Source organism: Shewanella sp. YLB-07, from assembly GCF_009377275.1.
Genome location: NZ_VOQB01000004.1, coordinates 461,371 through 519,041, shown reverse-complemented (window position 1 = coordinate 519,041; position 57,671 = coordinate 461,371). Strand labels below are relative to the sequence as shown.

The 57,671-nt window shown below is 44.8% G+C and carries 45 protein-coding genes and 1 riboswitch (2 of these 46 only partly in view); of the genes, 17 read left to right on the top strand and 28 right to left on the bottom strand.

Features of this window, described 5'->3' with window-relative positions; genetic code table 11:
• The 7 genes from FS373_RS11835 to FS373_RS11805 all read right to left on the bottom strand — a co-directional run.
• Positions 1 to 95, bottom strand: partial view of a TonB-dependent receptor gene (locus FS373_RS11835; protein ID WP_144045261.1) — the beginning only. 2,449 nt of this gene lie to the left of the window's left edge; only the first 95 of its 2,544 coding nucleotides appear in the window; it begins with the start codon at positions 93 to 95; its stop codon lies off the left edge, out of view.
• A gap of 253 nt (positions 96 to 348) precedes the next feature.
• A complete protein-coding gene (locus FS373_RS11830; protein ID WP_152829491.1) occupies positions 349 to 1,068 on the bottom strand; it encodes a response regulator in 720 nt (239 codons plus the stop codon).
• A gap of 41 nt (positions 1,069 to 1,109) precedes the next feature.
• Positions 1,110 to 2,729 carry an ATP-binding protein gene (locus tag FS373_RS11825; protein ID WP_144045259.1) on the bottom strand — a complete coding sequence of 540 codons (1,620 nt, stop codon included), beginning with the start codon at positions 2,727 to 2,729 and terminating at the stop codon, positions 1,110 to 1,112.
• 166 nt (positions 2,730 to 2,895) lie between these two features.
• On the bottom strand, positions 2,896 to 4,431 hold the full coding sequence (locus tag FS373_RS11820) for a tripartite tricarboxylate transporter permease (RefSeq protein WP_152829490.1): 1,536 nt from the start codon (positions 4,429 to 4,431) through the stop codon (positions 2,896 to 2,898).
• 4 nt (positions 4,432 to 4,435) lie between these two features.
• Complete coding sequence (locus FS373_RS11815; protein WP_152829489.1) at positions 4,436 to 4,924, bottom strand: tripartite tricarboxylate transporter TctB family protein; 489 nt, start codon at positions 4,922 to 4,924, stop codon at positions 4,436 to 4,438.
• A 106-nt stretch (positions 4,925 to 5,030) separates the two neighbouring features.
• Positions 5,031 to 6,014, bottom strand: a complete 984-nt coding sequence (locus tag FS373_RS11810; RefSeq protein ID WP_152829488.1) for a tripartite tricarboxylate transporter substrate binding protein — start codon at positions 6,012 to 6,014, stop codon at positions 5,031 to 5,033.
• Positions 6,015 to 6,110: 96 nt separating this feature from the next.
• Positions 6,111 to 7,451, bottom strand: a complete 1,341-nt coding sequence (locus FS373_RS11805; RefSeq protein ID WP_144045255.1) for an OprO/OprP family phosphate-selective porin — start codon at positions 7,449 to 7,451, stop codon at positions 6,111 to 6,113.
• Positions 7,452 to 7,833: 382 nt separating this feature from the next.
• On the opposite strand from FS373_RS11805, the gene FS373_RS11800 reads away from it, so the two are divergent.
• From FS373_RS11800 to FS373_RS11780, 5 genes are all read left to right on the top strand, one after another.
• Entirely contained in the window at positions 7,834 to 8,208 is a 375-nt protein-coding gene (locus tag FS373_RS11800; protein ID WP_144045254.1) for a response regulator, read from the top strand.
• Positions 8,209 to 8,486: 278 nt separating this feature from the next.
• Positions 8,487 to 9,668, top strand: a complete 1,182-nt coding sequence (locus tag FS373_RS11795; protein WP_144048852.1) for an NRAMP family divalent metal transporter — start codon at positions 8,487 to 8,489, stop codon at positions 9,666 to 9,668.
• Positions 9,669 to 9,697: 29 nt separating this feature from the next.
• Positions 9,698 to 11,167: a serine hydrolase domain-containing protein gene (locus FS373_RS11790; protein ID WP_227992699.1), complete on the top strand. Its 1,470-nt coding sequence runs from the start codon at positions 9,698 to 9,700 to the stop codon at positions 11,165 to 11,167.
• Positions 11,168 to 11,221: 54 nt separating this feature from the next.
• Entirely contained in the window at positions 11,222 to 11,686 is a 465-nt protein-coding gene (locus FS373_RS11785) for a DUF1456 family protein (RefSeq protein ID WP_144045253.1), read from the top strand.
• Positions 11,687 to 11,888: 202 nt separating this feature from the next.
• Entirely contained in the window at positions 11,889 to 13,577 is a 1,689-nt protein-coding gene (locus FS373_RS11780) for an NAD-dependent malic enzyme (RefSeq protein WP_144045252.1), read from the top strand.
• Between the two features lie 464 nt (positions 13,578 to 14,041).
• On the opposite strand, the gene FS373_RS11775 is transcribed toward FS373_RS11780, so the two are convergent.
• The 3 genes from FS373_RS11775 to FS373_RS11765 form a co-directional block, all read right to left on the bottom strand.
• Positions 14,042 to 14,857, bottom strand: coding sequence for a hypothetical protein (locus FS373_RS11775; protein ID WP_152829486.1), 816 nt, complete (start codon positions 14,855 to 14,857; stop codon positions 14,042 to 14,044).
• 166 nt (positions 14,858 to 15,023) lie between these two features.
• Positions 15,024 to 15,434: a phosphate ABC transporter substrate-binding protein gene (locus FS373_RS11770; protein ID WP_144045250.1), complete on the bottom strand. Its 411-nt coding sequence runs from the start codon at positions 15,432 to 15,434 to the stop codon at positions 15,024 to 15,026.
• Positions 15,435 to 15,444: 10 nt separating this feature from the next.
• Entirely contained in the window at positions 15,445 to 16,626 is a 1,182-nt protein-coding gene (locus FS373_RS11765) for a porin (protein WP_144045249.1), read from the bottom strand.
• A gap of 305 nt (positions 16,627 to 16,931) precedes the next feature.
• On the opposite strand from FS373_RS11765, the gene FS373_RS11760 reads away from it, so the two are divergent.
• A complete protein-coding gene (locus FS373_RS11760; RefSeq protein WP_144045248.1) occupies positions 16,932 to 17,804 on the top strand; it encodes a LysR family transcriptional regulator in 873 nt (290 codons plus the stop codon).
• A gap of 100 nt (positions 17,805 to 17,904) precedes the next feature.
• Here the strand turns inward: FS373_RS11760 and FS373_RS11755 are convergent, their stop codons facing one another.
• Positions 17,905 to 19,599 carry an amidohydrolase gene (locus FS373_RS11755; protein WP_152829485.1) on the bottom strand — a complete coding sequence of 565 codons (1,695 nt, stop codon included), beginning with the start codon at positions 19,597 to 19,599 and terminating at the stop codon, positions 17,905 to 17,907.
• Positions 19,600 to 19,825: 226 nt separating this feature from the next.
• Between FS373_RS11755 and FS373_RS11750 the strand changes: the two genes are divergently transcribed.
• A complete protein-coding gene (locus FS373_RS11750) occupies positions 19,826 to 20,803 on the top strand; it encodes a transposase (protein WP_152829484.1) in 978 nt (325 codons plus the stop codon).
• 522 nt (positions 20,804 to 21,325) lie between these two features.
• Here the strand turns inward: FS373_RS11750 and FS373_RS11745 are convergent.
• Both FS373_RS11745 and FS373_RS11740 read right to left on the bottom strand, forming a co-directional pair.
• Positions 21,326 to 21,763 carry a DUF3069 domain-containing protein gene (locus tag FS373_RS11745; protein ID WP_144045245.1) on the bottom strand — a complete coding sequence of 146 codons (438 nt, stop codon included), beginning with the start codon at positions 21,761 to 21,763 and terminating at the stop codon, positions 21,326 to 21,328.
• A 93-nt stretch (positions 21,764 to 21,856) separates the two neighbouring features.
• Entirely contained in the window at positions 21,857 to 22,318 is a 462-nt protein-coding gene (locus FS373_RS11740) for a phosphatase PAP2 family protein (protein ID WP_227992698.1), read from the bottom strand.
• A gap of 427 nt (positions 22,319 to 22,745) precedes the next feature.
• Between FS373_RS11740 and FS373_RS11735 the strand changes: the two genes are divergently transcribed.
• The 3 genes from FS373_RS11735 (at position 22,746) to add (ending at position 29,022) form a co-directional block, all read left to right on the top strand.
• Complete coding sequence (locus FS373_RS11735; RefSeq protein ID WP_227992697.1) at positions 22,746 to 24,560, top strand: diguanylate cyclase; 1,815 nt, start codon at positions 22,746 to 22,748, stop codon at positions 24,558 to 24,560.
• A gap of 729 nt (positions 24,561 to 25,289) precedes the next feature.
• Complete coding sequence (locus tag FS373_RS11730; RefSeq protein ID WP_144045243.1) at positions 25,290 to 27,587, top strand: beta strand repeat-containing protein; 2,298 nt, start codon at positions 25,290 to 25,292, stop codon at positions 27,585 to 27,587.
• A gap of 225 nt (positions 27,588 to 27,812) precedes the next feature.
• Positions 27,813 to 27,912: riboswitch (purine riboswitch) on the top strand.
• A gap of 114 nt (positions 27,913 to 28,026) precedes the next feature.
• The gene (gene add, locus FS373_RS11725; protein WP_152829482.1) at positions 28,027 to 29,022 is read left to right on the top strand and encodes an adenosine deaminase; all 996 of its coding nucleotides are present in this window, start codon (positions 28,027 to 28,029) and stop codon (positions 29,020 to 29,022) included.
• A 169-nt stretch (positions 29,023 to 29,191) separates the two neighbouring features.
• On the opposite strand, the gene FS373_RS11720 is transcribed toward add, so the two are convergent.
• Together FS373_RS11720 and FS373_RS11715 are read right to left on the bottom strand one after the other, a co-directional pair.
• Entirely contained in the window at positions 29,192 to 30,811 is a 1,620-nt protein-coding gene (locus tag FS373_RS11720) for a methyl-accepting chemotaxis protein (protein ID WP_144045241.1), read from the bottom strand.
• Positions 30,812 to 31,126: 315 nt separating this feature from the next.
• Positions 31,127 to 31,852 (bottom strand): sulfite exporter TauE/SafE family protein, encoded by a 726-nt coding sequence (locus FS373_RS11715; protein ID WP_144045240.1) that lies wholly within the window; start codon positions 31,850 to 31,852, stop codon positions 31,127 to 31,129.
• Positions 31,853 to 32,128: 276 nt separating this feature from the next.
• On the opposite strand from FS373_RS11715, the gene queG reads away from it, so the two are divergent.
• A complete protein-coding gene (gene queG / locus FS373_RS11710) occupies positions 32,129 to 33,403 on the top strand; it encodes a tRNA epoxyqueuosine(34) reductase QueG (protein ID WP_152829481.1) in 1,275 nt (424 codons plus the stop codon).
• Here queG and FS373_RS11705 read toward each other — a convergent pair.
• Positions 33,400 to 33,606, bottom strand: coding sequence for a dodecin (locus FS373_RS11705; protein WP_144045238.1), 207 nt, complete (start codon positions 33,604 to 33,606; stop codon positions 33,400 to 33,402). The genes queG and FS373_RS11705 overlap by 4 nt on opposite strands.
• A gap of 832 nt (positions 33,607 to 34,438) precedes the next feature.
• Here FS373_RS11705 and FS373_RS11700 point away from each other — a divergent pair.
• Positions 34,439 to 36,406 (top strand): alkyl/aryl-sulfatase, encoded by a 1,968-nt coding sequence (locus FS373_RS11700; RefSeq protein WP_144045236.1) that lies wholly within the window; start codon positions 34,439 to 34,441, stop codon positions 36,404 to 36,406.
• Between the two features lie 462 nt (positions 36,407 to 36,868).
• Here FS373_RS11700 and cspD read toward each other — a convergent pair whose 3' ends face one another.
• The 3 genes from cspD to FS373_RS11685 all read right to left on the bottom strand — a co-directional run bounded on the left by cspD (position 36,869) and on the right by FS373_RS11685 (position 40,264).
• Positions 36,869 to 37,090 carry a cold shock domain-containing protein CspD gene (gene cspD, locus FS373_RS11695; RefSeq protein WP_144045235.1) on the bottom strand — a complete coding sequence of 74 codons (222 nt, stop codon included), beginning with the start codon at positions 37,088 to 37,090 and terminating at the stop codon, positions 36,869 to 36,871.
• 768 nt (positions 37,091 to 37,858) lie between these two features.
• Positions 37,859 to 38,611, bottom strand: a complete 753-nt coding sequence (locus FS373_RS11690) for a helix-turn-helix transcriptional regulator (protein WP_144045234.1) — start codon at positions 38,609 to 38,611, stop codon at positions 37,859 to 37,861.
• Positions 38,612 to 38,860: 249 nt separating this feature from the next.
• Entirely contained in the window at positions 38,861 to 40,264 is a 1,404-nt protein-coding gene (locus FS373_RS11685; protein ID WP_144045233.1) for a cytochrome P450, read from the bottom strand.
• A 453-nt stretch (positions 40,265 to 40,717) separates the two neighbouring features.
• On the opposite strand from FS373_RS11685, the gene FS373_RS11680 reads away from it, so the two are divergent.
• Positions 40,718 to 41,410 carry an acyl-homoserine-lactone synthase gene (locus tag FS373_RS11680; RefSeq protein WP_152829480.1) on the top strand — a complete coding sequence of 231 codons (693 nt, stop codon included), beginning with the start codon at positions 40,718 to 40,720 and terminating at the stop codon, positions 41,408 to 41,410.
• A 512-nt stretch (positions 41,411 to 41,922) separates the two neighbouring features.
• Here FS373_RS11680 and FS373_RS11675 read toward each other — a convergent pair.
• Genes FS373_RS11675 through FS373_RS11665 form a run of 3 tightly spaced genes read right to left on the bottom strand, consistent with a single transcriptional unit; the run spans position 41,923 to position 44,809 of the window.
• Positions 41,923 to 43,605: a GMC family oxidoreductase gene (locus FS373_RS11675; protein ID WP_152829479.1), complete on the bottom strand. Its 1,683-nt coding sequence runs from the start codon at positions 43,603 to 43,605 to the stop codon at positions 41,923 to 41,925.
• A gap of 23 nt (positions 43,606 to 43,628) precedes the next feature.
• Positions 43,629 to 44,297, bottom strand: a complete 669-nt coding sequence (locus tag FS373_RS11670; RefSeq protein ID WP_144045230.1) for a gluconate 2-dehydrogenase subunit 3 family protein — start codon at positions 44,295 to 44,297, stop codon at positions 43,629 to 43,631.
• Positions 44,291 to 44,809, bottom strand: coding sequence for a peroxiredoxin family protein (locus FS373_RS11665; RefSeq protein WP_227992696.1), 519 nt, complete (start codon positions 44,807 to 44,809; stop codon positions 44,291 to 44,293). The genes FS373_RS11670 and FS373_RS11665 overlap by 7 nt, the downstream gene beginning before the upstream one ends.
• 359 nt (positions 44,810 to 45,168) lie before the next feature.
• Here FS373_RS11665 and FS373_RS11660 point away from each other — a divergent pair, with 359 nt between their 5' ends.
• Together FS373_RS11660 and FS373_RS11655 are read left to right on the top strand one after the other, a co-directional pair.
• Entirely contained in the window at positions 45,169 to 45,540 is a 372-nt protein-coding gene (locus FS373_RS11660; protein ID WP_227992692.1) for a hypothetical protein, read from the top strand.
• 94 nt (positions 45,541 to 45,634) lie between these two features.
• A complete protein-coding gene (locus tag FS373_RS11655; RefSeq protein ID WP_152829478.1) occupies positions 45,635 to 46,039 on the top strand; it encodes a RidA family protein in 405 nt (134 codons plus the stop codon).
• Between the two features lie 116 nt (positions 46,040 to 46,155).
• Here FS373_RS11655 and FS373_RS11650 read toward each other — a convergent pair whose 3' ends face one another.
• From FS373_RS11650 to FS373_RS11625, 6 genes are all read right to left on the bottom strand, one after another.
• Positions 46,156 to 46,608, bottom strand: coding sequence for a protein disulfide oxidoreductase (locus FS373_RS11650; protein WP_407695652.1), 453 nt, complete (start codon positions 46,606 to 46,608; stop codon positions 46,156 to 46,158).
• A gap of 119 nt (positions 46,609 to 46,727) precedes the next feature.
• Entirely contained in the window at positions 46,728 to 47,576 is an 849-nt protein-coding gene (locus tag FS373_RS11645) for a DsbA family protein (protein ID WP_227992691.1), read from the bottom strand.
• Between the two features lie 112 nt (positions 47,577 to 47,688).
• Positions 47,689 to 49,806, bottom strand: coding sequence for a protein-disulfide reductase DsbD domain-containing protein (locus FS373_RS11640; protein WP_152829476.1), 2,118 nt, complete (start codon positions 49,804 to 49,806; stop codon positions 47,689 to 47,691).
• A 99-nt stretch (positions 49,807 to 49,905) separates the two neighbouring features.
• Positions 49,906 to 53,034 carry an efflux RND transporter permease subunit gene (locus tag FS373_RS11635; RefSeq protein ID WP_144045227.1) on the bottom strand — a complete coding sequence of 1,043 codons (3,129 nt, stop codon included), beginning with the start codon at positions 53,032 to 53,034 and terminating at the stop codon, positions 49,906 to 49,908.
• Positions 53,031 to 54,191 (bottom strand): efflux RND transporter periplasmic adaptor subunit, encoded by a 1,161-nt coding sequence (locus FS373_RS11630; RefSeq protein ID WP_144045226.1) that lies wholly within the window; start codon positions 54,189 to 54,191, stop codon positions 53,031 to 53,033. The genes FS373_RS11635 and FS373_RS11630 overlap by 4 nt, the downstream gene beginning before the upstream one ends.
• A gap of 317 nt (positions 54,192 to 54,508) precedes the next feature.
• Entirely contained in the window at positions 54,509 to 54,859 is a 351-nt protein-coding gene (locus FS373_RS11625) for a hypothetical protein (RefSeq protein WP_227992688.1), read from the bottom strand.
• Positions 54,860 to 55,307: 448 nt separating this feature from the next.
• On the opposite strand from FS373_RS11625, the gene FS373_RS11620 reads away from it, so the two are divergent.
• Positions 55,308 to 56,879, top strand: coding sequence for a glutamate synthase-related protein (locus FS373_RS11620; RefSeq protein WP_152829475.1), 1,572 nt, complete (start codon positions 55,308 to 55,310; stop codon positions 56,877 to 56,879).
• Between the two features lie 486 nt (positions 56,880 to 57,365).
• A protein-coding gene (locus FS373_RS11615) for a hypothetical protein (RefSeq protein ID WP_152829474.1) crosses the window boundary here: on the top strand, positions 57,366 to 57,671 show its 5' portion. 243 nt of this gene lie beyond the right edge of the window; the window shows 306 of its 549 coding nt (coding positions 1-306); the start codon lies at positions 57,366 to 57,368; its stop codon lies off the right edge, out of view.

The window sequence follows — 57,671 nt, the reverse complement described above, 5'->3', positions numbered from 1 at the left end:
ATTCGTTCGACGGTTTCAGCTGCCGCATGTAGGTCATTAGCGAACAGAGAGGTGATAGCCAGCGCGCACAGGCTAGGTGTTATTACTTGCTTCATTGTTATCATCCTTTGATATTATTATTTTTCAATCACTTGACTACAACAAATTTCAGTCAGACTACTGATTACTCGTGCAAGTACTAACCTAATGCCTAAATTAGGGAAGTCAAATAAAGCAGCGCCTTAGACATAAAGAGTTACAAACTCTATCTAAACGGCCTAGAGGAGCAGAGATGACTAACTTACGCAAATATAGGCACGCTCCTCACTTGAAGCGCTGGGAGATGAAGGAGAAGCTAATGGGAAATGTTTAAATGAAGATGTAACGACGCTCCGGGCGACCCACGGTGCCATATTCGATATCGGCCTTCACCCTATCGACAGACAGCAGATATTCCAGATAACGCCTGGCCGTGGTTCGACTGATCCCAATGCTGTCCGCCATCACTTCCGCCGTATATGCGGTAGCAGGATCGTGCATGAAAGCATTAATAATCTTTTCCAGAGTCAGACTATCGACTCCCTTTGGCAGAGACAATTTTTCACTTTTATCAGAACCAGCACCAGATCTCAGTTCTTCACCATGTTGCAGACCAAAGAAGAGATCCACATCTTCCTGCTCGAACGCCTGTCTGGTCTCAAGTTTATTTGAATAATCCGCGAAACGTTGCAGGGTCTGATTCAGACGTGAGAAAGAGATGGGTTTAAGGATATAATCGAATACACCAGAAGCGACAGACTTTTGGATAACCTCCACATCTTTAGCGGCCGTTAACATCACCACAGTCGGCGTATTTTCCTTTATCTCTTGACGAATATACTTGATCACATCCAGGCCGCAACTCGAGTCCAGACTAATATCCAAAAACACCAGTTCCGGTGCGAAGCAGTCTATGACATCTATCGCCTCAGTCACGTTCGAGGCGATGCCTATGACCTCATACTCTTCTCGTTTGTTGATGGTTTTGGCCAAGATCGTGGCAATCCTGGCATCATCCTCAACTATCAGTACATTTTTCACTTTCATCATAATACCTTGTTATTGTTATGTTTATCATCGGTACTGCTTGCTTATGACCGTTTTCCCAGCTGCTTGGGGATATACACGGTCATTATGGTACCGCCTCCCTTGGCATTAGATATAGATATCGACCCGCCTAACTGAGCCAGTGCATTCTTTACCAGGTACATGCCGATGCCATGGCCCATCTCGGCCTTAGTGGTTTCGCCTAATGCAAAAATATTCGCTTTCAAGTCGCTCCCTATACCGCCGCCAGAGTCAACAACTTCAAATATGAGGTCATTACCTATATCTGTCATATGTAAATTAACCATGTGAATTTTAGCGCTGTTTTTAAGGCTGGCATCGAAGGCATTATCTATGATATTTCCCAGAATCGTGACCAACTTTTCTCTGGGTATATGCACTGGAATATCATTGAGGCTACTATCTGACTCTATGATAAATTCAATATTACACTCTCGGGCTTGATTGTATTTACCCAGGAAGAACCCCGCCATCACAGGATCTTTAATGGTAGTAATCAAAAACTCGATCATCTCCTGATAACCTGAGCTTTCACTGGTGATCAATTCCAGAGCCTCATCGACGGAGCCAATTTGAATAAGGCCTCCTATGGTATTGAGCTTATTAGAATACTCATGGGTCTGCACTTGTAACATGGTCGAGAACTGCTGCACCTGAGACAGTTTTCTACTCAACACCACTATGTCATCCTTGAGCCTGAAGCTAAGCACGGCTCCCTTATTTTCGCCGTTAATCAACAATGGGGTCTTAGTTAAGATCATCAACTGACCATTGATATCCACCTCGATATCCCGCCAGGATACCTCGGCATTATCGGCGCTCAGCATGGGAGACAGTGACAGCAGATCATCGATAGCACTGCCGACAATCTTGTCTTTGTCTACATCACCGATAAGCTTCAATGCAACCGGATTGACACTGGTTATAACTCCCGCTTCGTTGATCACTATGATAGCCTCAAGAATAGAGGCGAGCACGGCCTTACGTTCGGTATAAGTACGGGCAATCTCTTCGGGTTCGAGCCCGAAGATATCATCTCGGTAGCGTTTGGATATATAGATGGTTACCCCCACTCCCGCCAGGAGTATCAAGCCAAAGAAGAAGTTTAAATTACGCTTAAACTTATCTACGACCTTATCAATATCCTCTTCGAGAAAACCTACCGATACCAGACCGATTATGTCTCCCTGTGGCGAGTAGATAGGGCTCTTACCGCGAACCGAGATACCTAAAGACCCCTTCGCCTTTGAAATATAAGACTCACCATAGATTAAGGCTTGCGTGTTGTCTCCGCCCACCATCTTCTTGCCTAACTTGCTCACGTTTGGATGAGAATAACGAATCCCATCGATATCACCGACAACGATGAATCTGGCTTCTGTGTTATGACGGATAATCTCTGCGAAGGCTTGTACCGAGGCACTATCCTTATTGATAAGCCCTTGAATAATGATGGGATGATGGACTAGTGACTTGGACAAGGCTAAGGCGCGTTTGCCAATCTGCTCTTCCAGATTGGTTTGCAGGCTATAGGTGGCAACGAGCCCTAAGCCAAAAGTTTGGATTACGATCAGGCTCAGGGAGAAGAAGGCCAGACGATTATGCAAACCTAAATTTTTAAACGTTGAGACGATAGAGATCATAAATTTATCCTAGTCGAAAACTCCTTTCTCGAACTCGCGTCATGGATACAAAATACGATAATAAGTTTTCTGTTAACGATTTGTCAAAAAAAGTAACGTAAGAATAAAGAGTGTAAGCCGCACTCAACCGCAGTTCTTACGTTACAAAACTTGATTGGAACTCTTTTTAATTCACTTCTGCAGTCTTTTTTCTCCCTCTTCTTAAAAGCTCAGATATCTTAGGTAGCAACAAGATCAATGACGCAACGATCAGAATTGTCAGGGTAATGGGTCTGTCCCAGAGGAATGAAATAGAGCCATCGTAGAGTGTTAACGAACGACGCAGGTTCTGCTCTAACATGCCGCCCAAGATAAAGCCTAAGATCAAAGGTGACATGCCGAAATTGAGTAACCTGAGACCGATGGCAATCACAGCGAAACACGCCATCATAAAGATATCGAAGGCGTTAAACGATACCAGATACACACCGATCAGAGAGAAGAACAAGATCAACACAGTAAGCAGTTGCTTAGGCAAGGCTAGTGCCTTGGCGATGTAAGGGATCAGCGGCAGATTGATAAATAGCAGTACGATATTTCCCAGATACATGGACACTATAACCGACCAGAATACCTCTGGGTTATCGATAAACAGTCTTGGACCAGGCTGAATACCATAGGCCATCAATGCCCCTAACATAACAGCTGTGGTCCCGGAACCTGGTATCCCTAAGGTTAACAAGGGCACAAATGAGCCGCTACAGGCTGCATTGTTGGCCGTCTCAGGGGCCGCCAATCCACGTAGGCTACCCTTGCCGAACTTTAGTTTCTCTTTAGCCGATGCCAGATTACGCTCCAGACCATAGGCCAGAAATGAAGCGATAGTCGCACCCGCTCCCGGCAGCACGCCGACGAAGAAACCCAGTACCGATGAGCGCGCCACGGTAGGGGCCACCTCTTTGATCTCTGCCCTAGTTAATTTCAAACTGCCGACCTTAGTCGAAACAGCTTGCTCTATCGATGTTAGATCACCTTCTTTGGCCTTGCTCTTAGCTATGATAGACATCAAAGCTTCCGAGAGGGCAAACATGGACATGGCAATTAAGAGAAAACTGATCCCATCGAGAAGATCTATCTGGCCGAAGGTGAAGCGCTCGACACCGGATGCCTGATCCGTGCCTACCGTCGCCAACATCAATCCTAGGAGAGTCATCATGATCGATTTAAGAAACTGTCCCTTATTGGAGAAAGCCGCTATCGCAGTGAGTCCCAATACTAACAAGGCAAAATAATCCGGTGACTGAAAGCTCAGTGAGACCTTAGACAACATGGGCGCGGCCACCAGCAGGAAAACCGCCGCGATAGTGCCGCCACAGAAAGAAGAGTAAGCCGCCAATGCCAACGCCTTACCCGCTTGGCCTTGTCTCGCTAAGGGATAACCATCGAACGAAGTCGCAACGGTGCCGGCAACTCCCGGAGCATTGATCAAAATCGATGAAGTAGAACCACCAAAAATAGCACCGTAATAGACACCAGCCATCAAGATCATCCCGGATGATGGGTCGATACCATAGGTGATGGGGATCATCAGGGCAATTGCCGTGATAGGACCTAGCCCGGGCAACATGCCGATAAATGTGCCGACGAAGCAGCCGAAGATAACAAATAAGATGTTCTGCATCGAAAATGCAGTCTCTAAACCCAGTAATATTCCATCATGCATAGTCTTAGCTCCAGATGTCGCCAGTTGAAAGATAGATGCCGAGTAACTGAGTCATGATCGCCCAGAAGACAATCACCACAGGCACCGAAGCGACGAAGAGGATTTTAGGTCGGCGCTCACCTAAGATGAGATAACCGATAATCAGGAAGACTATGGTAGACAAGATGAAGCCCAGAGCTTCTATGGTGCCGCCATAAAAAAACATCAAACCGATAAGCGCGCCGCACTGAGTCCAGCCCTTGCGGTCAAAATAAGGTCTGTCTTTATCTCCCGCCTTTAAAGATGCCGACTTCCTCTCTTCAACTATCGCTAGAAATAACCCCAGAGCCGACACCAGCATGGCCGTAATAGCATAGATCTTCGGCATAGTCTGGGAGGTGAAGACATCGTATTCTTCACCTGGATATAGGGGGATTTGCGTGGCGTAGTAGCCATAACAGGCGCTAAATATGAAAAAAAACAACGCCCCAAGCTTGTCTCTACTGATATTCATAAGATTCACCATTTATAGTATTTTTTAATTAGGTGTTATCCCTGCCTACAGCATACAAATATGCTGCAGGCAGAGAAGCTGTGCTTTGTGGATCTTGCTTATGTCTTTATCTTAAGAAACCTAATTCCTTCATCAGTCCACCGATCACTTGCTCCTGATTCTCGAGAAACTGATAGAACTCGGTATCTGGATTATAGAGATTGACCCAGCCATTACGGGCCTTAATCTCATTCCATTCTGGGGTTACCTGAACCCCGCCCAGTAACTTGGCATAGGCAGCAACTTTCTCATCAGACATAGAAGGAGCTGCGAAGAAACCACGCCAATTAGCGAAGACCACGTTATAACCCAGCTCTGTCAGAGTCGGCACATTTGGTACTGCCTCGACACGCTTTGGTGATGTGATGGCGAGAATGCGTACCTCACCACTCTGGGCCATATTTAATGCCTCACCGACGCCGGTCGACAAGATAGCCGTCTCACCCGATAGCAAACCCGCCATGGCCTTACCGCCGGCGTCATAAGCCACATAAACCAGACGTTTCACGTCAACATCGCCAGCCTGCATCGCCATAGCAGCAACTAAGTGATCTAAGCTGCCTCGAGCCGAACCGCCAGAGAACTTCACCTTTCTAGGGTTCTTCTTAAATTCAGCAACCACTTCATCCCAGTTCTGAAACTTTGAATTAGCACGGACCACGAAGGCACCATAATCGGCAATGGTTCCCGCCACAGGTTTAAGATCCCTAAAGGACTGTGGAAACACCTTAGTCAGTGAACGAACGACAATCGGTGTCGAGTTCACCATCAAGGTATCGGTCTGCTTAGCCGCAGTTTCAATCATGTAAGCGATGGCCTTACCACCGCCACCACCGGACATGTTCTGATAAGAAGCATTTTCTATCATGCCGGATTTAAGCAAGGCCTCGCCTGTGCCTCTGGCAGTGCCATCCCATCCACCGCCTGGTCCACCAGGAATGAGAAAGTGGATCTTACTTGTATCGATACTGTCGCTCGCATTCGCCGCGCCCATTCCCATGGTTAGCATCACAGCAGCTATGGCACTCGAGGTAAATGTTGTCAGTTTCATGACGTTCTCCAAAAATTAAGTTTGATGACTCTGTCTAAAAAATTAAATGCTCTTGGCGCGAACCTAGTGTTCGCACCGATTTACCGATGCACTCATTTAGAAAAGATATTGCGCTCTTAGTGTCATCGCATTACCGCTGTCATAATCCCCAACTAAAGCCTGAGTGCCGGGACCACTGACATCAGACATCAAATAGTTAGCCATAAACTTGATTTTCTTATTGAGGTAGTAGTTCACCCCTATGGTGGCCACATCGGCCTCTGTACCTTGTGTCTCCGAGGTGGCATCGAAGTTACTCATGCGAGCAAAGACTTCCCATGCACCATAGGTAGAAAGTGGTGTCGGTGAGCTAAAAACGCCGCGTTTAGCATATTTACGGCTCTCGCCTGTGATGAAGTAACTGGCTGTCACATAATAACCATCGAAAGAATCATCGTTGATCGAGTCGACCGCCTGCACATCTCGCTTAGCGTATTCAGCCTGCAAAGACATAGGGCCATATACCCCGGCAAACTCCAATCCCCACTGCTGCAGATTGTCCACCGCATAGGTATCCCCGCCTGCCGCATAGTCCACCAGGCGTACATTGGTCTCGCGAACCTCACCGCGAGCAAATTTAGCCGACAACTTATTGCCGCCCATATCACGATGGGAGCCCCACAAGCCAAAGTGCAATACTTCGCCATCATTATGAATCGGAGACCAAGTCAAACGACCTGTGTAGGAAAGTGCTAACTTATCGTTTTCATCTTTGCCAGTGGCGCCAAATGAGCCGCCCTTGTATGCACCTATGGCGTAGCGTAAACCTGAATCTTTGAAATATTGATACGCCGCCACACCATATTTAAAATAAGGAGACATGGTATTTGACAACATGGAGCGTGAGATCCCCGTGATGTGCTTACTACTGGTCAGAGCTTCCATGCTGATATCTTCACGGATCTTACCTAGCTTAATCACCGGCCCCCCCTTGAAGCCCTTGTACCGCAGGCGCGCCATGGTGATCTCGGCGCCTTCCGAAAAATCGAGCAGTAACTTATAATCCCAGTTATCTGCTTGACCTTCTACATAGGTTCTTATGCGTCTGGGAAACAGATCTGAGCCTGTTTCACCGCCATTATCGGCATTGTAAGCGCCATCAAATGCGTTGTAATCGAGCTGGAAACGTCCGCCCATTTCGAAACTGTATTTGCCATCTTTACTGACAACTTCTAAGCCACCGCCAGAGGTCGATATTTCACTAACGGATAGCTCATCTAATTTTTCACTTAAATTTGCGACTTGCTGTTTTAAATCTTCTATTTCACTATTATCATTCGCTAATACCGATGTTGGTATGGCAAAGACACTTGCGACAAGTATTGCCAAGTTTGTTAATTTTCCTAATCTACCTTTAATAGAGCGAGTGTGGCTTAACTTACTGTTTTGATAGGCCATGAGGGTCCCTTCCACTTGTTGAATTATTTTTATTTTCAATCGCTTGCTATATTCGCCGATTTAAAATCAGAGTCATGACTGCGCAAGACTTAATAGGTTGCTAGTGAAGGGGATTTATGTAAACGTTTAATAAATAATGATTTTAAAATTCATAAAAACAATTAACAACATAAAATTTACACAATAAGAACAACTGTAAGCATATGACTGAAGGGACAATGATTTTTAGAATTATTCGATTCGAATAGAAGGTATAAGCCAAAAATAACGACTCATAGCGAGTACTGAAGCGTCGACCTTCTAAAGAGAAAATCTCACTTATTCAAGAGATCCACAGACATAACTACTACACTATGACTAAGTTAATAATGAAGGCAGTAATATGTCTGAAGCAACACTCCTACTCATTGAAGATGATGAGTTTATGGCTAAACAGATAAGAACGCTTGCCGAGTCCGTAGGCTTTGAACGTATACTTCAATTTGATGCCTTACCCGACGATCAATCCTATCTCGATGCCGATCTCATCGTCACCGATATACAACTTCCCAACATGGTCGGGATAGCTCATATCGATCGCATTATCACCCTAAAGGGCAACAAGCCAATCATACTGGTTACCGGCCTGGATCAAATGACGCTTGCTTCTACACTCACCATCTTGAAAATGAAACGGGTCAATATCGTTGCCGCATTGACTAAACCATTTAACAGAAAAGACTTTAAACAACTGCTTGAAGCCCAGCTGCCTAAATAGCATTAGCCAGCTAAATTAAGGCTTATCTAATGAACTCATAGCACTCTACCCAAAAACTTCTTTTAATCTTCATACCAAGCGTGTCATATTCTACGACCACTATATAAAAGATAAAAATAACAGTTAACTAGTGATGGAGCCCACACTAAAAAATGAATGCCATGGATAAAGCGCAAGATGACCCACAAACTGATACTAGCTTAAACACCTCACTAAACACCGAGACTCGGTTATCTAAAGCCAGATACCTGCTAAGCGCATTAGGACCAGGCTTATTAATGGCGGCCGCCGCTATCGGCGCCTCTCACCTAGTCGCCTCGACTCGTGCCGGGGCTGAGTTTGGCTGGCAGTTGGCCTGGGTTATCTTAGCGGTTAATCTGCTTAAATATCCTTTCTTCGCCGCCGGTGCCCGCTATACGGCATCGACAGGAGAGAGTTTACTCCATGGTTATCTTAAACAGGGCAGAGGCTACCTCTTGCTGTTCACGGGTCTCAACACCATAGCAGCCGTGGCTAGCACTGCCGGGGTGGCCATGCTAACAGCCGCGATGCTGACCCTATTCATCCCTCTCTCCATCGATCTACTGGCTCTGATTGTCTTACTATCGAGCCTGGCCCTGCTTATTTTTGGTCATTACACTCTACTCGATAAGCTCACTAAAGTGATCATGCTCTGCCTCACCATCTCGACGCTCATTGCCGTGGCATTAGCCTTCAATGCTCCGTCTATCATGAGCCCAGATTTTGTCTCTCAGTCACCTTGGCAATGGGGCTATATCGGTTTCCTCGTCGCCATGATGGGCTGGATGCCCGCCCCCATAGAGGTCAGTGCATGGAACTCCCTCTGGCTGTTAGAGAAGAAAAAAACGGTTCATATAACCAAAGAGCAAGCCATCTTCGACTTTAACTTCGGTTACCTGACTACTGCAATTCTTGCCATCGTCTTCCTCGCCCTAGGCTCCCTGGTTATGCACGGCAGCGGCGAGCAGTTTTCGGCATCTGGGGCTAAATTTGCCAGCCAACTCATAGACCTGTATAGCCGGGTTTTAGGCGAGGGAGCACGCTATCTCATCGGCACCGTAGCCCTATTGTGTATCTTCAGCACCACAGTGACCGTCATCGACGGCTACAGTCGCACCCTGAATATGGGCTGGCGCTTATTGACTCAAACCCAAGACACTGAGAAAGGCTTAACCAGGGTCATGCTTGGCATCAGTGCAATTGGCTTAGGCATCATTTTGTTTTTTAAAGGAGCCCTTCTGCCTCTACTGGAATTTGTGATGATCTTAGCTTTTATGACCACGGTCATTTTCGCTTGGCTAAACTATAAGTTAATGACCAGCTCGGCTCTGGCTGAATCAGATCGCTATGGCTGGAAAATGAAATCTCTGTCTATGGTAGGCATGACCTATTTGGTCAGTTTTGCCCTGCTGTTTATCTACTGGATGGCGACAAAATAAGTGATTATGAAATGCAGTTAAGGACAAGGATGCACCGACAAAACACTCTATTAACTTGTTTAGTGTTAAGTGTACTAACACTGAGTAGCTCAAGTTATGCCGATTTCCCATCGCTTAAGAATGAAAAAGTACAGTCAGAGCGCTCGGATGGGCAAACTCGAAGCGAACCTGTGGTCGCACCACAAAATATGGAAGTTGCCATAAAGCAGGCTATCGACACTTCTCTACAGCCATTCAGTGGCAGCGTACTCCTGTTAAGAGATGGAAAAACACTACTCACAGTAAACAAGGGCAGAGGGATCAACAAAAATACCAGCTTCGTCATCGCCTCTCTATCTAAACAGATAACGGCGACTCTTATTTTGCAGACCGTCGATGCGGGTAAGCTAGATCTCAACAGCTCCCTAAATAGCTATCTCATCGATGGTCTAGACTTAGATACTGATGAGATTCAGGGCGGTAATAGTGACTCTTATACAGATTCAGGATCTGAGAGAGATGAGGACTTCGATGCGAAATTTGAAACCGCTCCCGAGCCAGCCCTTGAACCTGAAATACCCCTCGACGCTAGCAACGAACTCGAAGAAGCAGAAAAGAGCGACTCATCGCGTTCGTTGCAGCGAATCGGTTCGTCTAAAGAAGTCGCTTCGCCTACAATCATCTACGGCATAGATGTCGAAACAGCACAAAACAATCCCAGATTCAACCCAAGTCGATACAATGAAAACATCACATTACATCACCTGCTAAGCCACACATCGGGTGTCGATAAATTAGGTAAGCCAAATCGTTTCCAGCCCGGCAGCCAATTTCAATACTCCAACTTGGGTTACTCCCTCTTAGGTGAGATTCTCGAGCAGGTAAACCAGCAAACCTTGGCTCAACAGATTGCCAACTTAAAGCTAACTAACCGACTCGGAGGCCTCTACGCCGAGGTTGGCACCATAGATAACATACGTCAACGGGCTCCCTCTCTCGCCATTGGGCTCAATGAAGCAGGCAGTGTATTAGCCCCCTCAGGACTAGAGCTGACCAAATCTTTGATTCCAGCAGGTGGAATCATTGCCACGACTCAAGCCTTCGCCACATTTCAGCAAAAATTGCATTCAGGTAGGCTAATCAGCCCCCAGAGTTACCAGCTGATGACTCGCTCACATACCGACATAGAATTCTTGTGGCCGGATATGAGTTACGGTTATGGCCTTAGGATCAACCGAGAAGATGGCATCATAGAATATAGTCATACCGGCTATCTGCCGGGATATATGTCGATGACACTCCATTATCCTGAGTTTGATCTGGATCTGGTGATGCTGGAAAATATCTCATTAAACATCAGTGATCTCGACCGGGTATTTGAACTGCATAACCAAATACGAGCGAGTATCAGAGAGTCGCTTATTTATGCTAAAAGTCTTGAGAATAGAAGGCTCATGGACACAAAAGATAAAATAGACAGTACAAATAAATCCGAGGCTCAGAGCGAAACTCAGATATAATAGTACCCACAAGATCCCGCAGCCGCGGAATCAACTAGAAAAAGATAAAGACTAATGATTAACAACGATATTTTACGCCGTCTACGCTTCGTGTTCGATTACCAAAATGCCAAGATGATCAAGATCTTCGCCAAGGTTAATCATGAAGTGTCACAAGAGCTTCTTCTTAACTTGCTAAAGAAAGAGGAAGAGGAAGGTTACCAGCCTTGTAATGACAAGACCATGTGTCAGTTCCTTGATGGCCTTATCATAGAAAAGCGTGGCCTGAGAGAAGGCGCCGAAATCCCTGAGCCAGTATCACAAATTAACAACAACCTTACCTTCAAGAAGTTAAGAGTTGCCCTGGAGATGCGTGAAGATGACATCATCAGCACATTAGCTCTGGCTGATTTCAACATGTCTAAATCAGAACTCGGTGCTCTGTTTAGAAAGCCAGGTCATAAGCACTTTAAAGAGTGCGGCGATCAGGTTTTACGTAACTTTCTCGCGGGCCTGTCAGTCAAGCATCGCGGTAAATAACAAAACCTAATTACGATAAAGAAGTGATTACCTAAAGCACGGCTCTGGCTGTGCTTTTTTGTTTTAAACAAAACAAAATAAAATGTAAAAAACAGGTAAAAAAGAGATAAAAAACAGTTCAGAAACAGAACAAAGATCACGTTTCGTGATAATCTTGCCAGACTCACGGCATCTATAATTAACACTATCGAAAAGGTTACCAATGGACGATCATAAACGCCCGCTCTACCTTCCCTTTGCAGGACCTGCGATTCTCGAAGCCCCCTTGATCAACAAGGGCAGCGCATTCACCGATGAAGAACGTGTTTTCTTCAATCTCGAAGGCCTACTGCCTCATGTTATCGAAACCATCGAAGAGCAAGCGTCTCGTGCTTATGATCAGTACACTAACTTTACCAATGACCTCGATAGACACATCTACCTGAGAAACATTCAAGACACCAACGAAACACTCTACTATCGTTTGGTTCAAAACCACATTACCGAAATGATGCCTATCATCTATACCCCGACTGTGGGTATGGCCTGTGAGCGCTTCTCCAAGGAGTATCGTCGTAACCGCGGCCTGTTTATCTCCTATCCGAATAAAGATCGCATCGAAGATATTCTCAATAACTCGACACGCCAAAAGGTGAAGATCATCGTTGTCACCGACGGTGAACGTATTCTGGGCCTGGGCGATCAGGGTATTGGTGGCATGGGCATCCCTATTGGTAAGCTGTCTCTGTATACCAGTTGTGGTGGTATCAGCCCAGCATATACCTTACCAATCACCTTAGATGTAGGTACAGATAACCCACATCTGCTAGAAGATCCTATGTATATGGGCTGGCGTCATCAGCGCATCGGCGGCGAAGAATATAAAGAGTTCATCGAAGCCTTTATGCAGGCGGTTAGCCGTCGCTGGCCAGATGCCTTGATCCAGTTCGAAGATTTCGCCCAAAAGAACGCCATGCCTCTGCTTGAGCGTTACAAGGATCAATATTGCTGCTTTAACGATGATATTCAAGGCACCGCTGCCGTCACTGTAGGCTCACTCCTCGCCGCCTGTAAGGCTGCTAAGACTCAACTGAGTGAGCAACGTATCGCCTTCTTAGGTGCAGGCTCTGCCGGTTGCGGAATCGCCGAAGCCATAGTGGCCCAAATGGTCTCGGAAGGGATCTCAGACAGTCAGGCTCGCCAGCAAGTATTTATGGTCGATCGCTGGGGTATGCTGCAAGCCAACATGCCGAATCTACTGCCATTCCAACAGAAACTGGCGCAGAAGTGTGATGATGTAAATGACTGGGATAACTTCAGCGATAACATCTCACTACTTGATGTGATGAAGAACGGTAAGCCTACAGTACTTATCGGGGTATCCGGGGCACCAGGATTATTCACCGAAGAGATCATCAAGGCGATGCATGCAAACTGCTCTCGCCCAATCATCTTTCCACTATCGAACCCAACCAGCCGCGTCGAAGCCACCCCCAAAGATGTGCTGCATTGGACCAATGGCCAAGCACTTGTCGCCACAGGCAGTCCCTTCGAGCCAGTAGTAGTTAATGATGAAACCTTCGAGATAGCTCAGTGTAATAACAGCTATATCTTCCCGGGTATTGGCTTAGGTGTACTCGCCTCAGGCGCTAAACGCGTCAGTGATGCGATGCTGATGGCATCGAGCCGCGCATTAGCCGAATGCTCGCCACTTGCCATCAATGGTGAAGGACCGCTATTGCCGTCACTGGAAAAGATCCACAGTGTCAGCAAGCACATTGCACTCGCCGTAGGTAAGGTCGCGATCGAGCAAGGCCATGCACTACCATGTACCGATGAGCTACTCAAGCAGGCTATCGAAGCTAACTTCTGGACAGCAGAGTATCGACGTTACAAGCGAACTTCGTTCTAACTCTTCACTAGCTTGTCATCCTGAACTTGTTTCAGGATCCAAGTTCGAGATACGAGAATAGATTAAAGCTACCAGTTGATAATGGTAGCTTTTTTATTGCCTGTATTTGTGCCTTTGGATGAAGGCTATTGCACTTTTCTTCTGTTTATTTGGTATTAGTAAGAATAGCTGAAGGTTGCACCTTAGTTGTTACCTAGCGAGGCATGTGCACCACTTTCTTTGACAAGAGTCTGCGAGACGCTGGTTCTTGATTTCATAAGAGTCATCACTGTGAGCTCTGAGATTTCAAACAAAGTCCATGCTTAAAGTACCTGTCGTGAATAATCATTAAGGAACAGAGGAGCAAGATATCGACTTATTTGTTTATTCTGGATGAAGTCTAACCTTAGTTTCTCTTGTAAATTTCATTCGTTATTACCTATATTTTCGCAACATATAAATGTTTGTCAATGGTTAAAGTAGAACTACCAACGATACCTTAACCCCAAAATAAACCTCGTTTCATTTTCATTGGCTATATCGATGCCAAAATAATCAAACTTATATAAATGCTGGTAACTAACTTTGCTAGCTATCCACCATTTATTATTAAAGGGGAAAGCCAAACTTATAGTCAACTTTAAATATTCTGCTGCTGTTTTATTATCCCCAGTTACATTCAAGTATACCGGAGAGATAGTTAGGACAGTGTTGTGAAACAAAAAATCTTTACGTATTAAAGGTACAAAGTGGTAGCCAGTGAAATTACTTTTACTGTGTCCTGCGAGCCCATCTTTCCCCAAAGACCCACTAAATATATAGTTAATCTTCGGAGCGAAAGTCCAACCATTTTTTTGATGTTTTAATACTCCACCGATAGAATAAAAAGTATAACCAAATAGGCCTTGATCTGAGCGGGATAAATTTCTATTGATAGCATATCCATTCCACCCACCGGAGAAATATTCACTAATTTGCCATGTTTGAATGATAAATGCCTGTAGCTTTAATAAATCTTTACCAAAGGAAGAGTGACTATCTTGTCCACTATAATTAATATGCCCCATAGTACCTTCGATGGCAGCAAAGTAGTTTGAACCTCCGAGTTTCCCTATGGTATAGGTATCGAAAATCACGCTTTTCTCTGTTGGTGGATCGTTAGCTTTTTTCGTATCAATACTTCTTAATTGAACATATATAGATGAAAATACAGGACCAGGTTGCCAAAAAAATGTTTGAGCTTGTGCACCAAAAGCGACCCATGATAATAGGAGTCCAAAAATAATTGTGTACCTTATCATCTTCGTTTCCGGTTTTTAATAATACTAATGCTCAATGTTGAAACAAAAATAATGACCAAAAGGACAAAGATAGTCCCCTATTTTTAAAATGGATATATTGTTAATCAAGTTCATTTTCAGCGTCTACCCAGACCGTTCCCTACCAGATTTTAAGCTAACGTTAGAGTTAGAATTCAGCAACAACCTTAACGGTATCATTGACCTTACTACTATCAATATAACCAATAATATTTGGGTTAGATGAAACCAGCTTTATCACTTCATCATCATTGGCAAACTCTTTCGGGGGCGTTCCTTTACCAGTAAATACTTTCTTAGACCAATAGGACTTCAATTGACTTGATGATTTACCTAAAACAGTGGAATCAAACTCCCCTCGATTAACTTGCCTTTCCTCCAAGTTAATCGGAATAGCTTGAGCCCCTCCAGGAAATTTCTTCGTCTTACCGAGATAGAGATTTGAAATACTCTTCTTGTCTAAAGAATCACCGTTATCAGGGTGGACTATCACTGCAATTCCAGACACTGCATGTAACGAAAACAAACTGAGTAAAATTGAGCAAAATATTTTGTTCATCTTCTTTCTCCTAAAAAACCAGATCTACCGCAATAGCTAACAGTTGAGCATCCGTACCTACTGAATAATCATCGGAATAATGGGTGTACTCAATTTTAAATGCAGCCGATGGGTGGAAGTCCCATCGAGTGCCTACTATGTAGTAGTTACTGTCTTCTTCTTGTGCTGTTAGGGCTGCTTGAGTACCAAACAGCAATGGGGCTAAGGCGATTTGGTTGATCGGAGGTAATGAGCTATAGATAGGTAACATGGCTTCATAAGCATCCATCTGAGGCTTACCTTCGTCCATGCCGTAAGTCACATGGAAGGTTAAGTTATTGAACCGGATTCCACCTGAGATAAATGCAGAGTTAGTATCAGCCAAGAAGCTGGGATCAAGTTCTGTCATGGTGTATTCGGCGAGAATAAACCAACTGTCCACATCATATTTTACATGGGCACCAATCAAGGTTGCTCCATCATCTATGGGTAACAGATCATCAACGATCTCTTGAGTAAATACTCCAGCTTCCGAAATAGCCTGCCCCAGAGCAATGATAGTGTGCTGCTCATAGGAGTATTCGTCGATAAGACCTAGATTGAGCCCATACTCAAAGGAACCAGTGGCAAAATTGAAGTTAATAATGTGCCCCTTGGCTGAAAAAGGAGCTGGAGTAGTATCTGAGCCTATAGGTTGATAATCTGATATCGATGAGGTGATGTATTTATAGGTGATCTCTGCATCAGAGTCTCCCCATAAGTCACTATAGGTGAGCCCTACACCTTCCCCTGAGTTAAAAGGAAGCGAGTAGACCCCTCTTGGAGGGGTTATCCAATGGTAAGCGTAGCCTACATCGATATAGTCTGAGTACTTATACAGATTAAATCTCTGTCTTCCTGCCATTAGCATGAATTGATCATTAATCTCATAGGAAATATAAGCCCACTCAAAATCAGGATTAAAATCATTTCGCCCTCTTGCAATGATCTGAGCGGTCGCTCTGAGACCTTCCCCTAAATCAGCGGAAAATTGCAATGCCATCTTACTGTCGTTTTCGAAACTAATCTCTTTATCATAACCGTAGTAAGACTTGTCATCTTCGAGACTGGAGCCTGCAACAATGGAAGCAAAGCCATTAATAACGACTTCAGCAAAGCAAGTGGGGATATATATAAACGAAAGAATTACAATAACCAGTGAGTGCTTTCTCATTGCCTACCCTTTTCTATGACTTCATTCTTATTAAAAGATAGTTGGTAATTAATATAATGCCTATTGAGGATAGAATATATTTAGTTGGGCGGACCTGTCACACTTCACGAAGTGTTTGCATGAAAGGTCGTTTCTAGGCATCCTATCTTCAAGGCATTCGTATATCCCTATACAGCCCCCATGGTAGGTGATTGGTTCAAGTAAGGTATTGAAAGTAAATGAACTAAACCAATACGAATAAAGCTAGATGAACCAAGAATAAAATAATTAGAAAACTTGTTATTAGACAAGAGATAAACAGATTTATGAATTTACTACATCTTCAAGCATTGTTACTGGCAATTGAAACAGGCTCTATTTCTGCGGCGGCGCGTCAATTAGGAAAAAAGCAGTCTCAGGTTAGCCAATGGATTTCTGATTTAGAAATTGATTTGGGAGTGAGTTTTTTTGATCGCTCGGGTAACAAGACCACCTTGAGTCAAGATGGTGAAAAGCTACTTCCTTATCTTACTCACAGCTTGGGTCAACTGGATAAATTTGTGCAAAATGCCCAGGAGCTCGCGAAAAGTGAGCCTACAATACTCAGAATTGGAATGGAAAATTACATTCCCGACTTCGCCTTTACCCCTGCCCTCGCAGCAGTATTAGACATAGTGAACTTGAATCTAGAGGTGTATCGGGAAGAGGCGGGGCAGCTAGAGAAAGACCTGTGCGAGGGTCTTACAGATATCATTCTGACTCACGAATCCGACACTATTCACCACACCCGCTTTGACTACTGCCGCCTGGGTTATTATCACGAAGAACTAGTTTGCAGCCCCCGACATCCATTGGCAGAATCATCTAGCCTAAACTTACAAGATTTAAGTGAGCACAGTGAACTTGTTTGGGGAGATGTGAGCCATGGGGATGAAAACGGATTCAGCCCTCATTACGGCCTGTTCGCTGACATCAATATCTTGATCGCTATGCTTAAACTAGGTAAAGGGTTCGCGTTTTTACCGCGGGAGTATGTGAGTACCTTGGTTATGGATAAGCAACTCGTGTCGCTTAACTGCGACTTTGAGCCTGTCGGGATTAAACGAAAAGTAGAGCTGTGCTGGCGCAATGGCCTAACCCTGTCCAAGAAAGGATCTAAAGTGATCGATGCTTTCAAGCAAGAACATAGTTTAATTTAGAGCGCGCCAATACTGGCACTGATTCGTCACTAACAAGCCCATATAGAGAGCCAGTCATATAGTGTGAAGGCAAATCGTAAAAACGGTGCAGGCCACAAGATTAATGATCATTGGCATCGAAGACAACTTTCCCCCGTAACACAGTCATAATGACTTCGGCGTAGACAATCTCCTCTATGGGTAAACGAGTAATGTTTTTGTCAATAATGGCAAAATCCGCCGACTTACCAAGATCTATGGAGCCTGTTATCTCACCGATCCCTAAGCTAGTTGCCGCATTGATAGTATATGAGTCAATCGCAGAATCTATGTCAGGTAAACCGGTAGCGCCCATCTTGATACTGTAGGCAATGCCAACTAATGGGTTTATGTCGTGCACATTCCAATCACTGCTTAGGGTCACATTAGCACCAGTATCAAAAATGGCCTTCAAGTTCATCAAGAAACTGCTACGCTCTGCACCAAGAAAAGGCTCGGCCCAGCTATGATCGTGATGAGCGATATAGTCCGATCCCACTTGAAAATCTGCCGTTACATCCAACTTAACAAAACGGGGAACATCCCTTGGATTGACTAGCTCTAAATGGGTTAATGTATAAGGCCTTGTCGCCCCTTTACTGCGAACATACTCAATGGCATTAAGCGACTCACGAATGGCTCCATCACCAATGGCATGAATATGAGCGCCAAAACCAATCTGATTTAATTTATCCAGCCAGCTTGGCATCTGTTGCGGTGCAATATAGTTAATGCCAAAAGGCTCATCTGCAATATAGGTATCTATATATGGCTTAAGTAATTTCGCCGTACCGTTAATAAAAATACCATCGCTGTACATTTTCACCTGATCGACTAACAGCAAACCTGACTTGTCGTCGGAGTGAATTGTCTTCAGATACGTCAATTGGGAATCCATAGAATCGGTGGGATATATCCAGGGACGAAGCGATACTCTTGCGGTTAATGCCCCCTCTTTCGCCGCCGCTTGCCACACTTCATACCAACCGCGTTTCCAATACAGTCGACCATCACCTATGGTGGTAATGCCATGGGTTGCAGCAATTTCTAGCCCAGTCATAAGACCATCATAGCTAGTATCAAATTGGTTTTCTAAGCTGTTCCATGCCATTTCCATAACCAAGTCGCCAGCATTATCGAACAAGATACCATTGAGCTCGCCGGTATCCTGGTCTTTAAGTATTTTTCCGCCTTGTGGTTCGCTGGAATCTTTAGTAATTCCTGCACGTTTGAGTGCTTCTGAATTCACCCACATGGAGTGTGAAGTCTGCTCCATAATCACCACTGGGGTATCGGGAAAAATGCGATCTATCACTTCCAGTGGACTGGTGTCATTCTCTTCACTTAACACGGAATCCACAGAGAAACCGTAGCCCATCAACCATTCATTTTCTTTAGCTAGATTACGGCAAGCTTTCAGATAAGGAACTTGCTCTGCCAGCGATGCGTCCATATTAAGCTCACAGTTACCACCGGCTGCCGATGCAGCTTCAAACACATGATTGTGGTTATCGATAAAACCAGGCATCACGAATGCTTGTTCCAGATCTATCATCTGGGTTTGGGTATTACGATAGGCATCCACACCATTTTCACTGCCTATATAAACAATATTGCCATCATAGACAGCCAGAGTATCGGCATCCCTATGGCCATAGATAACAGCATTAGTCATAATCATATCTGCGGGTTCAGCTGGTTTGGTAGACTCAGCTTTACAACTTGTGGTGCCCATAGTTAGACTCGCGATCAGTGCCAGTAAATACACTTTATTCATTAATTCATCCTATTTCCCCCAACTCTAAATGAGTATAGGGAATCTTCTGTTTATTTTCAGACAGGCTAGCGGAAGAGAGAAAATAAAGACAAATACTCAGTATCAGTAATTAGGGATAGCCACATCAGTAAATGAAGCAGAAATCAAAAAATCTGGCCACCCATAATTAATGCATACAGTTACTCTTCTTACTAAGCTTAATGAAGAGTTTAAGCTGGAGATTATTATGCCCCGCCCTCGAAGTACTCAAATTAGTCTCGAAGATACACCCTATTATCACTGCTGTAGTCGCGTTGTCCGTCGCGCTCACCTCTGCGGAGACGACAAATATACAGGCAAAAACTATGACCATCGTCGGGGTTGGGTAGAAACGCAGCTCCTCAAATTGACAGAGGTGTTTGCTATTGATGTGGCTGCCTATGCCGTGATGAGTAATCATCTGCATTTAGTGCTGTATATTGATTTAGAGACGGTCAATACCTGGTCCGATAGAGAGGTGGTTGAACAGTGGCATAAATGTTTCAAGGGTACAGAGATTACACAGAAGTTCGCTAAAGGAGAGGTTATTGATGAGTACCAAGTGGCTCAGTTAAAACATCTCATTGCCACTTATCGCTCACGTCTCAGTGATATTAGCTGGTTCATGCGTTGTCTCAATGAACCCATAGCTAGGAAAGCCAACGATGAAGATAACTGCACCGGGCATTTCTGGGAGGGAAGGTTTAAAAGCCAAGCTTTACTCGATGAAGCGGCCGTTTTAGCGTGTATGGCTTATGTTGAACTGAACCCTATCCGTGCGAAGGTAGCTCAAACACCAGAAAATTCTGATTATACCAGCCTTCAGCTAAGAGTTAAGGCGGCCTTGAAGGGGAAGCAACCGGTAAAACTATTATCTTTTATTGGCAATGAGCATGAGCAGCAAGCTAAAGGTATCAACTTTGACCTTAAAGACTACTTAGATCTAGTTGATGAAACGGGCCGTATACTTCGTGATGATAAGCGAGGTGAAATTTCAGTCAATGCAGCAAGAATACTGACACGACTCAATATTCCCAGTGATAACTGGATAAAACTCACTGCTGATTTTGGTAAGCTATTCCATGGGCCTGTAGGCACCTTGCAGGAGCTAACGAGCTACTGTGAACACTTAGAGAAGCGACGACGGCATTTCTCTCAATGTTGTCAGTATTTACAAGCAAGCTGATACGTTCAATCATTCCTTATTCCAGCTAACCTATCCATTTAATGGGTTAGGATAGTCCTGCGTAAAATTCACCATTTCCCTCCTTAAACGACCAAAATCTATAAATAATTAGCTCAGAAAGCCTGATTACTGGCTGAGTTAATCCCGTCACTGAGTTGAATCTTGATAACCAGAAATAAGGCTGGCATGTTGTTGATTTATAATGGGTGGCTTCGTTCTTTGCTTGCATATTGGTTGTAACAAGCAATGAAACCTGATAAGGCTATTGTACTTAGCAAGCTCACCAAGAACCTCTCAAGTGAACCCTTTAACCCTTTAACCCTTTAGCCCTTTAGCCCTTTAGCCCTTTAACCCTTTAACCCATTAACCCATTAAGAAGATAGTTAAGACTTGTTATCTGGCAAGCCGCTGCCTAAAACAAAAGTACAAAAAAAGGCCATGGTTTCCCATAGCCTTTACAGATAGCCTGTTACCTCAATAGTCAGTCCTAATAGGATTAATATCTCATCCATGATGAGACAGCTATTTTCCGTCGATAACTGCCATGATGCTGTTAAACAGAGCTCTATCGGTGCGAGACTTTTTCAGCTTCTTCGAACAATCCTTGAGAGAATCATCTGAGATACGGGTGAAGATGCCGTTGTACTCTTTCTCGTCTATGGCCTCGTCACTCTCGGCCATCTCGGAAATGTCTTGTGCCACTCGGCTCAGCTGTATCCAGGCATTAGCAATATAAAAGCCATGAAAGTCCGCCTGTGGCAACTGAGCCCTGGCACTGTTCGGCAAGGCTTGCCAGCCTTTGATGAATTTCTCATCAGTATCTTCTAGCAACTCATTACAGAGGTTAGCGTAGGCTTCCAACAGATTCTCTGGGAGCTGATCCATAGGAAGAACAACATTACATACATTCAATGACACCTGCTCGACGCGGGTCTTATACTCTGGGGTGATCTCAATCATGGTTTTGCTCTATAAATTTTCAATAAAAATGGGCTTAGGATCAGTAATGACTGATATTTAACACTAGCGTTGAACTTAAACTGGCCTCTGAACTCAAAATCTGCCACTAACATACAGGCCGTAGCTGCCATTACCTGCTATCGGTGTAATGGTGATGCCTTTATAGGGGTCGGTAAAGTAAAGTCCGGATACAACCCCGATCGCGGCGCCGATCAATACATCTTCAATATGATGCTGATCGCTGGCAATTCGGGGATACCCCACATAAGCCGCACCTATATAGGCAGGAATGGCCCACTCCCAACCAAATCTCTGCTGAACAAAGGTCGCCGCTGCGAACGTATCCGCCGCATGTCCCGAAGGAAACGAGTCATTATCTGAGCCATCTGGCCTTTCCTTGTCGATTGCATATTTAAGCCCTTCAACAGCAAGGCGCGAAACAAGGCCGGTCTTAATCAACTGCCTGCTTCCCTCATAGTCATCTTCGACAAACAGAGTCGCACCGAATGTGACGACAGGAATTAACAGATAAAGCGCATCACCAGACTTTTCCAAATTAGATCCACTACCATTAAGCGTTAGCTGACCCACTCAATAATAATATGCTCGCAAATATGGCTCTCACGGCAATGAAGCTCTTAGATAGATAAAATATGGCAGCCTTTATACCTGCCCCCCAACATAAAAGCAAAATAAGTAGTAAGTAGACAAGTGCCAACCTTCATTTGTAACATCCAAAGATACAATATCTTATGTCAATTTTTTGCATATAAAATATATAATATTGAAGTAATCTCGGCTAGAATTTGTGTATGCTGTACATCATGATCCAACGAAGAGGAAGCATCAGCCCATAATGATTTATCGGCTTTTACGACATCGAATCATATCCAAGCTTGCACTAATATGTCAGGCTCTAGTTTACCGAACGCTCACACTTAGGGGGGCTGGCAAGCTAACTTTTCCTTGGCTATTGATCATATTGCTCTCGCCTCTCGTCTTGGCCGATGAGCCGAAAAATCTAAATACTACCTTCGAAGAATTGGAAAGTGGTGTGACCTTATCCAGTGACGACCTTAAAACTAAACTTAAGTATCTAAAAGCCAACATCACCTTAACCGATCTGGATAACTATCTCAGATTACAGCGAGTACTATGTTGGAGCACAGATGCATATGACAGTGCTCAGAGAGCTAAAGGATTAGAGTTTGCCCAAAAACAACTGAATGCTGAAATCATCAAGCAATCTCCTGAGACCTTTGCCGATTTAAAGCTGTGCCGAGCCTGGTTTTATCAAGTCGCGGGAAACGTCGACCTAGCCTTAAATGAATACAATCAAGTCATAGCTCAAGCCTATCAACTTGAGTCCCCTAGGCTTATCGCCGATGCCCGAGGCCTGCGAGGCGCTATCTACTCCTTCCAGGGCAATTACGCCTTGGCACTGGAAGACCTATACAGTGCTCAACAGCTCTACGATGACTTAAACCTGGCATTCTGGAGTCGATATAACTTAGCCGAAATAGCCACTAGTTATCGTCGATTTGGCGATCCTCACACGGCATATAAGTATTATGCAAAACTCGAAGCCAAATTTATCGAAACTGGCGATCTCGAATCCGCCACGGACATGGTGACGGAGATGGCCATCGCCCTGGAAGAATTAGGTGAAAATGAAGCGGCACTGAAGAAACATCTGCAAAGCTATCGATACTGGCAGCAGGAAAAAGATGAACTAGCCCAAAGTTTTGTCGCCATTAACTTAGCGGGGATTCTTATCAAGTTGGGCCGCTTAGATGAGGTTCAAAAATATCTTGATGAAGCACAGAAGCATGTTCTACCTACAGATGAAGCCTTCTATAGCTTTATGATGCTATTTCGCGCCCAGTTCCAGCTATTACAAGGCCAGCCCATCGCGGCAATTCCCCTTATCGAAGAAGCTAAATCTGCCTTCTTGAGAGTCAAGAATACTCGTGGTCTCACCCAGCTCTATATGCTAGAAAGTCAGGTATTCGCGGCTCTTTTCCAATGGGAGCATGCATACCATTCACTGGAACATTTTAATCAACTCCATAATGAATTGGATATCAAGCTACAGACTCATAGAACCGCAGAGATGCAGACTCGATTCAATACTAAGCAAGTTGAAACTGAAAACCTCTTGCTGCTAGAGACACAGCAGATAAAGGAGCATGAATTACAAATTTTACAGCAAAATCGATACTTACAATTTACTGTCATCTTTCTCGCCATCATAGTCATTATAGTCATCTCTTTATTTGCCTATAAACAAGCACAAAAATCTAAACTATTTAGTACTTTAGCCCTGACAGATCACTTGACTAAACTAGCAAATCGCAGACACGCCTATACCGTCGGCGAACAAGCTTTCTCTGAAAACCATGATGTGATGGCCTTAATCTTGTTCGATGCCGATCACTTCAAGAAGATCAATGACAACTTTGGCCACAATATCGGCGATAAGACGTTAATTTCACTGGCAAACATTGCCAGTGATCTGATGCGAAAATCGGATCTAGTAGGCCGGGTCGGTGGCGAAGAGTTCTTAGTCATATTACCTCATACCAACTTAGAACAAGCCACAGAGATTGCCGAGCGTTTAGTGGACTCCATAGCCATGACAGACTTGAGTGATATAGCCCAAGAATTAACCATGACCATCAGCGCAGGGGTCGCCGCCAGGGAACAAGATAGAAACTTCTCCGAACTACTACAGCGCGCCGATAAAGGGCTATATCTGGCTAAATCTAGTGGAAGAAACTGTGTCAAATCAGGATGAATACAAGCAATCACTAGCGCTTAGTCATCCTGCGATCTTATCACGCCAGATTATTTCCACATCTTCAGGCACAGTCATAATGCCAAAGTATTCACCATGAAGTACATTTAGAAAAATAACCAGCACTGAGGAATGGGTTCTCATATAACCTCTTATATCTGAAGCTCTTATGCCTGAAAATCATACTTGGAAAAAACATGAATCAATAATCACATATTGTCCGCCCAAGCCCTACTTTCCGCTCCCACTCCGTAACACTTTAGTATTGTTATTCTAGATTTCTGACTCTAACTTGTTTATCTATCTCATTCGATCACAAAAACAACCAACATAAATTAAAACAATAACTTAGACTAACAACATGGATTTACGAATAGTATAAAAGTATTAGTACCCAGTGTAATTACATCCTTTCTACCTAGATCCTTTAATACTCAAGACTGATGTTACTCAGTCGTTAACTCCTCATAATTGTCGTCAATAAATTGACACGCTAAATCCTAGGTATGAAGAAAGGAGTGAGTGTACTAAGTCAATTCTCAGTGACATAGGGATCGAGTCATTCAAAATGATGAGACTTATCTATCAAGCGGTAACAACGAGTACAAACAAAAATGTTTTTAATCTTGATCCAGCAGCAAGGATCTTGTCTGTTTTATTTTGAGTCGATGACCAAAGTTTTTAACGGCTCAAATTAAGCAACTAACTAGTTAATAAGGGAATAATTTAATGAAACATTCTAAGATTGCCATGCTGATATCAGCGGCTTTACTCGCTTCTTCGGGAGCCTCAGCTGCCAGTATTGATAACAATACGACTGTGACACAAGATGGTAATAATAACGGCGCGACCGTTAACCAGACTATCGAAAGCAATAGTAATCAGGCATTGATTGACCAAGATGGTAACCGCAACACAGCCCAAGTGGATCAGTTAAATTCGGATCTGAACATTGCCGATATCCAGCAATCGGGCAACCGTAATTCAGCCATAGTCAGCCAAGCCGATGTGACTTCTGCTTCATCGAACATCATTCAAACCGGTAATGGCGACACCGCTCTCATCGAGAACACTGACTCAGATAGTGCACTCGCGACCATCACTCAGCATGTCGGCCAAGGCAATGATGCCTATATAGGTCAAACAGGTTCTGACGCAGCCGTTGCCAACCTGACTCAGTCTGGTTCGGGTAACGATGCCGATATCACCCAATCGACGGGTAGCATAGGTGGCGATACTACACTCGCCACTCTGACACAGACGGGTAACGATAACGTCGCACTCATTAGCCAATCGGCTCAACAAAACACGGCGACATCGATACAATCTGGTAATAGAAACGACTCGACCATCTATCAAAACGGTGATGACGGCGTTGGGCAGAACCTAGCATCGGTCAGCCAAACTGGTAATGCTAATGGCTCATACGTAGATCAGCTTGAAATGAACACGGCGACCGTGACACAAATGGGCAATGGTAACTACTCAGAAGTGCTTCAGGCAGAGAACAACACGGCGATTATCAGCCAAACGGGTAACAACAACGAATCTTATATCGATCAAGCCGATCGCTCAGGGGATGAAGATAACCAGGCGATAGTCACTCAGCTAAATGGTAATGGCAACGTATCAGATGTGATCCAGGAAGATAGAAACCAAGCCTATATCACTCAGCAAAACGGTAACGGTAATGAGTCATACCTAAATTCAGATGACGATAACGTCACCTACGTCACCCAGGAAAATGGTAACGGTAACTTCTCAGATATCGAACAGGATGATGATAACTCATTGCGTATCTATCAGGGTGGCGGTAACAACAACGAGTCTTGGGTAGATCAAGATGATGACAACACAGTTAACGTTACTCAGACTAACGGCAATGGTAACTTCTCCGATATCGATCAGGATGACGACAACACAGTGACTGTGGTCCAAGACAATGGTAACCGTAATAGCTCTTGGATAGATCAAGATGATGATAACTCGGCTACAGTGATACAAGTTAGCGGCAACGGTAACCAGTCTTGGATAGAGCAAGAAGATGACAACACAGCATTCGTAGCACAAGACGGTGGCAATAATAACTACATCAATATAGAGCAAGACCAAGCTAACGATGTGTTTGTATTACAGCTTGAAGGCAATGGTAACGAATCTAACATAGAGCAAGGCTCAGCTAACCAAGCAGATGTCATTCAGGTCGATGGTAACAACAACTATGCTGAGGTCACACAAGGGATCTCTAACACTGTTTTTTCATTGCAAATTAACGGTAATGGCAATGAGTCAAGCATACAGCAAGATTCACAAAACACTGCCAGAGTAGTACAAGACGGTAATAACAACAGTTCATCTGTTACTCAGGACTATCAGCAAACGACTCGTGTTACCCAAACAGGTAACGGCAATGATGCGACAGTCAGCCAGGTGAGTTCCGATACGGCGCTTGTGTCTAACAATGCAGATATCTATCAAGACGGTAACCGCGATACTGTAGCCGTGACTCAAAATGGTTTAGGTAACGATGTACTGGTTATGCAAGATGCTACTAGTTTCGGTAACAGCATCACTATCGACCAGACGGGTCTTGGTAACTATGCAGGTGCAGGCACCTTCTCTGGTGCGGGCAGCGAGATATTTATTACTCAAAATGGTAATAATAACCGTATATCTAACTCAGATACAGGCCGTGACATAGGTGCAACCTCTACAGGTTCAGATAACACCATGTATATCGACCAGATTGGTAACGGTAATTTAGTTTCGGCAGAGTCTTCACATAACGGTTCACTGGTTGATATCGACCAAAATGGCGACCTTAACTTCGCCGATGTAGATTCGACTTGGGGCGCAGAGAACGAATTACTCGTATCTCAAACGGGCAACAGCCATGTTGCTTATGTTACGGCCACCGGCGGCGCCATGAATTACGCCAATATCATCCAAACTGATATGTCTAACACCGCGGCTGTGACTCAAGTTGGTTCAAACAACTCAGTGATGATCAACCAAGGTTCTATGTAAAACCAAGGTACGAGTAAACGTATCTTAAGTTGAACTAAACCTAAGGGGGCATTAGCCCCCTTTTTGCTGAGTTAATGTTATCAATCCAGAACCATGCTTCCCCCAAAGTGTTCAACGAATCGCAATCAAGACATCAAAATAAATCCACGCCATCAAGCCACTAGATCAAGTCAGAGTAAATTAGCAAGCGCTAAAGTCGAACGTTGCAGTCACTTATAGCTAATGTTATAGTCCGAAAAATCGCTTCGTATAATCCCAATGATATGGTTTGGGAGTTTCTACCAAGAGCCTTAAATTCTTGATTATGAAGTCTGTAACTTTATGCACTATCTCCAATATAGACTATCTGTTAATAGACAGGATCTGCGTCCAATAAGCGCTATAGATCCCTCTTTTAATCGGTATTCATATAGGTACTATCCAATAAAGGTAGAGACTCATGAATTATTTAAGCTTACCCAAGATCGATCTACATTGTCACTTAGATGGCAGCGTTCGCCCACAAACGATTATCGATCTGGCCAACGAGCAAAGCATCTCCATTCCCAGCCAAGACATCAACGAAATCCGTGCATTAATGATCGCCCCCGAGACATGTCAAAATCTCGAAGAGTATCTGATGCGTTTCGACCTTCCTCTGTCTGTGATGCAGACCCAAGCAGGTATCGAGCGTATTTCATTTGAGCTTTTCGAGGATGCGGCTAAGGAAAACGTCAAATATTTCGAGGTCAGATTCGGCCCACAACTGCATCAATTGCAGGGTCTAAGCTTCGATCAGATCATAGACTCAGTCGTCAAAGGCATGCAGCGCGCCGAAGCCATGTATGATATTAAGGGCAACTATATTCTCTCTATCTTGAGAACGTTCCCCAAGGATAACATCAGAGATGTTATCGATGCGGGCGCTCCTTATCTGAACAAGGGCGTGGTGGCCTTCGACTTGGCTGGCGCAGAGCTACCGGGATTTTGCAGTGAGTTTATCCCCTATGTAGCTTACGCCATCGAGAAAGGCTACCGCATCACTATACACGCCGGAGAGCAAGGCGTGGGTCAAAACGTATTCGACGCCATCTCTATGCTTAAAGCCGAGCGTGTGGGTCATGGGATTCATATCACGGGTCATCAGGGCGCCTATGACCTAGTGAAACAGCAGAATATCGGCCTGGAGACCTGCCCCAGCAGTAATATTCAGACGAAAGCGGTGGATAATCTTAGTGAGCATCCGCTGAAAGCCTTTTATGAAGATGGGCTGCCCATCACAATCAACACAGATAACCGCACCGTCTCCAATACCACTATGACAGACGAGGTACGAAAGGTGATGCAAGAGTTCAGCCTGAGCCGTGAAGATTACTTCAACATCTATAAAATCAGTGTCGAACAAGCCTTTGCTTCAGATGAAGTCAAACAACATCTGATGAGCTTCGTCGACTAGGTTTTTCTAAAATACAGAATAAAAAGCCAGCTTATACGTTCGTATAGGCTGGCTTTTTTCATGCCTGATCCATCATATTTAGTCCGTCCTATCACCTATGCAGAGAAAAGTTGGGCTAACTCATCAGCTCTTAGTATGTGAGCACTTACTCTTACTCTAGCTGAGAGTATTAGATAGAGAACTTCTGCACCTCTTTCTCCAGATTCTTAGTTAACATCTGGATCTGGGCGCTGGTCGCATGGGACGAATGAGACACTGATGCCGTATTTTCGGCTGTTTCTGAGATATTGACGATTCGTTGAGCCGAGTCCTCCCCCGCCGTTAACTGCTCCGACGCCGCCTCCGAGATCTGATGGCTCATCGAGGAGATTTCAGATAGCGAGGTCGCAATATTTTTGAGCTCTTCAGACACCTGATGTGATTTAGCCACCGTCTCTTCACTGGTCGTTATACTCTGAGTCACAGAAGTTTTCGCATCCTTAGCAGCGGTCTGCAGCTTAACAATCATCTTATTGATCTCACCCGTGCTGCTCTGAGTCCTCTGAGCCAATTGACGCACTTCATCGGCAACCACGGCGAAACCACGACCTTGCTCTCCAGCGCGTGCCGCTTCGATAGCCGCGTTGAGTGCCAGTAGGTTGGTCTGTTCGGCAATCCCCTGGATCACAGACAGCACATTGGCGATATTATTGACCTCATCATCGAGGATCTGAATATTCGAACCCGCACTCTCTATCTGAGTCTCAAGCAGGGCTATGGTTTTAGACGCTTCCTCAGTCAAGAGATGAGCGTTCAGCCCTTGTTTTTCCGCGGCGGTAACAGAGTCGGCAGTCTGCTTAGCATGGTCAGCAACAGTACCCGATGAAGCGGTAAGCTCAGTGACAGCCGAAGCCACCATCTGGGTTTCCTCATTCATAGTCCTGGTTAAGTTATCTAATTCCGTGGCGCGACTCTCTGATTCCACCATTTGCTCATTAAGAGTGTCAGCGACATTTTTTATTTCTTTTACAACGTCTTGCAATCCTTCCTGCATATAATTTATCGCACCGACAACGCTGTCATTGCTGGCATATTTAAAGTCAGGATTTTGCTTCAAGTCGCCCCTTGAGACTTTGATCACAATATTGCGCACATCTTCAATCTCGGCGCCTAACGCATTACGCATGCTTGCTCCGAAACGATAGAGGGCAAAGGACAATACCACAGCGATGATGATAGATAGGGTTAACAGCCACTTGGCCACAGACCAGTAGCGTTCATTGGCTTCGGCGGAACTGATCCCGGTTCCCACATACCAGCCCCAACGACTGGTTTTCTGTACCACAGAGGTGAGATCGACGACGGTGCCATTACGCTCAGAATCCCAATGATAGGTGATGATCTGCTGGGTCTTGTTACCCACTAAGCCCTCCACCATCTGGCCGATACTCTTACCGCTGGCATCCTTAAAATCGTTGAAGCTGGTGCCATGAAGTTGGGGATCGTGTGGGGTAGCTAAAAAGTCTAGTTTGTCGTCGACCACATAGACATATTCAGAGTCGTGATATTTATTCTCTCTGAGCATCTGAGCGGCATACTGCTTAGCCTTGGACTCACTGAGTTCACCCGATGCGGCTAATTGCTCAAACTGCTCAACAATATTGACCGTACTCTTCATCAACTGATTAATTCGGGCAATATTGTCACTTTCACTGGCTTTAGATAAGGCCTGCAGACCTAAGACTGCAATACTTATCAAGGCGATAAAGAGTACGCCCACAAATGTCATTATCTTGCGATTAAGCGTCATATAAGGAACCTTAGAAAATAGTTGTTTTTATGTACTGCCTTATATAACTAACACCGAAACTGGTATGAAACTAGCATTAACACACATTAAATATGCGTCAAAAATGAATAACTATTGTTATGGTGAGGAACAATTACGGCAGGGACAACGCAAATAACTCAACTTAAATAATAAAACAGCCCAAGAAGCCAGAATAACTACAGAAAGCAAAATTAATAGCCTGTAGACAAACAAAGTTCAGATGAATATAAACAGGAATACTAGGGGGTTATGGAGGGCTGAGTGATGCAAGAGAGCGCTAGTAGCATCCTTTATTCAGCCATAGCTAAAACGAACAAGTGTTTGAATTGCCAATAAGGTTAATATCCACTTCAAGGCCTTCATAAACTTCTGGTTGTCGATCTTTCCTCTTAGCTTAGTGCCAATCAAAGAACCTAAAGAAGCCCCTAAGATAGCCGAGAGTATTTGTGGCAAAAAATCGGAAAAAATGAATCCTAATCCCGCATAAGTCACCACTTTAGAAACATTACTCAAGCCCATCAACAGCGCCGCTGTGGCAATGATCTGATCTTTATCAGTCAAGCGCTTCATCAAAAGGTTTATGGTCAGTGGACCGGGAGCACCTACCACTAACCCCAGACCAGTCTGCGCCGCGCCAACCAGATAAAAGTTTTCCAGCTTGCCAAGTAAATCTTCAATAGGTTTTACCCAGAGGCTAAGCAGCAGATAAATCGAGATGTACAAGGGAATAAACTCAGTCGACAGGTTTATCAGGAAGAAGCCGAACAGGGCGATACCGACCAAGGAACCCAGCACAAACGGACCCACAACCGGCCAATATATGTGCTTGAAGGAAAATCCGAGACGAGTGAAATTACTCGCTAATTGGGTGGTGCCATGAATAGGAATGACAGCTGCGGCTGGTACGAACCAAGGTAAAGTCACGGCTAAGATAAGTCCGCCGCCTAAGCCACATATACCCGCTACGGTGGAGGTAAAGGTGGTTAACAGGAAAAGGGAAATGATAAGCGTATAATCCATGTTTCCCTTTAAGAATTAGATCCTAGGGACTAGTTCCTAGGTCTTTGCGTCAGTTAACTCTTGATTCGAATAGCATGATTTAAATGCCTGCTGTAATACTATCCATTCGAATCAAAACTGGCAACAGGAGGAATAATAGATAAAAGTTGCCAAAATTCACATCTAGTGGAAACTGTAACTAAGCCCAAGAGGCAGGCTTAATCAAATCAGCAGCTAAGGTAGCGAATTACTGTTATCATATTGTGGTATTTCATTGCCTATTTATATACCAATCCTATGTCTGACACAGCTCAACCTCCAACAAATTCCCACCTCTTCTCACCAGCAGAACTAAGAGAACTCACAGCTAAAATCAAGCAGTGGGGCATTGAGCTGGGCTTTGCTCAAATAGGTATATGTGACACAGACTTAACCAGCGAAGAGCTCAAGTTACAGCAGTGGCTGGACAAGGGCTATCATGGTGATATGGCGTATATGGAAGCCCATGGCATGATGCGTGCCCGTCCACATGAGCTGCACCCCGGCACTATCAGGGTCATCTCAGCCAGAATGAACTACCTGCCGCCAGAAGCAGGCTTCGCGACTAATCTCAAAGATCCCAACCTTGCCTATATCTCCCGTTATGCCGGCGGACGGGACTATCACAAGTTGATCCGTAATCGCCTCAAGAAGCTAGGCCAGATGATTCAGGCCGAGCTTGATATCATGAATGCGGGCAAAACTAACTTCCGCCCCTTTGTGGACTCGGCGCCGATACTCGAGAGGCCCCTAGCCGAGAAAGCTGGTCTGGGCTGGACTGGTAAACACAGTCTATTGCTCAATGAAGAGGTGGGCAGCTGGTTCTTTCTCGGTGAGCTATTACTCGACCTGCCCCTGCCCGTGGACATTCCCGTCAGTGAGGGCTGTAATACCTGCGTCGCCTGCATCAAGTCATGTCCAACCAATGCCATAGTCGAGCCGTATATCGTCGATGGCAGACGTTGCATTTCTTATCTGACCATAGAGCTGCAAGGGGCCATTCCTGAAGAGTTTCGTCCTCTCATAGGTAACCGTATCTACGGCTGTGATGACTGCCAGCTAGTATGCCCGGTCAACAGCAAGGCGCCGCTCACCCTCGAGAGTGATTTTCACACCCGGGACCCACTTAAACAACCTGAATTGCTTATCCTCTTTGGTTGGACTGAGGCCGAGTTTCTCAAGATCACCGAAGGCAGCCCCATTCGCCGTATCGGACATAAGCGCTGGCTAAGAAACATCGCCGTCGCCTTAGGAAATGCCCCAGCTTCAGAAAAGGTCGTCCAAGAGCTCGAGCAGAGAAAAGCATCCAAAGAGGTCGATGAGATGGTCATAGAACATATCGACTGGGCCCTGACTCAGCAACACACCAAGCTAGCATCAGCCCTTATCCTGGAAAAACAGAGCCTGGAAACAAAAGGCCGTGAAACAGCAGCCTTGAGCCAGTCAGATAGAGTCCAGAACGCCTCATCCCTCAGCCGCAAAACACAAAGAGTGATCCGCAGCATCGAAAAAGGCCTGCCAAGGGATGCCTAAGGTTCTATCGTAAACCCAACCTTGATGGTCACCTGCCAGTGAGCAATCAAGCCCGCCTCCAGATGTCCCCGAGTCTCAATCACCTCAAACCACCTAAGATGCTTCAAAGTCTGCCCCGCGGAAGTGACGGCATTTTTGATCGCTTCATCCGAACTGATAGGCGAAGATCCCACTAATTCAATAACTTTATAGGTATGACTCATGACTAGCTCCGGGTAATCCAGTGATTGCGCGAGTACAGATTATTACGAGTAATAGAGCAAGAGCAAAACAACACTCTGTCCAACTCAGTATAGGAGAGCTATCAGCACCTAGCTTCTTATACCATTCCATATAAGTATCTGGTCAATTCAGAGACTCTCAGCTTTTTCAATTCAAGGCGCATTGATGAGGAAATGGTTATTCCCTTTTAAGTCAATGTAACAAAAAAGTGGAAACGCTGAGAGCCTCACGCAGTGCGGCTGATGTTTAAAGAAAAGGGCAAAGCCCTTTATGCTACGTTGAATGTTCTCGATATACGACTGCATGGATGCAGGAGGTAGAGCAACGCAGGAGCTTGTTGCCGAGAATAACTATTAGCTTCAAATATTCGCAAGCCGCATGGATGTGGTGAATGTCTATATTGCAGGAGCAAATATAGCCCTTGCCTACAGCGCTTTGAACTCCCGTTGAATGATCAGATACTTACTCGGAATGGTATTACCCTTCGGAATGACGGGGAAAACTGAAAAAGTATTCAAGCTGGATCCTGAAACGAGTTTAGGATGACGACTAATACACAAACCACCAGAAACCACCAGAAACCACCAGAAACCACCAGAAACCACACGTCATTCCAGCATGCCTGTGGCTGGAATCCAGCAGTTCCAATTACAAAGTAAAAACGTCCTCCCTTCCTAAAATCTTACCTCTGTAAATATTAAAAAATATCATCACATTAGCTGTTGATAATTCAACCGTTCCCCGTTAAGTTCACTATACTTTTACCCATTATTTAAATCAGCTTTTCCCTCTCCGTTATAAAAGGAATTTGTAATGAATAGATCTAAGCTTGCGCTGCTAGTCGCATTTTCTCTGGTTTTACCTCACTCGAGTCTTGCTGCGACTCAGTCAAAACCCGCCAGTCAATATACCAAGGTAGCCAATGCTGCGGTACTGAAGGCCTTACCCTTCAGTGACAGACAAGATTTTGAAGATGCCCAACGGGGCTTTATCGCCAAACCTGATACTGTCACCATCAAGGACTCTCAGGGCAATGTGGTCTGGGATCTGGAGCAGTACAAGACCTACATCAGTATCGATAAGGACGCGCCAGATACAGTTAACCCAAGTCTGTGGCGAAACGCTCAGCTTGTGATCCAACATGGTCTATTTAAGGTCACCGACAACATCTATCAAGTTCGTGGCTTCGATCTATCCAATATCACCTTTATCAAAGGTAAAACAGGCTGGATTGTCTTCGATCCACTTATCTCACCCGAGACTGCGAAAGCCGCGCTGGACTTTATCAATGAACAGTTAGGAGAGCGTCCGGTTGTGGCTATCATCTACAGCCATAGCCATATCGATCATTACGGCGGCGCAACAGGAATTGCTACCACAGAGCAAGTTGCGTCTGGAGAGGTGCAAATTATCTCACCCGAGCACTTTACCGAACATGCAGTCTCAGAAAATGTGATCGCAGGTAACGCCATGGGACGCCGCGCCATATACATGTACGGTGCTATGCTCCCCCGCAATGCAAAAGGGGGCGTCAATGGTGGTCTGGGAATGACAGTCTCGACCGGGCTCGCTGGCCTATTATTACCTAGCCATGAGATCACCAAAACCGGTGAGAAACTCAGTATCGATGGGATCAATATGGAGTTTCAGCTAACGCCTGGCAGTGAAGCTCCAGCCGAAATGAATACCTGGTTCCCTGATATGAAAGCGCTCTGGATGGCAGAAAACTCCACCAATACCATGCACAACATCTTGACACTGCGTGGGGCAGAGGTGCGAGATGCATTGATTTGGGCCAATTTCCTCGACGAAACCATCGATACCTGGGGCAGCCAGGCCAAAGTAAAATTTCAAAGTCATCACTGGCCAGTATGGGACACTGAAAACATCATTCCCTATTTTAAAAAGCAGCGTGATATCTACAAATTTACCCATGACCAATCAGTACGTCTGATGAACCAAGGTTATACAGGTGAAGAGATCTCCGAGATAATCACCTTACCTGCCGAGCTGGAACAAAACTGGCCGACTCGCGGTTACTACGGCACCCTTCGCCATAATAGCCGCGCCGTATATCAAAAGTATATGGGCTGGTATAACGGTAATCCCTCAAACCTCAATAACCTGCCGCCAGAGATGGTAGCGACAAAGTACATGGATTTTATGGGCGGCGAAGCTGCCGTGATCAAAAAATCCCAGGCTTCATTTGATAAAGGAGAGTATCGCTGGGTTGCTGAAGTGATGAAACATGCCGTATTTGCTAACCCTAAGAGTCGACCAGCTAAAGAGTTACTGGCCGATGCTTTCGAGCAACTTGGCTATCAGGCCGAATCAGGTCCGTGGCGCTCTGTGTATCTACAAGGTGCCTATGAACTGAGAAATGGTGTCCCATCCGCAGGAGGCACCCAAACGGCAACGCCTGATACCATTCGCGCCATGACCCCGGATATGCTGTTTGATTTCTTAGCGGTCAGACTCGACTCGGCAAAAGCGGCCGGGAAAGTGTTTGATATCAATATCGACTTTACTGATCTTAAGAGTAAGTACACCTTAACGATAGAGAATGCCGTTCTGCACCACAGCCAAAACCAGGTTGCTAAACCTGATGTCGCTTTAGTCATGTCGATGAACACCATGAACAGTATTCAGCTTAAAGAGTTCACCTTCGATGAAGCCATCAAAAATGGTTCAGTGAAGATAAGTGGCGACAAGAAACAGTTTAATGAGTTTCTCGGTATGCTGGACGACTTCAACTTCTGGTTTAATATCGTGACACCATAGCTGTCACGCCTTAATCATAAAAACTGAGTTCCTAGGATCTAGATCCTAGGAACGCTTCATTTTACTTACAACTTACTGCTTTAACTGTGCGATATTCACCTAGATAGTAAATATAGGGACCACAGACGCCCTACATCTTACCTCAAACATTCAAGCTGGATCCTGAAATGAGTTCAGGATTACTCAGCGAGTAATTTAGAACCAATATCGACAATACAGCTCCATAAGTCTGAGATGTTGGCCTAGCTGCTGATGCTGATGCTGACCACGAAAAAAATCCCGTTAAGGAGTGAACTTAACGGGCAAAGGGTTGATGATGCTATTTTAATGCTTGTGGTTTACAACAGAGATTCGAGTTTGTTCTTTAAGTAAACACTCGATTCTATGGCTCTCATCCTTGAGTGCCTATTTGGGGATCTTACTTTTTAATCATAGGGTTAATGTGGAGTCTCCATTTAAAACCTAATTCACTGGCATTTCATCCGTTGGTGTTATAGCCAATGCGTGCATGCCTTTAGGACCGGCCTCTACCTTATATTCGACAGCTTGGCCTGCCGCCAGAGTCCGGTAACCTTCCATTTGTATGGCAGAATAGTGGGCAAAAACATCTTCACCACCGGCGCCTGGACAGATAAATCCAAAGCCTTTAGTGTTGTTAAACCACTTCACCGTTCCTTTCATCATGCCTAGAATCCTTCCATCTTAATTCGACGATCTGGATATAGAACTTGAATCGCTATCTAGCCCTTCCAGTCTTGTTACCGCAGCTTCGAGAAATTAATAACCAACAAAATGTCATTAACTTGTTAAATTACTAAAATGATAATACGTGATCTGCAAGTATCATGGCACTGTTCAAATGGGCAGTAGCTCAACTGAAAAAGATAAAATGTCTTCTTCATATCGAGCAGGCATCAGTATTAAGGAGAGCATCGAGCTCACTGCAGGTTAAGTTGTGGTGCCGGAGCATGTCCCCGAGATGGTGTTTTAGTCAATGATATACAAAAAAAAGCCCGTTCAAGGGGGAACGGGCAAATATTGGTCTTAAATAAGAAATTTACCGAGTAAATAAAAATAAGAGAATATATATTATTTAATCCATCTCATTTCAATGAGCTGAACCGAATAATAAACAAACAATTAAAATATAATTCAATCTGAGTTTAACTTATTCTGAGTAACTAATAACCTGCATGTCTAAATGTATAGACAAAAGCAAATATATTATGAGTTCATTATCCTGTATAAATGACACTTTAATAACTGTTCCCTCAGACAGCTAGAATATAATGAGTTAACCATTCTCCGTACCATATAAAGCTAAAACCCAGTAACCATAGGTTATTAGAGAGTTCTCTTATATTCATGAATATATATTTAAATATTGACGTTATTCATCCTAAAGAATATCAGTTTATAATTTAAACACCTAAAGTATGATATTTAAACAGCTTATATTAAGCCTTGCCTAATTGCACAAACAATCGCCTGTGCCCTATTTTGTACATTGAGCTTCTTATAAATGTTTTTCAGATGAAACTTCACTGTTCTCTCTGTGATAGAGCAGATCATGCCAATCTCCCAAGATGACTTTCCTTCGGAAGACCATGCCAATATCTCCCGCTCTCTCTTCGTCAACTCCTCCACCGGGTGCATAAGACGGGTCATGGCCTGAGCCGAAACCGCATTGATCAATTCTAAGGTCGCGAGCTGCTCCGTGTTGAGCGAACAACCACACACAGATGTGATGTTCAGCTCCTTATAGATATGTCTGGAAGAAAAAGAACCTATGCTGGCTCCCTCCTTCAAGCCCATCTCCTGTGCTCTCTCCAGAAAATTGAACTGATTCTCTGACAGCGACATCATCGAAGGGACAGACTTCCAATTAAAAGAGTTCCTGAAGGACTTGGAACAACTCACTATCGGGTCAATATATTGAAATTTTTTCTTCTGATATATGCTGTCCCACTCCGCACTCTTGGCCGCGAAACCAAATCCGGAACTAACGACCCTCTCAATATTAATACTGTGATCCGGGCGGATAACCAGAGTAATGAGAGCCACTCCATCAACTTCCAACAAGTTTTGTAAAGTCTTAGCACATTGCAGTATCTCATCACAAGATGATGAGGCACTAAACATTTGATATACATCTGAAACTTGCTTTATATTAAGCGAGATATTATTCCCTTCCAGCAATCTCATTATTCATCATCCTTCAATTGAATGTTTCGTTAGCCAGGTCACTGCAATAACAAAAAATAAAATACAATTAAAGTATCACCCTAGCGGTAAGTTCCCCTACCGATACTCGCCTAAGCTATAAATTTAATCTCAATCAAACCAAGATGCAAAGAAAAAAGATCGATCTCTTAACAAAAAAATCACAGTCATCAAGATCGGCGATTGCACAAATCAATTTTAATCAAAAATAGCCATGGTTTGATAAGATACTCAATTAACGGCGGTTCCCATCGATTCAAGCTTGATCCGCTTGTGTATTTTACACCTGAATCCATGGGGTGACATGGTAAGAGCAAACTGCTCAGTCACTTCACTGCTCGCCTGCATGGGCTGCAAACTGAAGTTTCTGAACAGAGTACTGAACGCCAACTTGATCTCCATCATGGCCAACATCCTTCCGGGACACAATCTGGCCCCGCCCCCAAATGGTTGAAGTGAAGAAAATGAGGCCTGATCTTTGTCCAGCCAACGATTTGGGTTGAAGCTGTTAGGATCGCTGAACAGATCAGGGTTAAAACCGTTGGCGTGTAATATTAAGAATATCGGTGTTCCCTTACTGACACTATAGCCGCCCACTTGGGTATCTTGTATCGGCTCCAGATAGAGCAGAGGTGTCACTGGTTTTAATCTCATCGCCTCATAGGTGATGGCATTGAGAAAAGATAATCTGGGGAGCGGCCAGCCTAAAATACCACTAACATTCGACTCCAGTAGTTCTCGATTTAAACGCTCCTCAGCCTCCCCATCGTTTGATAATAAGAATGCCATCCAGGTGAGCGTATTGGCCGTGGTATCCTCCCCCGCTAGCAGGAAAGTGACCGCATTGGCGATGATATCATCATCGGAAAGAGAGGTGTCTTCTTGTTGCACAGTCAACATGACCTGTAACATATTTTCCGGTTTTTTGGCCAACTCAGGGTTATCGGCCATTTTTTCCTTTTGGTTGCTGATGAAACCCTTTACCAGCGTCTTAACCTCCTTGAGGGAAGCATCGAAAGCTTTATCTGCTCTCGACGGAAATAAGCGCCAGATAGGTACAGGTGACGTGATTCGTTTGTTCATGGTTGGAAACACAGTTTTCAGGCAAGCTTCTAATCTGGATGAGGAATTTTCCAGTGAATTGAAATCTTCACCGAATGCCAGCCAAGTGGTGACGTCGACGGCATAACGCTTAAACTCATCCAGAAGATCGAACTCTTGCCCCGAAACGGCTAAGTATTCGAATCGCTTCTCCAGCCTCTTGGTGATGACCTGTAACAGGGGGAAAAAATGCTTCAGATGACCAGGCTGAAAACTAGGTTCTGTGAGTTTTCTGTGGGTTTTCCATTTCTCCCCCTCCGCAGAGAATATACCGTTTAGCCCAGCCTCTTCAAAAACCGTTTCTATGCTCTTAATTCTTCTGAATTGCTCTGGACGGCTACGTAACAAGGTCTTAATCAATTTAGGTTCGGCCACTATCATCACAGGCTTAATCCCTAACCTGATCCGAAAAATATCTCCATACTGCTCAATCCATTTCAACATCTGGAGGTGGATATCGGTTTGCTTCAATGCACTGACATGCCCGAGAATACTCGTTGCCGGAGGCCCGGATAATTGAGAGAGTGATTTCATTTTTAGCCCTGAGTAAACTTACATTTTATTAATTACCGGCAGAGAACATCTGCTCTCTATAGTTTCCTGTATAAATTTAATGAACACAAATACTATTTTATTTATAAATATTATTTACAAACGTAATATCAATTTAATAAAATTCACTTTTAAAATTATTTTCAAACATTCTCATCGTTCATGATAATAATTTAAAATATAAATAGGAACAATTACGCAACCTTAATCTCTTACAAAAATAACTTTTCCATGAACTTAAGTTCACTCAACGAAATACTTCAAGGGTTCAATTACTCTCAGATCTTTAACTAGCACCTCAGGACTTCAACAAACTTCCCCTTCAAACGCCTTATTGCAATATCCGACATTTACAACTGACCTTTCGGACAGTACCTAAGGTTCTATTATCGCGGTGTAATTCACCTTGAAATTTGCCCAAATTAGTAGAACCCTATGCTGGAATCAAATCAGACTCCATTAACAAATCAGACTCCATTAACAAATCAGACTCCATTAACAAATCATCACACCAGTGATAATGTCCATCGCTTTGCAGTAAATCCCCCCCAGTACCTCGTCACCCATAGCCCGAATCAAGGGCAGATGGACAAACTATATCGACTACGCGCCGAGGTATTTTGTCGTGAACTCGCCTGGGTCGGAAGCCCGGAAGATGAGAAGGAATATGACAACTTCGATAATACATCGACCCATCTGGGACTCTTTATCGATGGTCAAGCGACCGGATACCTGAGAGTACATCATCACGACACTCCCTGGATGATCAATACGATTTTCAGCAGCCCTCTGCTGGGCTCTAAACCTACAACTCAACTCGCTAACTCTTGTGAAGTATCCCGACTATTAATCAAGTCCACTCACAGAGGAAAAACGAAGGTGAGTAATCACCCTCCTCTGAACCTGTTGCTGTCACACTTACAAAATTATTGCCGCAACAGAAACATCAGGTATGTCTACATGGTAGTGACACCCGCAACACGAGTCGTTTTTTCCCGAATAGGCTTTAAATCGACCCCGTTATCCAAGCCGGTTAAGATGGATGATGGTTGTTATGCCATGGCGGCTGTACTGGATTTTGGACAAGTCGAAACACTGATCCCTTCGAAGAAAACTCTTTGCTCCTAGCGATTTTATTTAAAGAGAGCCGCTAGATGACTACCTCATCTAGCGGCGCTAAAATCTTATCTGCTACTCGAAACGCATTAGCAAGAATCGTAAAGGTTGGGGTCACACTACCACCCGTTAAAGCCATGAATGAACGAATGAACGAATGAATTAACTGACTTAAACCTTCTCAAGTCGCGCTAAAATCTTATCAGCCACCCGAAACGCATTAGCATAAATCGTAAAGATTGGGGTCACACTACCACCCGTTAAAGCCATGAATGAACGAATGAATTAACTGACTTAAACCTTCTCAAGTCGCGCTAAAATCTTATCAGCCACCCGAAACGCATTAGCATAAATCGTAAAGATTGGGGTCACACTACCACCCGTTAAAGCCATGAATGAATTAACTGACTTAAACCTTCTCAAGTCGCGCTAAAATCTTATCAGCCACCCGAAACGCATTAGCATAAATCGTAAAGGTTGGGGTCACACTACCACCCGTTAAAGCCATGAATGAATTAACTGACTTAAACCTTCTCAAGTCGCGCTAAAATCTTATCAGCCACCCGAAACGCATTAGCATAAATCGTAAAGGTTGGGGTCACACTACCTCCATTAGGCATAAATGAACCATCGGTCACATAGAGGTTATCGCAATCATGTACTTTACAGTTCTTGTCTAACACAGAGGTTTTTACATCATTGCCGAAACGACAACCACCGGCGACTAAGTTTGAAGTAGGCTGAGTAAAAACATTACCCCAAGCTTGATGAGCCCCCATGGCTTTCATCACTTCAACGCCTCGATCCACCAGATACTGAGCCACCTTCTCATCATGGGAATGAAAGCCTGCTCTGACTTTGGCAACGCTCTGACCCCAGCGGTCTTTCTCTACAGGGTCCAGACTGACATAGCATTCATCATTAGTTAGCCAGTCACAGAAAACTTCAAACTTAAAGTCTTTCGACTTGGTGAAGTGGGATTTGATCTTCTGTTTCAGCGGCGTACCCCACAACAGGTTTTCCCCTTGCCACTTCAAGCTGGCAGTCTCCCCTGTTGGCGATGGTGGATCGAAGACAAAATCGAGTGTGCCGCCTTTTATTGGTTTAGATGAGACTGCTTTATCGTCAATCTCATACCAGTCCTGCAGGGCTCGATTGAAAAAGGGACCACGAATTTTAAGCTGCTTGGCCTCGAACTCTTTGAGCTTACCCATCTCAAACACACCATGACCCGTACCTCCGGCGCAGCAGTGCAGGTTTTTTCCCACCTGCTGATAGGTATTTCCTATGCCATTGGGATGTTTGTCGCCAGTGCTACTGAGTAACAGGCGGGCACTCTCAATGGAGTAACAGGCCACCACAAACAGCTTAGCCGTAACGCGCTTTGAGCTGTTTTCATCGGTCAGATCGAAATAATCCACGGAGCTTATTTGTCCAGAGCTGTCCGTATTGAGCCGATATACCTTAGCCTGAGTGACTATCTCACAATTGCCGGTTTTTACAGCCGCATCTAGCAAGGCTGCACGAGAGCTAGCCTTTGCACCGGAATGACAGCCATAACTGCCACAATAACCTGAGTATTCACAGCTTTTTCGGCCATTGAAGGGGATAGAGAGAATACCGCGAGCCATGGGTAAGGGATGCAGCTTTAACCCCTTACAGGCGGCATCGAAGCGCTGAGCGACAGGATGTTCTGCGGTCGGTGGAAAGGGGAAGTCTATGGTCGAACGCGGCTCTAACTGCGGATGCTTTACCACTTTGCCAGAGACGCCAATCACCTGTTCCACCTTGGTATAGTAAGGCTCGAGATCATCATAACTAATGGGCCAATCGACATTGTTAGCACCTTCAATGTCACCATATTCAGTGACTAACCTGAAATCTTGGGGCTTGAGACGATGAAAGTAAGCGCTCATAAAATTAGTCGCGCCGCCGACAGTATTGCCGCCCCAAAACTGAGCCGTAGTGTCTGATGACCAAGTGTCATCACCATTAGGCTCCTCAAGTACATGACGCTCATCCTTAAATTGTGAGCGAAACACACTGTGGCGAACCAATTGCTCATCTTTAAAGAAATCATTTTCTTTAAACCAGTTACCCTTCTCCAACACACCGACCTTATAGCCCGCCTTTGCTAACTCATAGGCGATAGGACCCGCGCCAGCACCACTGCCAACGATACAGATATCAAACTCTTGCTTACTCATGCCATCTCCTGCTCTGTTGTCAGCTAGCTAAAATCTAAATAGGTTTTGCCTTGAATCGGACGCGGGAAACCAGGCTGATGTTCGAGCCACTGCCAGCCGATACCATCTGTATTGCCACCATAGATAGGGTCTAAGGTCAGGGACTCCAGTAAATAATAGAGCAGCAATGAAAGCCAGTTCTCACCGGTGCGACTCTTGGCTATCTGCTTAAGCACGACATCTTGCTCATTCACCCCTAGCTTGATGAAACTAGCGCCATGGGTCGATTTTGCTAACTCTTCGAGCCAACCAACACCGCGCAAGATAAATGCCCTGTCACCATCGGCTAAATTGTCAGGATCATCGAGTGCCCAGGTCAGATATCTAAATGCGTTAAGATCTTTTGCCGAAGGTCCATCGTCATCATCGGGAAATAACTGCATCTGCACCGCTGCAACTACAGCTTGAGCATGGGAACTAAAACCTGCATCACTGCCTCTCTCCTGGCTATCAACCTCATCAGCGGCTGCAACTACTGAGGGCTTAGCACCAATCAAACCGAGTAAAACTGCGGCAGCACCTGTTTGTCTTAAAAAGGCTCTGCGGTTAAGGCCACTACTAAAGACACTGACTAATTCAGGCTTGCTTGAGCCCGCTTTTAACGGCTTATCTTTTAATTGTGCCTCAGTTAACGGGGTATCTTTTTTCAACATACGCTCTCCTTGCTGCAGCCCTGGCTTGCCATTAATTCTTGCCCCATTTGAGGTATCATCTGGTTCCACTGAGCAATATTACTACTCAGGGTATCTGTAATACCATCGACCTGCTTGATGACACCATTGATATCCACTAAGAAACTGGTTGGCGTGCCCATCACACCATAGAGGTGAGTCACCTCGGCTTCATCATCGAAGGCTATAGGGTAATTAGTCGAAAAATGAGATTGAAAACGAGTGATTTCAAATAAAGAGTCACTCCAACTGGTATTAACAGCCAACAGTTTCACCCGCTCTCCAAGCTCATTTTGAATATCCACCAGCTTAGGTGCCTTCTTCGTACAGGGGCCACACCAGGTATTCCAGAAGATGAGATAAACTGACTTATGTCCCTGATAATCACTCAGGTTAAACTCGGTTCCATCGAGTTGCTTGAGCGCAAAGTCGGGGGCGATTTCCCCCACAGATAAAGGCGCTGTCAGCGCCTTGAAACCAATAAATAATGACATGACAAGCACCCCATAAATCCCTTTAACCATCCTTCTCTTCATCATATGTGCCTAAATATCATCCAGTAAAAACATCTATTATTAATACCAATCGGTATAACAGCAGACCGCAAGCTCTAATAAAACAATTCAAGTTAAATGAGTTTTGCATCTTTTATTGATTTAGAACAATTTTTAACAAGCATCATGGACGCTCCCCATCAAGCACCGAGTATTTTTTAGCCCTCCTTGGAAGAAGGCACTTAAAGTCAGGTCGAAATATGGGTATTTTCAACCTTTTGCTACGTTGGGGGATTTAAACTAACCTGATGTTGTCAAAGACTAGAGCCACCCATTTAGCAAGGGGACTATTACACAATATGAAAAGAAGATTAGGGTTAGCTTTTTGTTTGATGATTATCGTAAGCGGGATCGCTTATCACTTCCTATCACCACAAATTTTGGTCAGAAATCATTCTGACAGAAGCTTTTACCAAATTATTTTTAACCTGCCGACAAGCCAGCTCACCTTTGAGCCCGTCAAGGCTAATAGCCGCCAAACCATCTACTTCTCCCCACAGGAGAAAACAGGCCTAGTCACTTATCAGCTTATTTCGATTAATGGAGCTCAGGTAGCGCAAGGCCATATAGAATATCAATTCGACGATAACAATTTTTCTCAATTCGGGACTAAGCTCAGCTTCATCATAGATGAGCAATATCGAATCAGCTTTAGCAGTAATCAACAGTAATGATTACAAAAAAAAGTGCATCTTAAAAAAGAGGCAAAGTGTTGAGATTATTCCATACTTATCCAAGATAAAACTCAAAGTATTGGAGTCTGATATGTCGCGGTCGTTAATCCCCAGTTCCAGCCCTTATGCAGATTTGATAGGATTTTCACGTGCGGTGCGGATAGGCAATCATGTCTGTATCGGCGGTACAGCTCCGATAGATAAAGGGGGAAATACGGTCGGCCTCAATGACCCGGCAGCACAAGCCCAACAATGCATACAAACCATCATACATACATTAGAAGTAGCCGGAGCCAGTTTAGACGATGTAATACGTACTCGAGTGATGGTTACAGATATAAAAGACTGGCCGAAAATTGCCGAAGTACATGGTGAGTATTTTAAACATATCAGACCCGCTTCCACCCTATTCCAAGTTAGCCGCTTCATCAATCCTGAATGGCTAATAGAGATAGAGGTAGATGCGATAATAGACATAGATCGCTGTATTGATTAATTATTAATCTCAGCATCTATAATGAACATTAAAGTAGATGTTGTCATCCATCAACATAGATCACTGTATCGATTAGCGCTTAAAGCTTAACGTTAAGCGCTATGTTCATCAATGGATTAAGACAAGAGCATGCGCCACCACATCCCAGGTAGGCTAGTGAAACCTGTAGTGTAATGTTTCAGCTCGCCATCTTTAAATACCATCAAGGTCGGCGTCAGCTGCACCGACCAATCACGGGCAATGTCATTATTACTGTCGTTGATGGTCTCAAACTCATAGCCCTTATGCTGAAGATATTTGACCATCTTGTCATCGGGTCCCGAGTTCATCGCCACTGTGACTACTGGGTACATGCTGGCCATGGTATCCACTGCCGGACTGACAAAGTTACACACCGGGCACCAGGTGCCCCAAAAATACACCAATACCGCCTGATCTTGGCTCAAGGCATCAATATCGATATCAGTCCCGGCTAAGGTCATGCCTTTGATATCTGGCAGGTTATCCCTTGGAATATCCTTACCACGCCAGATGTCCATCACTCCGGTGATCACTATGGCAAACAGCATAAACAGGGCTATTTGCTTAAGCCAGCCGAAGGCCCTTCTCAAAGGAGTAAGCGCCACGGTATCTAAGGCTATTTTTCCAGCCTGAGTTTTATCCTTACTATCGTCAGCGGCTCTACTCATTAGCCTTTGGCCTCAATCACTTCTTCAAGCTGCTCTTTGAGCACATCATAAGACACGAGTCCTGGAATAATCTTATCGCCAAAAATCATGCTTGGGGTGCCGCCTATGCCTAAGTTCCTCATCAGCTTGATGTTATCATGCATCATCTCGTTGACTCGAGAGTCCGTCTTTCCTAACCATTTCTCGGTATCGGTCAACTTAGCGACTTTAGCTATAGATGCTGAGTCGAGTCTACGCGGGCTAGACATCAACATATCTTTCAATTTTATGTACTTCTCAGGCTCGTTAAGCCAAACCGTCTGCGCCAACTCTACCGCCAGTTCAGACCCTTCCCCTTGCAGCGGCACCATCTTGATGATGATCTTCAGCTGAGGAAACTCTTCGATCAGCTTATTGAGCGAGGGTTCAATTTTCTTGCAGTAAGGGCAATTGAAATCGGTGAAATACACCATAGTGATCTCAGGGTTTTCAGCTCCTTTCCAGGGGTCGCTCTTAGTTTCATACATGGCGCTATAATTATCATCCAGAGCCGTCTGCTTGGCAGAATTTGCCCCTAACTGCTCACGAGTCTGCAGCGCTATGATGGCTTCCTTCAAGAGTTCAGGATCATTAACCAAGGCATCCTTGATAATGGCTCTGACATCTTGCTCTTGCTGAGCCGTTAAACTTGTCACCTCGGCGTGGACCGGTGAGATAAATGACAGCTGTGAGGCGATAAAGAGTGCAGAAGCGGTAATGCCAGACATGGCAATAAACTGCAGTTTTCTTGATTGCATCAGTTTTAGCGGGCTAAATTTATGCAACTTAGGCTCATTGGACTGGCTGTCTAACTTAGATACTGATTTCATCTTATATTCCTAATATTTTGGCTAGCTCAAGGTAATGGGCTCACCTTGAGCTATAAATGTGTCTGATTAACCTGTGTTTTATTTATATAAAAACACTTATAGATTCACTGATTTATTGTTTAATTCTCTGCTCGGCCGAAGCCGTTGGTGCTGTCGATGCACGCTCAATCGCGGCTAACACCCCTTGTGTAGACAAGATCACAGGTAACTGGATGCCATCGGGTGCCCCTGGGCCGTAAACCACATTAAATGGCACACCGAAACGATTATGCCGCTGCAAATAGTTGGTGATGTACTCAGATGGCTTAGTCCAATCTCCTTTCATAGTCATAAGATTGTCTTGCTTGAGCTGACTATAGACAGGATCTTGCAATATCACCCCCACCTTATTGGCCTTACAGCTGATACACCAGTCGGCAGTCACATCGACAAAAATCGTCTTACCCTCGGCCACTTGCTCGGCTATCACCTCTTCGTTTAACGGAGTCCACACCAGATCTGTGGGCAAAGGTTTCGCCCATTGCTCTGATGTCATAAAGGCGCCTATGGCGGCAAAGATAAGCGTGATACTAAACGTCGCCACGACCGCGGCGGCGCCAATCGTTTTTGCCATAAAGATGAAGAAGGTCACCAGTAAGACAGCTGCTGCGACAAACAGATAGCTGGTTGCCAGGAAATTGCTCAATAGACTGATGAGCCACAAACTAGTGATCAGCAGTAATACCGAGAAGATGACCTTAACCACACTCATCCAGCGACCGGGTTTAGGGAAGTAGTTCGCGATCTGAGGGAACGCTGCCACTAACAGCCAAGGTAGTGCCATGCCCAAAGCCAACGCAGTGAAGATCACCAACAAGCTGATGGTATCGGCGCCAAGGGCAAAGGCGACCGCAGTCCCCAAAAATGGTGCGCTACAAGGCGTCGCCAATAAGGTCGCAAACATCCCCTGAAGAAAATGCCCCCTGTTGTTATTGCCCCCGGTTGTCGCCAACTTAGTTTGCAGACTCGAAGGCAAGTTAATCTCAAATGCCCCAAGCATATTGATGGCAAAGATTGAGGTCACCAGGGCCATAAAGCCGATAAACCAAGGATTTTGGAACTGCACCCCCCAACCTATCGCCTGTCCGGTAAACTTGAGCATCAGGATAAAGCCCGCCAGTAACCAAAAAGAGACCAAGATCCCCAGCGCAGAGGCGATAAATTGCTGACGAATTTGATTACGTTCAAGATCCGGCGCCGAGACCACTGAGCTTAACTTCATGCCAAGTACCGGTAACACACAGGGCATCACATTGAGTATCAAGCCACCAATCAAGGCGATAAGCATCATTTTGAGCAGAGATGAGCCCTGGGCGATGATTTGAGTCGGTTTCACCTCAGATGAGTATTCCAACGCACGCTGGGAATCGACCACAGTGACATGCAAACTTTTACCCAGTAATTCAGGCTCACCCAGCCAGCTGCTACCATCGAAGATAGCGACGATTTTCTCGGCTTCGCCTACATCGGCGGCTTCTCTCTTGTTGACACTCACTAGCTTGAAAACCGTGTCCGGCTCGCCATCTATGATCAATTTAGGCTGACGCCAGTGAGTACCGTCGAGCACCACTTCCAGCTGTGACTTGCCACTGTCCCAACCTAGTTTTATTGCGGAATCAGCGTCTTGTGCTGTCACCTTCAATGGCACACTAGAAACCGCCCTGTTATAGGCGAACATGGCATCGGTGTCGGCCTTAAGAGTACCGGTCTCGATATCCAAGTTGATCTCATAATCCGTGAGCACACAAATGGTGGTACACGAAGACAAGGTGAACTTGCCATGCAGTTGAGTATTGGCTTCAATATCATCTAAAGTCAGCAGCAAGGGAAAAGTGACTTCATCTTGATAACCAAAGGTCTGCATGCCTAGCAAGGAAAACTGCTGCGGTGCGGGCCATGACCAATCCACCTTCTGTAGATTCGTGGACTTGTCCCACTTAATACTAGGGGCTATTCCCCCCTCTCCAGGGCTACGCCAATAGGTCTTCCAGTCCCCATCAAGCTTAACTTCGAGTACCGCGGGCATAGCCTTAGTGACTGGATCTAATTCCCCGGTCAACATCAAGCGTACCTTCACCGGCGGATGATTGGGGTTAGTTAGCCAGCCAGTGGAAGCTGCAACTGCCATCTGGCTTGCACTTAAAGACAATAAGACACATAAAGCCAAGAACATTGATTTAATAGACTTCAATTGACTCTCCTTTTAATGTTAGATATTGATACTTAAATTTAAATTGTTTGCTCAATTGCATGTTCAATTTATTACTCAAAATAATAGTCATAGCCATCTTCACTTTATAAATCGTTCCATAATGCGTTCCCTTGATACTTGAATAAGCGCGTAATACCCAGGAACGAAGAAGGAGCCAATGAGTAATACACTCAATAAGCCGCCCACTAAGGTAAACCCGATATTCTGTAACCCCACCGCGCCGGCACCAGATGCAAATAGCAGAGGTGCGATACCTAAGATGAAAGACCATGAGGTCATATTCACCGCCCTAAATCTCAATGCGCCACCTTGCTTAGCCGCCTCGATAATTGATAACCCCGCCTCTCGTTTTAGCTTAGAAAACTCGACAATCAAGATGGCATTTTTTGCCGCCATGGCGATAAGCAAAACCAGTCCTATCTGAGCATAAAGGCTAAGAGAGAAGCCGCCCAGCTTGAGCGCCAGCATGCCACCTAAGATTGCCGTTGGCACCACCAGAATAATCGCAAAAGGCAATGTCCAGCTTTCATACTGAGCCACCAGCAAGAGATAAATAAATATCAGCGCAAATCCGAAGGCATAGATGGCCATATTGCCAGCAAGCTTCTCCTGATATGAAAGACCACTCCACTCATAGGTATAACCCTGAGGCAATACCTCTGCGGCGACACGTTCCATGGCCTCCATGGCATCCCCCGTTGAAAAACCTGGGGCGGACTGACCTTGAATGATGACTGCGCCATACTTGTTATACCGCCAGATGATATTCGGCGCTAATGTCGGCTTAACTGTAACCAACGTGCTCAAGGGGATCATCTCCCCGCTCTGACTTCTCACCTGATACCTGGCAATATCTTTTACCGACTCTCTAAAAGCACCATCGGCCTGCAATGTTACTTTGAAAGACTTTCCAAACTGAGTAAAATCATTGATATACAAGGATCCAAGATTAATCTGCAAGGTTAAGAACACCTCAGACAGTGGCACCCCAAGTTGTTTCGCTTTCAGTCTGTCGATGTCGAGATAATAGTGCGGCACATTCGCCCTGAACGCGCTGAATACACCTTGCAGCTCCGGCTCTTGATTCGCACTATCGATAAGGTCTTGCATCACAGCGCCAAGTTCCGCCTTGTCTCTACCTAAGGTATCTTGCAGCACAAACTCAAAGCCTGTGCCAGAGCCAATACCCGGGATGGTAGCAGGCCCAAAGCTGATAAGCTGAGCCTCTGGTAACTCGGCTTTTGCCCACTGTCCGACCCGAGAGATAATATCCTCGACGCCATGGAGACCTTCCAGTGCAGCACGTTCATCCCAATGAGCTAAACTGACAAACATTCTGGCAGCATTAGATTGCATTGAACCCGATAAACCTGAATAACCGGCCGCTGAAGCGATATTTAACACCCCAGGCTCAGACTTAAGAAAAGCTTCTACTTTGGTGATCACTTGCTCCGTGCGGCTCAAACTCGCCCCATCAGGCAAGATGACATTGACGAAAAAGATCCCCTTATCCTCTTTCGGCACGAAGCTGGTGGACGTCGACTGAACTAAATAACCCAGTGCCGCTAATGCCCCAAGCGAAAGTATCACTAAAACCAGACTCTTTCTGATCAATACCGAGGCGGTCCTGCTGTAGCTTGCGGTAATATTGTCAAAGAATCGATTAAAGCCGATATACCACTTAGGATAATTTTGTACACCTGGCTTTAATAATAAGGAACACAAGACAGGGCTTAAACTCAAGGCAACCACAGCCGACAAGATCAGTGAAAAAATCAAGGTCATGGCAAACTGCTGATACATGATCCCAGTCACCCCGGGTAATAGGGTCACAGGAATAAACACGGCTAATAAGACCAAGGTTGAGGTGATTATCGGCCCAGTGACCTGCTTCATCGCCTGCTCTGTGGCCGATTTAGTACTAAGGGATGGAGCTTGAGCTAAATTAGCTTCAACATTTTCAATCACCAAAATGGCATTATCCACCACAATGCCAATAGCCAAAATCAGTCCGAACAGGGTCACGGTATTGATGCCAAAACCCGCTACCAACATTAATGCAAAGCTGCCAACTATCGAAATAGGAATAGCAATTAACGGCACTAAGGTGGCTCTTACAGAGCCAAGAAACAAGTAGGTTACTAATACCACCAGAATAACGGCCAGTACTAATGTCCAAAGCATGCCCTTAATCGATTCAGTCACAAATAATGTGGTATCAACTTGGGTGTTATACATCATGCCTTCAGGCATAAAGGCTTGCATCTCTTTAAGCGCCGCTTTTACCGCATCGGCCACCTCGATAGCGTTAGCCCCGGGCAGCGTGGTTATCTGAATTTGCGCCGATGGCTTGCCATCACTGATCCCTGCGCCAACATAGTCTTCCTGCCCGAGCTCCACGGTCGCAACATCTTTGAGATAAACGGTATGACCCGACTTATCTGCACGCAGTATGACATTCTCAAACTCCTCAACCGTAGCAAGACGCCCTTGAGTCAGTAGCGAATACTCTAGCTCTAACGGTTTATCGCTGGGTCTCGCCCCGACACTGCCTAATGGCGCTTGAATATTTTGCTCAAGCAGCGCCTGCTGCACATCAGAAGCGGTAATACTCAGGTGCGCCATCCTATCTGGATTAAGCCACATACGCATACTGAGGAATCGATTACCGTAAAGCACAGATTCAGACACCCCCTTAATTCGGGTCAACTTATCTGTGACCTGTAGCGCCACAAAGCTAGATAAGACCTGTTCACTTATCTGGCCATCTGTTGAGGTAAAATCGATCATAATTAGAATATCAGGTGAGTATTTTTTCACGCTTAAGCCATTCCCCAACACCTCAGAAGGCAGCATGGGCTCGGCTAATGCCAGGCGATTTTGCAAATTGACCTGAGCAATGTTTGGATCTGTGCCCACCTCGAAGGTCACAGATAGACGATAAGTGCCATCGTTGCTACTTTTAGAGCTCATATAGATCATATCTTCGACGCCGTTAATGGCATCTTCGATAGGCCTGGCTATGGTCTCTTCAACCACAGAGGCACTCGCCCCCCGCATCGATGCAGTGACCTGAATTTGAGGCGGGGTGATAACGGGAAATTGAGACACTGCCAGGTTAGGTATCGCTATGATGCCAGCCAAGGTGATAATCAAAGACAGAACGATGGCAAACTTTGGCCTATCGAGAAAAAACTTACTGATCATGCGCCTACCACCATCACTTGAGCGTTAGCAGCATCAACCAACTTGGCCTTAACCCAAGAGCCAGTTTTAACCCGTTGCAGACCATGAGTGATCACCACTTCGTCAACCGTCATCCCCGCATTAACGATAACCTGATCGCGCACTTGCTCACCGATACGAATATCTCTGCGTTCGACTCGCTCATTAGCGTTGACTACAAATACATAGAATCCCACTAAATCTTGCAACAAGGCACGCTGAGGCAGTAACAACACAGATTCAGCCAGACTTTCGGTCACAGTGAGTTCAACATATTGTCCAGGTAATAACAGCTGCTTTTGGTTATTAAACTCGGCGCGAACATCAACTGTGCCCGTCGCTTTATCGACACGATTACCTAAATAAGTGATCTCACCAATTTCAGAAAAAGCTTCGCCTGAAGTAAAAAACAGCGAGACGGAGGGCAATTGAGCACCAGTGGCTTGTAATTTCTTTTTGGTCTGATGGAAAACCGTTTCACTCACCTGAAAACTGACATCGATTGGTGACACAGTCACAAGATCCACAAGCGCTTCACTCGATGGTGATACCAGCTCACCAAGCGCCACCTTGCTGTTACTGATCCGTCCTGAAAATGGTGCCCGTATTTGGGTGTAATCCAACTCGGTTTGAGCTAACTGAATTTGTGCTTTGGCCGACGTTATTTGCGCCTGAGCTAATTGTTTTTCAGCAAGGAAACGGTCAACTTCAGCTTCACTTATCGAGGAGTTAGGCAGTAAAGATAGCCCACGTTTATAATCAAGATTAGCCACATTCAAATTAGCTTCGGCGCTAGCCAGCAGAGATTTTGCATGGGACAGTTTTGCCTGATAACGGCTATCATTGAGTAAAAACAGTAGCTCGCCTTCGGCAACAATATCTCCCTCATTAAAATGCTTGGACACTAGATAACCTGTGACTTGAGCTTGCAGAGCAACGTCTTCTTTTGCCGCGACCCGCCCCTTAATTTTAAAGTTATGATGATATTCGTGTGCGGTGACTCTTGCAGCCTTCACAGCCACAGCAGCCTCTACACTTTTGTTCCCATCAGCATAAACTCTATCTGGAAAAACCACAGTCGCTACAACCAAAGGCGTCATAATGCATACGCTAGCTAACAAAACTTTATCTAATTTCAAAATAACCTCAAATCCCGTCAATGACGGGCTAGCCTGCTAAGGTCTCACCTAAGGCGATAACGCTTATGCAGTAAATATCTACATGATGATAAATACGCTGCGAGAGCAACGTGTCCAGAGGTAAGTCACTTATGATTATCGGGCTATTTTCAAACTAGTCAGCTAAGGCTTTTGTTACTGTAAATCCAATACATGTGGCCAATGTGATAAGCCTAAGTCTCAGATACAGTAACGCCAAAAGATGAACAAAATTGACCCAATAACCGCTAAATAGCGTAATTAAAGTGACTTAATCTCTCAGTAGAACAGATGAGTTTTTATTCTTGAAAGCGACACAAGGAGAGGTGTATTCGCCTGGGTTTAGCTTGTTCGCCAGGCTCTGGATAGCGTGTGATGACACGATACACGAGGGGAAGTAAGGGGAGTAAAAAAAGCAGTACCAAAAAAGGTAAGCTACTGGGTGCATCCATACACACACGCATGGACTTTTCTGATAATTCACACTTTTTGAATTCGAACGCTTTAAGCTCTGCGCCTTGAGTGAGCTCTTTTGCACTAGCACTGACATTCGACTCTGCACTTACATGTGCTGGGAGTAAAGCAGCCGACATCGCCTGCGCACTCTGTTGATTGAGTAGCAGGTTAAGAATTCCACTATTTTGGGTCAAACAGAATAGCGTCAGTATGGTAAAAACCAGTACTGTCCAACGATTTCCTGTTTGGTTAGCAAAAAACTTATTGATGAATAATGTCCTTTTTGAAACGTAAACTTACATTCGGGCTAGAAACGCAAACCTGAAACCAGGTTTGCTAATGGGATCTGACAGTGGAGCTCAGATGCGCCTGTTGGATAAGACCGGATAAAGGCAAAAATAGTTCATAAAAAATATTTTTATTTTCTCAATCGATTTTCATTCTCACTAAGTGAATAAAAAACAATCTATTGCATGACACACAAGCTTATCTTAAGTTATCTTTATAAGGTTATTTATTGAACACAGCACATTTACTAGCCCCCCTATTACAGGTGACTATTTCTATAAAAGTAAGTGAAATCAGAATAAGAGCCGTGGTAGTAATTCATCTAACAAAGTTGAAAATGGCCAAGGAGAAGGTATGAGCAACCCACATTCTACTGATGCAAAGCCGATTATTGCAGACAATAAACCTAAGAAAGTCGAACTCACCAAGGGTCAGGAATATTATTTCTGTGCCTGCGGCCAATCTAAGAAGCAACCCTTCTGCGATGGCTCACATGCAGGCACTTCATTTAAACCTAAGGCCTTCACAGCAGAGCAAGATGGCGATGCATATCTTTGCGCCTGCAAGCACACGGCTAATGCCCCCTTTTGTGACGGCACTCATAAACAGTTCACCGCCAAACAGGTTGGCAAAGAGGGACCAGGCCCGGCTAAAGATACCAAATCCGACGCCATGCCCTTGGCTAAGGCCACACTAGAGGAACCTACGGTGGAATTTATCCACCAACTTGCCCGAGAAGGCCTGTCAAAACTTGGCCATCATGGTCCCATGACCTCAATGGGTGTACCCCGTCATCTACTGCCTCATTGGGATGATATCCAGATAATGACGGCCCAAATGGCCACTAAGCCATTACAGGAAGACCAAGCCGTCTCGACCGAACTGATCATAGGCCCCGAAGCCCGTAAGCCGCTTAAGCTCAAGATCCCACTGTTTGTTTCGGATATGAGTTTCGGCGCACTTTCCGAAGAAGCTAAAACAGCCCTGGCTATGGGTGCTGAGCTTGTTGGCACTGGAATATGCTCTGGCGAAGGTGGCATGCTCCCCGAGGAACAAGCACAAAACTCCCGCTACTTCTATGAGCTCGCCAGCGCCCAGTTTGGCTATCGTGAAGAGCTACTACATTCTATTCAAGCCTTTCACTTCAAAGGCGGACAAGGGGCAAAGACAGGCACTGGAGGTCACCTACCGGGAATAAAAAACCGAGGGAAGATTTCACAGGTAAGAGGCATTCCCGAAGGTCAGCCAGCCATATCACCGCCCACCTTTAAGGAACTCAATAATTCATGCGACTTTAAGCGTTTTGCAGAACGTGTCCGTGAGATCAGTGGCGGCGTGCCCATAGGGTTTAAACTCAGTGCCAACCATATCGAACGTGATATCCAGTTTGCCCTGGACGCCACTGCCGATTACATCATATTAGATGGCCGCGGCGGCGGAACTGGCGCGGCTCCGGAGATGTTCCGCGACCATATCAGCGTACCCACGATCCCAGCCTTAGCTCGTGCTCGTCGATTTTTAGATGAAAAAGGTGCCAGCGGAAAAGTCACCTTAATCATCACAGGTGGAATACGTGTCCCCATGGATTTTGTCAAAGCCATGGCCTTAGGCGCCGACGGCGTCGCTATCTCTAATAGCGCCATGCAAGCCATAGGCTGTGTAGCCGCCCGTATGTGTAACACCAACAACTGCCCTTCCGGCATAGCCACACAGAACCCGGAGCTGAGGAAGAAACTCAATACCGACAAGGCATCGATGCAACTCGCTAACTTCTTCACTGCATCGGTGGAACTAATGCAGGTTATGGCCCGCGCCTGTGGTCATCATAGTTTGAGTGATTTTAACAAAGATGACTTAGCCACCTGGCACAGAGAGATGGCACATCTTTCGGGAATACATTACGCGGGATTCACGCCATTAGATTAATGGTTTCCCCCACCGAAGTTAGTCCACCTTGGAATGAAGGTGGATTTTCATTTTCAGCATAAGTTCATTTGGTATTGGCTGATTTATTTGAAGTTAGTAACTTCATGGTTATCTAACGCTTCCCAGCGGGGAATGTGCAGCTACTTCTGCGAAACGCCGTAAATCCCTCCATGGAGGCTCTGCGATGACATCCATGTCATCGAAGCTCGCAGCCGCATCTACACTGGATGATTTCAAAGATAATAGCCTCTAAGGTTTAGTCCAATTTACTGACGTTTTAATAAAAAATATTTTAATCAGTAAAAATAAAAGCTCACTTTTAGTTATGTGAACCAAAGCTCTCGGTTTCCCCAACCAAAATGGTCATTGCTTCACAGAAAACATACTGATAAGTTACTAAAATCATAAACACTAAGACGTTAGTCTTTTTTAATTACGACTGAAATTTTGTAAAGAAATTTGAGATAATAAATGGAACTTTGAGTAGTGAATGAGAGAAAAATTGCTCTATGGGCGCTTATAATAACTTTTTTAGGTTGGGTTGGGATCAAACCAGATCACTTTATATCTGCGGTTCTTTGGTTATGGGAGCTAATTAAAACTTTATTTATAATTTTATCGGATATATTTACCTTTTCAATCAACATACCTATTTCACTACTTATCATAATCTCTGTTATATGTTTTAAAGTAGGTAAAATTCACTTCAAAAATAACTCAAGTGTTGGAGAAGAGCCCCATGGAGTTGATGAAACTGATGAAGCTGACAACTCTGAGCCACTATCTGATTTA

Bases quoted from the DNA above. Each gene is read 5' to 3' on its own strand.
- FS373_RS11790 (WP_227992699.1), top strand. From the start codon at position 9,698: ATGCACCGACAAAACACTCTATTAACTTGTTTAGTGTTAAGTGTACTA.
- add (WP_152829482.1), top strand. From the start codon at position 28,027: ATGAATTATTTAAGCTTACCCAAGATCGATCTACATTGTCACTTAGAT.
- FS373_RS11655 (WP_152829478.1), top strand. From the start codon at position 45,635: ATGTCGCGGTCGTTAATCCCCAGTTCCAGCCCTTATGCAGATTTGATA.
- FS373_RS11770 (WP_144045250.1), bottom strand. From the start codon at position 15,434: ATGAACAAAATATTTTGCTCAATTTTACTCAGTTTGTTTTCGTTACAT.
- FS373_RS11730 (WP_144045243.1), top strand. From the start codon at position 25,290: ATGAAACATTCTAAGATTGCCATGCTGATATCAGCGGCTTTACTCGCT.
- FS373_RS11620 (WP_152829475.1), top strand. From the start codon at position 55,308: ATGAGCAACCCACATTCTACTGATGCAAAGCCGATTATTGCAGACAAT.
- FS373_RS11680 (WP_152829480.1), top strand. From the start codon at position 40,718: ATGCTGGAATCAAATCAGACTCCATTAACAAATCAGACTCCATTAACA.
- FS373_RS11660 (WP_227992692.1), top strand. From the start codon at position 45,169: ATGAAAAGAAGATTAGGGTTAGCTTTTTGTTTGATGATTATCGTAAGC.
- FS373_RS11805 (WP_144045255.1), bottom strand. From the start codon at position 7,451: ATGGCCTATCAAAACAGTAAGTTAAGCCACACTCGCTCTATTAAAGGT.
- FS373_RS11830 (WP_152829491.1), bottom strand. From the start codon at position 1,068: ATGATGAAAGTGAAAAATGTACTGATAGTTGAGGATGATGCCAGGATT.
- FS373_RS11690 (WP_144045234.1), bottom strand. From the start codon at position 38,611: ATGAGATTGCTGGAAGGGAATAATATCTCGCTTAATATAAAGCAAGTT.
- FS373_RS11665 (WP_227992696.1), bottom strand. From the start codon at position 44,809: ATGTCATTATTTATTGGTTTCAAGGCGCTGACAGCGCCTTTATCTGTG.
- FS373_RS11775 (WP_152829486.1), bottom strand. From the start codon at position 14,857: ATGATAAGGTACACAATTATTTTTGGACTCCTATTATCATGGGTCGCT.
- FS373_RS11645 (WP_227992691.1), bottom strand. From the start codon at position 47,576: ATGAAATCAGTATCTAAGTTAGACAGCCAGTCCAATGAGCCTAAGTTG.
- FS373_RS11825 (WP_144045259.1), bottom strand. From the start codon at position 2,729: ATGATCTCTATCGTCTCAACGTTTAAAAATTTAGGTTTGCATAATCGT.
- FS373_RS11705 (WP_144045238.1), bottom strand. From the start codon at position 33,606: ATGAGTCATACCTATAAAGTTATTGAATTAGTGGGATCTTCGCCTATC.
- FS373_RS11715 (WP_144045240.1), bottom strand. From the start codon at position 31,852: ATGGATTATACGCTTATCATTTCCCTTTTCCTGTTAACCACCTTTACC.
- FS373_RS11750 (WP_152829484.1), top strand. From the start codon at position 19,826: ATGCCCCGCCCTCGAAGTACTCAAATTAGTCTCGAAGATACACCCTAT.
- FS373_RS11685 (WP_144045233.1), bottom strand. From the start codon at position 40,264: ATGAAATCACTCTCTCAATTATCCGGGCCTCCGGCAACGAGTATTCTC.
- FS373_RS11700 (WP_144045236.1), top strand. From the start codon at position 34,439: ATGAATAGATCTAAGCTTGCGCTGCTAGTCGCATTTTCTCTGGTTTTA.
- FS373_RS11820 (WP_152829490.1), bottom strand. From the start codon at position 4,431: ATGCATGATGGAATATTACTGGGTTTAGAGACTGCATTTTCGATGCAG.
- FS373_RS11675 (WP_152829479.1), bottom strand. From the start codon at position 43,605: ATGAGTAAGCAAGAGTTTGATATCTGTATCGTTGGCAGTGGTGCTGGC.
- FS373_RS11720 (WP_144045241.1), bottom strand. From the start codon at position 30,811: ATGACGCTTAATCGCAAGATAATGACATTTGTGGGCGTACTCTTTATC.
- FS373_RS11760 (WP_144045248.1), top strand. From the start codon at position 16,932: ATGAATTTACTACATCTTCAAGCATTGTTACTGGCAATTGAAACAGGC.
- FS373_RS11800 (WP_144045254.1), top strand. From the start codon at position 7,834: ATGTCTGAAGCAACACTCCTACTCATTGAAGATGATGAGTTTATGGCT.
- FS373_RS11635 (WP_144045227.1), bottom strand. From the start codon at position 53,034: ATGATCAGTAAGTTTTTTCTCGATAGGCCAAAGTTTGCCATCGTTCTG.
- FS373_RS11780 (WP_144045252.1), top strand. From the start codon at position 11,889: ATGGACGATCATAAACGCCCGCTCTACCTTCCCTTTGCAGGACCTGCG.
- FS373_RS11650 (WP_407695652.1), bottom strand. From the start codon at position 46,608: ATGCTGTTTGCCATAGTGATCACCGGAGTGATGGACATCTGGCGTGGT.
- FS373_RS11745 (WP_144045245.1), bottom strand. From the start codon at position 21,763: ATGATTGAGATCACCCCAGAGTATAAGACCCGCGTCGAGCAGGTGTCA.
- FS373_RS11795 (WP_144048852.1), top strand. From the start codon at position 8,487: ATGGCGGCCGCCGCTATCGGCGCCTCTCACCTAGTCGCCTCGACTCGT.
- FS373_RS11785 (WP_144045253.1), top strand. From the start codon at position 11,222: ATGATTAACAACGATATTTTACGCCGTCTACGCTTCGTGTTCGATTAC.
- FS373_RS11815 (WP_152829489.1), bottom strand. From the start codon at position 4,924: ATGAATATCAGTAGAGACAAGCTTGGGGCGTTGTTTTTTTTCATATTT.
- FS373_RS11755 (WP_152829485.1), bottom strand. From the start codon at position 19,599: ATGAATAAAGTGTATTTACTGGCACTGATCGCGAGTCTAACTATGGGC.
- cspD (WP_144045235.1), bottom strand. From the start codon at position 37,090: ATGATGAAAGGAACGGTGAAGTGGTTTAACAACACTAAAGGCTTTGGA.
- FS373_RS11765 (WP_144045249.1), bottom strand. From the start codon at position 16,626: ATGAGAAAGCACTCACTGGTTATTGTAATTCTTTCGTTTATATATATC.
- queG (WP_152829481.1), top strand. From the start codon at position 32,129: ATGTCTGACACAGCTCAACCTCCAACAAATTCCCACCTCTTCTCACCA.
- FS373_RS11670 (WP_144045230.1), bottom strand. From the start codon at position 44,297: ATGTTGAAAAAAGATACCCCGTTAACTGAGGCACAATTAAAAGATAAG.
- FS373_RS11810 (WP_152829488.1), bottom strand. From the start codon at position 6,014: ATGAAACTGACAACATTTACCTCGAGTGCCATAGCTGCTGTGATGCTA.